We start from the raw sequence: 57671 nt of genomic DNA on the forward strand, positions 1-57671 counted from the left end.
TAAAAACATTGGAAGCATCATTAAATTATGTATTCACATTAAACACACATACAAATAACTGCATCAGAAATTGATTATGTTATAAAAAAATGTATTTTTGTCATATTAAAAAAAATATAATTATAACCAATTAATAAACAAGACGTTACACGCTAAATTAGCACGTTTTAAAGTTCGTGGCAGAATCGTGGCGCAACAGGTAAAAAATATTATAAATGCAGTATAAGAGCGGGATGCGGAGCTTAAGTTCGAATCCCTCTTTCTCCGCTGAATTTCAAAACCTCAATATTTTTATTGAGGTTTTTTTTTGCTTTATACCGAAATAACTTATATATAATAAAGTTTAATTTCGATACTAGTTCAACCATAAAAACTACTCTTTATTCATTTAAGCCATAGAATAATACGTAATTCCAAAACTAAGTTTGCGCGCTCCCCTCAATTAATGAACTTCATAAAGCTTACATATATAATAATAAAAATCTAATAAAAACAAGCATCCAGTTACTCAGAACAAAACAATCATTAAAAATAACCACACATTAAATTTAAAGCTAAAAAAAACCAATATTTTCAATTTTTCAATCATTCACTTTTATTTTGTATTTTAGTGTAAAATAAACTACAGTAAACCTCTTAAATAAAAATAAAAATGTATCGTACACTACTTATTTTATTACTCAGTTTAACAATTTCCTGTCAGAAAGAAAACCACACCCAATTACTGACTGACTATTTTACATACAAAGAAAATAGCACATTAGAATCTGCAGGGGTAAAAATGATTCCAATTAAAACACCTGTTGGAAATTTTAAAGTATGGACAAAACGTTTTGGAACTAATCCAAAAATTAAGATACTTTTATTACATGGAGGCCCAGCAATGACACATGAATATATGGAATGCTTTGAAACATTTTTCCAACGAGAAGGCTTCGAATTTTATGAATACGATCAACTTGGATCCTACTATAGCGATCAGCCAAAAGACAGCACTTTATGGACCACGGAACGATTTGTAGAAGAAGTAGAACAAGTACGCAAAGCAATTAACGCAGATAAAGAAAACTTCTACGTTTTAGGAAATTCCTGGGGCGGAATCCTTGCAATGGAATATGCTCTAAAATATCAGCAAAACCTAAAAGGGTTGTTAATTTCAAATATGATGGCAAGTGCCCCTGACTATGGAAAATATGCTGAAAAAGTGCTTTCAAAGCAAATGAAGCCAGAAATACTAACTGAAATAAGAACATTAGAAGCCAAAAAAGATTTTAACAATCCAAGATACATGGAGCTTTTAATTCCAAACTTCTATCACGAACATTTATGTCGATTAAAAGAATGGCCAGACGGACTAAATAGGGCATCAAAACACGTAAATGGAGAAATCTATACGATGATGCAAGGGCCAAGTGAATTTGGAATCAGCGGTCGTTTAGCAAAATGGGACATTAAAAATCGCTTACATGAGATAGAAGTACCAACTCTCATGATTGGAGCCAAATATGACACAATGGATCCAAAAGCAATGGAAGAACAAAGCAAACTAGTCAAAAAAGGACGTTTTTTATATTGCCCAAACGGTAGTCATCTTGCTATGTGGGATGATCAACAAATATTTATGAAGGGTGTTATTGAGTTCATTCATGACGTTGACACAAAAAAAATGTAAAAAGCACTGATTGCTCATTTCCAATAGAATGAAACTTCTAAAAAATTCACATAAAGAGTTGCATTAAAAACAAAAACTGTTTTTTAACTTCCTTTCATGACGTTCCCTTGGGCGTACTCTTTGTAAAATCTATTTCGGAAGTAGTTTCAGGAAAATCGAGCAGCTGCTGGTTTCCCGCAAAAGGATGCCGCTCCCATCACTAACGCGCTTCGGGGTAAATGATAAGTTTCAGTTCCAGAAGATTTCTCCAAAGTGGTTATAAAACAAAAAATCCCTCCCGATAAATCGGGAAGGATTCTCAAAAGAAAGGCGACGACATACTCTCCCACAAAATTGCAGTACCATCTGCGCAGGCGGGCTTAACTTCTCTGTTCGGGATGGGAAGAGGTGAGCCCCGCCGCAATAACCACCTTAAGGTTTTTAGTTGTTGGTTTTTGGTTGTCGGATTTCTCCATCAACTATCAACTCTTGACCATCAACTGCTCTGCGTCGAGCTAATATTTTAACATACTGAGATAAAGAAAAGAAGTATTTGTTTAGAAAGTTTCCTCCCTCCGATTGCTCGGAGGGAAAAGGGTGTACATAAGCTTACGGATTATTAGTACTACTCGACTATGACATTACTGCCTTTACATCTATAGCCTATCAACGTGGTCATCTTCCACGATCCTTAAAAGAAATCTCATCTTGTGGTGGGTTTCGCGCTTATATGCTTTCAGCGCTTATCCCTTCCCAACGTAGCTACTCTGCGGTGCCCCTGGCGGGACAACAGATACACTAGAGGTTAGTCCAATTCGGTCCTCTCGTACTAGAATCAGATCCACTCAAATTTCTAACGCCCACAGTAGATAGAGACCGAACTGTCTCACGACGTTCTGAACCCAGCTCGCGTGCCACTTTAATGGGCGAACAGCCCAACCCTTGGGACCTTCTCCAGCCCCAGGATGTGACGAGCCGACATCGAGGTGCCAAACCCCCCCGTCGATATGAGCTCTTGGGGGAGATCAGCCTGTTATCCCCGGCGTACCTTTTATCCTTTGAGCGATGGCCCTTCCATGCGGAACCACCGGATCACTATGCTCTACTTTCGTACCTGATCGACCTGTATGTCTCTCAGTCAAGCTCCCTTATGCCATTGCACTCTACGCACGGTTACCAAGCGTACTGAGGGAACCTTTAGAAGCCTCCGTTACTCTTTTGGAGGCGACCACCCCAGTCAAACTACCCACCAAGCACTGTCCCCCGCAACACGGGGTTAGGCCTCAGATAAACAAAGGGTTGTATTTCAACAATGACTCCACAACGCCTGGCGACGCCGCTTCACAGTCTCCAACCTATCCTACACATCATTTATCCAAGGTCAATACTAAGCTATAGTAAAGGTGCACAGGGTCTTTTCGTCCCACTGCGGGTAAACGGCATCTTCACCGTTACTACAATTTCACCGAGCTCATGGCTGAGACAGTGTCCAGATCGTTACACCATTCGTGCAGGTCGGAACTTACCCGACAAGGAATTTCGCTACCTTAGGACCGTTATAGTTACGGCCGCCGTTTACTGGGGCTTCAATTCAATGCTTCTCCGAAGATAACATCTCCTCTTAACCTTCCAGCACCGGGCAGGTGTCAGGCCCTATACTTCATCTTACGATTTTGCAGAGCCCTGTGTTTTTGATAAACAGTCGCCTGGACCTCTTCACTGCGGCCCCCATTGCTGGGGGCGACCTTTCTCCCGAAGTTACAGGTCTATTTTGCCTAATTCCTTAGCCATGAATCTCTCGAGCACCTTAGGATTCTCTCCTCAACTACCTGTGTCGGTTTACGGTACTGGTACTAATTACCTGAAGTTTAGAGGTTTTTCTTGGAAGCCCTTAGGCGCACTATCTCTTTGTCCGAAGACTCCGAGTACTATCGTATTTCACCAAAACCTGCGGATTTGCCTACAGGTCTTATAGCTAGGTACTTCAACGAACTATTCCGTCAGTTCGCGGCGCTTTCATCACTCCGTCACCCCATCACAGTAATTAGTAGTACGGGAATATTAACCCGTTGGCCATCGACTGTCCCTTTCGGGTTCGCCTTAGGACCAGACTAACCCACAGCTGATTAGCATAGCTGTGGAAACCTTAGTTTTTCGGTGTGCGGGTTTCTCGCCCGCATTATCGTTACTTATGCCTACATTTTCTTTTCTGACCAGTCCAGCATACCTTACGATACACCTTCAACCCTGTCAGAATGCTCCCCTACCACTTGCAATTGCTTGCAAATCCATAGCTTCGGTAATATGTTTATGCCCGATTATTATCCATGCTCGTCCGCTCGACTAGTGAGCTGTTACGCACTCTTTAAATGAATGGCTGCTTCCAAGCCAACATCCTAGCTGTCTGGGCAGACAAACCTCGTTCTTTCAACTTAACATATATTTGGGGACCTTAGCTGATGGTCTGGGTTCTTTCCCTCTCGGACTTGGACCTTAGCACCCAAGCCCTCACTGCTGTGAAACATTATATAGCATTCGGAGTTTGTCAGGAATTGGTAGGCGGTGAAGCCCCCGCATCCAATCAGTAGCTCTACCTCTATATAACTATCATCAGCGCTGCACCTAAATGCATTTCGGGGAGTACGAGCTATTTCCGAGTTTGATTGGCCTTTCACCCCTACCCACAGGTCATCCGAAGACTTTTCAACGTCAACCGGTTCGGTCCTCCACTGTGTGTTACCACAGCTTCAACCTGCCCATGGGTAGATCACACGGTTTCGCGTCTAACACTACTGACTAAAGCGCCCTATTCAGACTCGCTTTCGCTACGGATCCATGGCTTAACCACTTATCCTTGCCAGCAACGTTAACTCGTAGGCTCATTATGCAAAAGGCACGCCGTCACCCCACTAAAGGGCTCCGACCGCTTGTAAGCGTATGGTTTCAGGATCTATTTCACTCCGTTATTCACGGTTCTTTTCACCTTTCCCTCACGGTACTGGTTCACTATCGGTCTCTCAGGAGTATTTAGCCTTAGCGGATGGTCCCGCCAAATTCAGACAGGGTTTCACGTGCCCCGCCCTACTCAGGATACCACTATTCATTACATTTATTACCCATACGGGGCTATCACCCTCTATGGCGTCACTTTCCAATAACTTCCGGTTCTGCATGCATGAAATGTCGTGGTCCTACAACCCCAACAATGCCGTAACATTATTGGTTTGGGCTAATCCGCGTTCGCTCGCCACTACTTACGGAATCACTTTTGTTTTCTTCTCCTCCGCCTACTTAGATGTTTCAGTTCAGCGGGTTTGCCCACCTATCGGTGTACTATGTCTTCAACATAGTGGGTTGCCCCATTCGGATATCTGCGGATCAATCGATGTGTGCTCGTCCCCGCAGCTTTTCGCAGCTTATCACGTCCTTCTTCGCCTCTGAGAGCCTAGGCATCCCCCATACGCCCTTATTTTGCTTATTGTACCAATCTTGTTCCTAAAAACAAGACCGTTTTTTTTTTGTTTTCTACAATAAATTGTAAAAAACGCTTTCTACTTTTTATTATTTTCTTATCTCAATATGTCAATGAACTTTTATTTACTTCTTCAAGTAAATTCGTGGAGAATAACGGAGTCGAACCGTTGACCTCCTGCGTGCAAGGCAGGCGCTCTAGCCAGCTGAGCTAATCCCCCAATCTAATTATGAATTGTGAATTATGAATTATGAATTTATATTCATAAGAACTCAACTCTAGAATTTCCTTTTTTTTTAAGCCAAATAGTAGTCCCGGGCAGACTCGAACTGCCGACCCCTACATTATCAGTGTAGTACTCTAACCAGCTGAGCTACGAGACTCTGTTTTACTTAAGTTTTATCATTTTTTTAAATTAACAGCAAGAGTAATAAAATCCTCAATTCAGACCCATTTCGATCCGCATCTTTTTTCCCCAACGTGTGCAAGCACTAACATTCGAGGCTCTAGAAAGGAGGTGTTCCAGCCGCACCTTCCGGTACGGCTACCTTGTTACGACTTAGCCCTAGTTACCAGTTTTACCCTAGGCAGCTCCTTGCGGTCACCGACTTCAGGCACCCCCAGCTTCCATGGCTTGACGGGCGGTGTGTACAAGGCCCGGGAACGTATTCACCGGATCATGGCTGATATCCGATTACTAGCGATTCCAGCTTCACGGAGTCGAGTTGCAGACTCCGATCCGAACTGTGACCGGCTTTGTAGATTCGCTCCTGGTCACCCAGTGGCTGCTCTCTGTACCGGCCATTGTAGCACGTGTGTAGCCCAAGGCGTAAGGGCCGTGATGATTTGACGTCATCCCCACCTTCCTCACAGTTTGCACTGGCAGTCTTGTTAGAGTTCCCGACATGACTCGCTGGCAACTAACAACAGGGGTTGCGCTCGTTATAGGACTTAACCTGACACCTCACGGCACGAGCTGACGACAACCATGCAGCACCTTGTAAATTGTCTTGCGAAAGTTCTGTTTCCAAAACGGTCAATCTACATTTAAGCCTTGGTAAGGTTCCTCGCGTATCATCGAATTAAACCACATGCTCCACCGCTTGTGCGGGCCCCCGTCAATTCCTTTGAGTTTCATTCTTGCGAACGTACTCCCCAGGTGGGATACTTATCACTTTCGCTTAGCCACTGAAGTTGCCCCCAACAGCTAGTATCCATCGTTTACGGCGTGGACTACCAGGGTATCTAATCCTGTTCGCTACCCACGCTTTCGTCCATCAGCGTCAATCCATTAGTAGTAACCTGCCTTCGCAATTGGTATTCCATGTAATCTCTAAGCATTTCACCGCTACACTACATATTCTAGTTACTTCCTAATAATTCAAGTTCAGCAGTATCAATGGCCGTTCCACCGTTGAGCGATGGGCTTTCACCACTGACTTACTAAACCGCCTACGGACCCTTTAAACCCAATGATTCCGGATAACGCTTGGATCCTCCGTATTACCGCGGCTGCTGGCACGGAGTTAGCCGATCCTTATTCTTACGATACCGTCAAGACATTACACGTAATGTTGTTTCTTCTCGTACAAAAGCAGTTTACAATCCATAGGACCGTCATCCTGCACGCGGCATGGCTGGTTCAGGCTTGCGCCCATTGACCAATATTCCTCACTGCTGCCTCCCGTAGGAGTCTGGTCCGTGTCTCAGTACCAGTGTGGGGGATCTCCCTCTCAGGACCCCTACCCATCGTTGCCTTGGTAAGCCGTTACCTTACCAACTAGCTAATGGGACGCATGCTCATCTTTCACCGTTGTGACTTTAATAGTGTGTTGATGCCAACTCACTATACTATGAGGTATTAATCCAAATTTCTCTGGGCTATCCCTCTGTGAAAGGTAGATTGCATACGCGTTACGCACCCGTGCGCCGGTCTCTAGCTCCGAAGAACTATACCCCTCGACTTGCATGTGTTAAGCCTGCCGCTAGCGTTCATCCTGAGCCAGGATCAAACTCTTCATCGTATATTTTAATATTATATAGTCGATGCTTCCTCTAGTGGTTCTTTTCGAATCTATCGATTCCATTACTCTTATTCTATTTGTTCCGATTCTCATCGGAACGGCTGTCAATTCAATATGTCTACGAACGTAATTTTGTTTCCTTCGCTTGTCTCTCAAAGCGGGTGCAAAACTAAAAATTCTTTTTGTTTCTCGCAAGAAAAATTTAAAAAAATTTGAAACTTTTTTTTCGTCTCATATTCCAAACTTTCCTCCCAATCTCTCAATGAACTTTCCGTGTTTTGCGGGGTGCAAATGTAAAAAGCATTTTCAAATCTCACAAGCTTTTCGAAATCTTTTTTTGAAAATATTTTTCAGTTTAAATCGTCTCGCTTGCCAGTATTTCAGTGAACGCCTTTCGTTGTTGCGGGTGCAAAAGTAGAACCTTTATTCAGTTATACAAGCTTTTTTAGCCTCTTTTTTTCATCTTTTTTCGGATTATTTCTTAACTCACTGATAACGGATTCTTTACAAATCATTTTTTTTTGATTCTTTGTAGCGTTTTTCTGAATCAAGGTGCGGTTTTGATTCTTTTCGGGTCTTTTCTGCTTTCCGTTTTGTTGAATTTTTAGTCTTTCGGCCTCTTTTATGATAAGAAAACAGGATTCAAGGCTTACTTAAAATGCACTTTTTAGTCTCGCAGAGTCGCAAAGACGCAAAGTCTTCCCTTTTCAGGCTCCATTTTAACCGGAATCCTCTCTTCTTCCTCTGGATTTCTCCTGAAAACAGCTCCCATAGCCCCGATAGAAGCGGAAATCCTTTTGCTTTTTTCTTTAAAAAGCAAAAGATTGAAGCGGATAGCGGGAAACAGCTCCTTATATACAATCAAAAATTCGGATTTTCTACTCTTATATATAGTATAGCTTTCTAAATACATATATGTATAGAAAAAACAAACCCGACAGGTTTTCAAAAACTGTCGGGTTGCGTGAGTGAAATCTACTATCATATATTATGTATACTTATATATGTATACTTTCGTTTAAACTATCTATTACTTCTTTTGTAATTTGAATGCTTTTTAATTTTGCCTGATGATCAAAAATAGGACTTGTAACCATCAATTCATCAATGTTAGCGTAATTGATAAACTTTTTTAGATCTGTAATTAATTGTTCTTTGTTTCCCGTGAATGTTCCTGCTGTCATTTGATTAACATGATAGCGTTCTGCTTCATTCATAATATCGTCAAGCGAAGTAACCGGTGGCTGTAGACCTTTACGATCATTTCTAATTAAGTTTAGAAACATTTGGTATAAACTTGTAGACAATAATTCAGCTTCTTCATTTGTATCAGCTGCTATTATATTTACACACGCCATGGTTTTGGGTTTGTCTAAAAACTGCGAAGACTGAAAATTTTCACGATAGAATTCAAATGCCTGAATCATCAGTTTTGGAGCAAAATGTCCAGCAAAGGCATAAGGCAAACCATAGGCTGCGGCTAAAGCTGCACTTTCCATACTTGAACCTAAAATCCAAATTGGGACATTAAGACCTTCTGCTGGAAAAGCACGAACTTTTGCTGTTGCATTTTCGCTAGAAAAATATTCTTGGAGTTTGCTTACATTTTGAGGAAATCGCTGCGCTTGCTCAAAAAAGTCTTTCCGAATAGCTTCTGCAGTTGGCTGATCTGTTCCAGGCGCTCTTCCTAAACCTAAATCAATTCGGTTTGGATAAAGTGTTTCTAATGTTCCGAATTGTTCTGCCACTACTAAAGGAGAATGATTGGGCAACATAATTCCGCCTGAACCTACACGAATATTCTCGGTTTGACTTGCTACATATCCAATTAAAACAACCGTCGCTGTACTTGCAACGTGTGCCATATTGTGGTGTTCTGCAAGCCAGATTCTTTTGTATCCTAATTTATCTGCTAATAGCGCAATGTCTTTTGTTTTTTGAAATGTTTTGGTCGCGTTGCTATCTTGATTGATAATTGCAAGCTCTAATATTGAAACTGAAATTGGTTTTTTCATATAAAATAATGCTAAGGTGCAAAATTAAGTCATTTATATTGATGCACTTTGCTTTCTAATGTTAATTGAATTATAATATTTGTAGCTACAAATGTTTATTGTTTCAATTTCAGATGAATCAGCTTATGGTTTGTTTTACCATCATTTTTTATAATTAGACCTTTGCCAGATTCTATTTCGAATTTAGAAGAAGTCTCAATCGCTAATGAAATTTCTCGATATCTAAATGCTTCAGGGATTTCAGGAATTACAATTTTCACTTCTACATCTTTTCCTTTTTGTGTGTAATCAATTTTTATTCGATCCCTCAACCAGATATATTCGTAAACTTCCTGCCATGGCGCCATCCAGACTGAATCATTTCCTTTTACACCATATTTATCGGCTAGAGTCGTCATATAATATTTGAAATCAGGAAAACGCATGCTTAAGTTCCACAAATTTGTATTTCCTGTTCCGTGCGTGAATTCGTTAAACCAAGCTGGACTTGGCTGTTTTACAATTGAATCCAATGTTTTTAAATAACGATCCATTGTTTTAAAACTAGTTGTGTCTTTTGAACTCTGCACAAAAGTTCTGGCCGTAATCATTTTATCTAAATCCATTTTTGAATCGACTTTAAAAACTGGACCAACACCATAATAAGACGCTACCGAAAAATGTCCGTTATTAAGTGCTTCTTTTTCATATTCCAAATAATACTTTTCATCGCCTTCTCCGCCCGGAACTACAAAATGCGACATTGTAAAATCTAGATTTTGCTTAATCGAAGTTGTATTTTCATTTACTTCTGTTAAATAATTTGTACCGTGTTTTGTTGCATGATGAAAACCATGATTTAAAATATCCCAACCGGCGTTATACATTTCTTTAATTTCGGGCCACGAAAGATGTCCGCGGTTTGCTGGCAAATCGCGAATTGAACCGCCGTTTACAGCCAATGCTAATTTAAACGGAATTTTATTTCCAAATCCGTCTGAATAAAAAAGACCTTTTGAAGTTGTTCCGTCTCCGCCTTGATCAATTTTCCATTCGTTTTTATCAGAATTGCTGATTTTTCCGCCATTCAATAATGGAAATGCTGTTAAATAAGCTGATCGATATCCATCATCGAGCGTAAAACTATAAGCGAAATGTTTGTTATACTTTAAAGGAGCAACTTTAACTTGGACATTTTCTGTCGACTTTAATTTAATTTTAAATGAAATCGTTTTTGATTTTGAAGAATCTTTTTCGGTCACTTCATTTGAAAAACAAGTAAAACATCCGAAGAAAATTATAACGATAAGAATAATACGTTTTAACATAAATAATATTGGATTCAAATTTTGCTTAAAAGTACATTTCTTTTTGAGAAAAATATTTTAAAACCAAATTACTCTTTGAAAAATAATTTCCGTCGAATCAAAAAAGAGAATTGATTTAAAACCTAAATTTGTACATCAAAATACCCATTCGGTTTTAGCTTATCTGCAAATGACACACAAAATTTTAATTATAGACGACGAAGAAAAACTGAGAAGTCTGCTGGCGCGTATTATAAAATCGGAAGGATTTGAAGTTTTTGAAGCCAAAGATTTAAAATCAGGTTTTAAAAAACTGGAACAAACGGATATTGATGTTGTTTTATGTGATGTGAAACTGCCTGATGGAAATGGTGTTGATTTTCTTCAGAATATAAAAGGAAGTTTTCCTTTGACGGAAGTTATTTTGTTAACCGCTTTTGGAAATATTCCAGACGGTGTTCAGGCGATGAAAAATGGCGCTTTCGATTATATTGTAAAAGGCGACGACAACGATAAAATTATCCCGCTTCTTTATAAAGCGGTTGAAAAAGTGCATTTGCAAAAGAAAGTACAGCAACTTGAAAAACGCATCAACGATAAATATTCCTTCAGCACTATTGTTGGAAAATCGAAAGGAATTGAACAGGTTATTGATCTCGCACAAAAAGTAGCCAAAACCGATTCGACTGTTTTATTGACAGGAGAAACCGGAACTGGGAAAGAGGTTTTTGCACAGGCGATTCATGAAAACAGCAATCGTGTCGGAAAATCATTTGTGGCATTAAACTGCAGTACTTTTACAAAAGAAATTTTAGAAAGCGAACTTTTTGGTCATAAACAAGGTGCTTTTACGGGAGCTGTAAAAGATAAAAAGGGTTTTATTGAAGAAGCAAATGGCGGTACTTTATTTTTGGATGAAATTGGTGAAATGCCAATTGATCTCCAGGCCAAATTATTGCGTGTTTTAGAAACTTCAGAATATATTCCTGTTGGAGATACGACTCCGAAAAAATCAAACTTTAGATTGATTGCGGCTACAAACCGAGATTTAAAAACAGAAAGTGACGAACATCGTTTCCGTTCTGATTTGTATTTCCGTTTGAATATCTTCGAAATAAAATTGCCTTCTTTAAGAGAACGAATTAGAGATATTCCAGTCCTGACTAATCATTTCGTAAAACAGTTTTCTGAAAAAACGAATAAAAAAACTTTACATATTAGTGATGATTTTCTGCAGAAATTAGAAAATTATTCCTGGCCGGGAAATATCCGCGAACTTAAAAACATTATCGAAAGATCGGTTATTTTGAGTAATGGCGATACTTTAACTTCGGATGTTCTGCCTTACGAAATGCAAAATCAAGCGGAGAAAGGCACTAAATCTATGTCGGCTTTCTCGATGCAGAGTGTTGAAAAGCTCCATATTCAAAAGGTCTTAAACTATACAAAAGGAAATAAAGCAGAAACAGCAAGATTATTAGAAATTGGGATTGCGACTTTGTATAGAAAGCTGGAAGAATATGGGATAGAAAAGAATTAAATCTCAAAATTTAAAAATTCCAATATCAAAGTGGGTTACAATTAATAATTCACAATTAATAATTAATCTTATCATTTCAATAAAAGCTTATCATTTTGATAGGCTTTTATTGTGCCTAATTTTTGGCACAAAACTACATTCCTTTTATTGACAGCACTTTAGCTACCACTTGACTTTTTCGGAACATATTTTGGCATAAGGAGAGAGAACATTAAAAATTCATTCCAAATGAAAAATCAAGTAACCTCAATCTACAAACAAGCAGAACGCTTTGCCGAAATAACAAAAAAATCGATTATTTCCGGAAACATCGTTCGTGCAAAAAAATGTCTGGCTCTTGCCGAACGCCTATTTATTAGTGGAAGCATCGAAACTAAAAACGCCATTTCTAATGTCTATGTTTTTTCGGTTTCTTCTTTTATGGAAGTGCGTCACTGCAACATTTCACACCTTTTTCCTCAAACACTTAAAGCAGAATATATCAAGCAGGTTAATGCTTCGGGCGTATGAATATGTTGAATCGGTTAACTGTTTAATCGTTTAATCGAAAAAATCTAAAATCTATCCCGATAGCTATCGGGACTAAAATCTAAAATAATCCTTATGATCACTTTTCTTTTACTCGGGCTGGCCGTTGTGCTGTTTGCCATTTGTTTTCTCTCTGTTGAATTCTTTGAAAAAATCTAAATCATGACTGCACTATTTATTATTTCAATCGCTGTTTTCGTGTATTTGGTTTATGTATTAATCAAACCCGAAAAATTTTAAATCATGTAAAAAGTGAAATGCTTTATGTGAAATGTAAACTTAATTTATTCATCAACTCATTTTACAAATCACTCCTCACCTTTCACTAAAAAATATAAAAATTATGAACACAGAATTATTAGGCGTCATTGGTATTTTTATCCTAACCATTGTTTTAGCGATTCCTTTAGGAAAATATATTGCTAAAGTTTTCTTGGGAGATAAAACACTTCTTGATCCGATTTTCAATCCAATTGAAAAATTTATTTTTAAAATAAGCGGTATAAATCCTGCTGAAGAAATGAACTGGAAACAACACTTAAAAGCACTTTTAAGTATTAATATGGTTTGGTTCTTTCTTTGCTTTTTTGTCTTATTATTTCAGGGATCTTTGCCATTAAATCCAGATAATAATCCGTCCATGACGCCAGATTTGGCTTTTAATACGGCTATTTCATTTATCGTAAACTGTAATTTACAGCATTATTCAGGCGAAAGCGGGGTTTCTTACCTTTCACAAATCGTCTTGATGTTCCTGCAATTTGTTTCTGCCGGTATCGGAATGGCTGCTGCCGCAATGATTTTTACAGCAATGAAAGAAAGAACAACAGAAAAATTAGGTAATTTTTACGATTATTTTATCAAAAGCTGTACTCGTATTTTATTACCACTTTCAGTAATTGTGGCTGTTGCACTATTATTTAGCGGAACTCCAATGACTTTTGAAGGAAAAGATGCAATTACAACGCTTCAAGGTGATCATATAGAAGTTTCCCGCGGACCTGCTGCTGCCTTTATTGCTATTAAACATATTGGCACAAATGGTGGTGGTTTTTTTGGAGCCAACTCAGCGCATCCATTAGAAAACCCAACTTATTTTACTAACGGAGTTGAACTTTGGGCACAAATGATTATTCCGTTTGCGATGATTTTTGCTCTTGGATTTTACCTCAACAAAAGAAAACTTTCGAATATTATTTTTGGTGTAATGACGGTTGGATTTTTACTCTTAGTTGTTCCAACTGTTATGAGTGAAATCAACGGAAATCCTGCTATCGAAAAAATGGGAATCGCACAAACAACCGGAGCGATGGAAGGAAAAGAAGTTCGGTTTGGCCCAGCAATGTCAGGTTTCTGGAGTATTGCTACAACAGTAATTTCTACAGGTTCTGTAAACAGTATGCACGATAGTTCGATGCCGGTTTCTGGAGCTATGCAATTATTATCTATGATGGTAAATGCTTTTTACGGCGGATGCGGTGTTGGTGTTTTAAATTACTACATTTTCATTATTCTGGCTGTATTTATCTCTGGTTTAATGGTTGGCCGAACACCTGAATTTTTAGGTAAGAAAATCGAAGCTCGGGAAGTTAAAATTGCTGCTTTTATCGCGATTCTTCACCCTTTATTAATATTAGCCGGAACTGCTTTAGCCTCTTATTTTGCTGCACATGATACCGCAATGGGCTATTGGTTTAACGGCAACGCAACAGGCTGGTTAAATAATCCTGGCAATCACGGATTCTCAGAAATGTTATACGAATATACTTCAAGCGCTGCCAATAATGGTTCTGGTTTTGAAGGATTGGGAGATAATAATCCGTTCTGGAATATCACTACAGGAATTGTATTACTGTTAAGCCGTTTTATTCCAATCATTGGGCCATTAGCAATTGCAGGTTTACTGGCAGGTAAAAAATACATTCCAGAGAGCGCAGGGACTTTAAAAACGGATACCTCAATTTTCGGAATCATGACTTTCGCTGTAATCGCAATTATCGCTGCTTTATCATTCTTCCCAGCATTGGCTTTAGGTCCATTGGCAGAATTCTTTACTTTAAAATAATATAAAAAAATGACAACTAATAAATCCACATCATTGTTTGAAAGTAAACAGGTAAAAGAAGCCTTCATGCAGTCTTTTGTCAAGCTGAATCCAAAAATGATGATCAAAAATCCGGTAATGTTTACCGTAGAAATTGGAACAGCCATTATGTTTGCTGTCTGCGTTTCGATCTTAATGGGCGCAAATGACCAAGGAAGTTTTACTTATAACTTAATTGTATTTTTAATTTTACTGGCAACGCTTTTATTTGCCAATTTCGCCGAAGCCATTGCTGAAGCAAGAGGAAAAGCACAAGCCGACAGTTTAAGAAAAACAAGAGAAGAAACTCCTGCAAGACAGATTCTGCCAAACGGAGAAATCAAAAATATCAGTTCTTCGGCATTAAAAAAAGACGATATTTTCGTTTGTGAAGCTGGCGATTTAATTGCTGCCGATGGTGAAATTATCGAAGGTCTGGCAACAATCGACGAAAGTGCCATTACCGGAGAAAGTGCTCCCGTAATTCGGGAAGCTGGTGGAGATAAATCATCAGTAACCGGAGGAACAAAAGTATTATCTGATAAAATTAAAGTAAAAGTAACTTCCGAACCTGGCGAAAGCTTTTTGGATAAAATGATTGCTTTGGTTGAAGGTGCGAGCCGTCAGAAAACACCAAACGAAATTGCCCTAACCATTTTATTAGCAGCATTTACTTTAATTTTCGTGATTGTGTGCGTTACGCTAAAACCGTTTGCCGACTATGCCAACGCACCCATCACGATCGCGGCTTTCATTGCTTTGTTTGTTTGTTTGATTCCAACTACAATTGGAGGTTTACTTTCTGCGATTGGTATTGCAGGAATGGACAGAGCTTTACGAGCTAACGTAATTACAAAATCGGGGAAAGCGGTTGAAACTGCGGGAGATATTGATGTTTTACTTTTGGATAAAACCGGAACCATTACCATTGGAAACAGAAAAGCAACCAATTTTTATCCTACAAAAGGAATCTCTTTTGATGATTTCGTAAAATCGGCTGTTTTGAGTTCACTTGCTGATGATACTCCTGAAGGAAAAAGTATTTTGGAGTTAAGTGAAATAATCGATGTAAAAAATGAAACGAAAGCCAGCTTTTTACAAACTACTTCAGAAATCTCACACACCATTAAATTTACTGCCGAAACCCGAACTTCTGGAGTAATCCTAAAAGACGGAACTAATATTCGAAAAGGTGCACAAGACGCGGCAAAAAATATTGCACAGCAAGCCGGAAATTCTTTCCCCGAAGATACTGCGCAACAAGTTATTACCATTTCGTCTAACGGAGGAACTCCATTAGTAGTAATCAAAAACAATGAAGTTCAAGGTGTTATCGAACTTCAGGATATTATCAAAACCGGAATGAAAGAACGTTTTGAGCGTTTGCGTAGAATGGGAATCAAAACGGTTATGGTTACGGGAGATAATCCGCTTACAGCGAAATTTATTGCGGAAGCTGCCGGTGTTGATGATTTTATTGCCGAGGCTAAACCAGAGGATAAAATGAATTACATCAAAAAAGAACAGGCTGAAGGAAGATTGGTTGCTATGATGGGTGACGGAACAAATGATGCTCCTGCTCTTGCTCAAGCAAATGTTGGAGTTGCCATGAACAGTGGAACTCAAGCGGCAAAAGAAGCAGGAAACATGGTCGATCTTGACAATGACCCAACGAAACTAATCGAGATTGTTGAAATTGGAAAACAGCTTTTAATGACTCGAGGTACTTTAACTACTTTTTCTATTGCAAATGACGTTGCGAAATATTTTGCTATTGTTCCTGCTCTTTTTATTACTGCGATCCCTGCGCTTCAAGGTTTAAATATCATGCATTTGCATAGTCCTGAAAGTGCTATTTTATCAGCCGTAATTTTCAATGCGATTATCATTCCGATATTGATTCCGCTTGCGCTGAAAGGTGTTGATTATCGACCAATTGGAGCAAGTGCTATCTTAAAAAGAAATCTATTGATTTATGGCTTAGGTGGATTGATTGTTCCTTTTATTGGAATTAAGGTGATTGATTTAGTTGTTGCCTTATTTATGTAAAAATTAAACCTGACAGGTTTTAAAAACCTGTCAGGTTAACAAAAACTCAATTAAAAACACAGACTTTAAAACTATAAGCTTTTAAGAAAAAAACTTAGAACCTTAGCATCTTAGAGTCTTAGAATCTCAAAAGAAATGAAAAATCTATTTTCTATAATAAAACTTACTGTGGCTACTTTAATCTTGTTCGCAGTTATTTATCCTTTAGCGATTTACGGAATTGCTCAAATTGCTCCAAATCAAGGAAAAGGAGAAACGATTTCGGTTAACGGAAAAGTCGTTGGTTACCAAAAAATTGGTCAGAAATTCGATAAGTCGAATTATTTCTGGGGAAGACCTTCGGCTGTTGATTATAACGCGGCGGGAAGTGCCGGAAGCAACAAAGGTCCAAGCAACGCCGATTATTTGGCTTTGGTTCAAAAAAGAATTGATACGCTTTTATTGATTCATCCTTACTTGAAAAAATCTGATATTCCGTCAGATATGGTAACGGCCTCAGGAAGTGGTTTGGATCCGAATATTTCTCCTCAAGGCGCTTTGATTCAGGTTAAGCGTATTGCCAAAGAAAGAAAATTGGATGAAACTAAAGTAAAATCTTTGGTGGAATCTAAAATTAATACTGCTGTTGTTGGTCCTGAAACGGTGAATGTTTTGGAATTGAATGTGGCGCTGGATCAGCTTCGCTAAGACTCTAAGATGCTAAGGTTCTAAGATACTGAGATTCTAAGTTTTTCTCCTACAAGGTTTTCAAAACCTTGTAGGTATGATAGACTAGTTGATACGAATTTTCATTCTTGTTCTATGCGCATTCTTGTCATTTCGACGAAGGAGAAATCACACTCGTAATTCGACAAAGATTGGCGATTAACTGTGCGGAGTTTCTAGTGTGATTTCTCCTTCGTCGAAATGACAAACTAAACGATAAAAACTAATCTTTAAAATTAAATACCTACAAGGTTTTGAAAACCTTGCAGGAAACAAAAACGCCTTTTTTACCCCAAATGCCCTAGCCCCGATAGTAGTGGAAATCCTTTTGTGTCTCGTTTCTTTAACGAGACACAAAAGATTGAAACGGATAGCGGGATTAGCTCCTAAAAAATCTACTAATAAATAATAGAATACCACAAAAATGAAAAAAATAATACTTACCGCTTTAATCGCTTTTGGTTATAGCAATTTACATGCACAAGAAGAATCAAAAAGTCCGCTGACATTTTCAGTATATGTAGACGCTTATTATAGTTATGATTTCGGGAAACCGGAAAATCATACTCGGCCAAACTTTTTTTACAGTTATAATAAAAGCAACGAGGTAAACCTGAACTTGGGAATGGCAAAAGTGAATTATTCGAAAGAAAATATTCGGGGGAATTTTGCCTTGATGGCGGGAACTTATGCCGAGTATAATATGTCTGCTGAACAAGGTTTATTGAAAAATGTTTACGAAGCAAATGTTGGTGTAAAGATTTCGAAAAACCATAATTTATGGATTGATGCTGGAATTATGCCTTCGCATATTGGTTTTGAAAGTGCGATTGGAAAAGACTGTCAGACTTTAACGAGAAGTATTTTGGCTGAGAATTCTCCTTATTATGAAACGGGAGTTAAAATTGGTTATACGTCTGAATCCGGAGAATGGTATTTGGCGGGTATGTACTTGAATGGCTGGCAGAGAATTGAAAAAGTAGAAGGCAATCAAACGCCTGCTTTTGGAACTCAGGTTACTTACAAACCGTCTGATAAAGTTGTTTTGAACTGGAGTACCTATGTTGGAAATGAACAGCCGGATATTGATAAAAAGTGGCGTTATTTTAATAACTTTTACGGACAGTTTAAGGTAACGGAAAAGACAAATATTACAGCTGGTTTTGATATTGGATCTCAGCAATCGGCTAAAAGCAGTAACAAATACGATACTTGGTTTTCACCAGTTTTGATTCTGCAATACAAACCGGTTGACAAGATTCAGCTTGCAGTACGAGGTGAATATTATAGTGATGAAAAAGGGGTAATTATCGCGACTGAAACACCTAATGGTTTTAAAACTTACGGATTTTCAGCTAACTTTGATTACTTAGTTACTGATAATGTTATGTTTAGAATTGAAGCCAGAAATCTTTCAAGTAAAGATGAAATCTTCACCAATAAAGACAATCTCCCAACGGATACAAATACGTTTGTAACGACTTCGCTGGCGATTTCTTTCTAAACATTAAAAGATTTTTTACCATTAAGAGATTAAGTTCTGTACTTTGTTCTTTTGCCTAAAAATTAGAACACGGATGAAACCGATTCGCTACCGCGAAGACGCAGATTAACACGGATTTTATATTTTAAAGTGAACCAAAAAATCCGTTTTTATTCGCGCTTTTACGGAGTAAATCCGCGTCATCCGTGTGCTAATCTCAACAATAAGAAATGAAGTATTTTAAATTTTCTCATGAGCTTAATTTACTTAATATCTTAATGGTTAAACCAAAAAATATGGAAAACGAAAATAATAACGCACAGCACTTTCTCGATTTAATTCAGAAATCACGAAAAGGAAAGTTTAAAATCTACATTGGAATGAGCGCCGGTGTGGGCAAGACTTTTCGTATGCTTCAGGAAGCGCATTCGTTATTGAAAAACGGAATCGATGTGAAAATTGGCTACATCGAAACGCACATGCGAAAGGAAACGCATGAATTATTAGCGGGTTTGCCGATAATTCCGAGACGGACCATTTTCTATAAAGGAAAAGAATTGGAAGAATTGGATGTTCAGGCGATTATCAATCTTCGTCCGGAAGTGGTTATTGTTGATGAACTAGCACACACGAACGTTGAAGGAAGCAAAAATGAAAAACGCTGGCAGGATGTTTTAGAGATTCTGGAAGCTGGAATTAATGTGATTTCGGCTGTAAATATTCAGCATATTGAGAGTTTAAATGAAGATGTAAAACGGATTACCAATATTGATGTTCAGGAACGTATTCCTGACAATGTTTTGCGATTAGCAGATGAAGTCGTCAATATTGACTTAACATCTGAAGATTTGATTGCGCGTTTGAAGGAAGGGAAAATTTATACTCCGGATAAAATTCAGACGGCTTTAACGAACTTTTTTAAATCGGAACAGATTTTACAACTTCGAGAATTGGCTTTGAAAGAAGTAGCGAGTCAGGTCGTTCGAAAAGTTGAAAATGAAGTTCCGAATCTTCATGCTTTACGACATGAAAAATTGTTGGCGTGTATTAGTAGTAATGACAAAACGGCTAAAATTGTGATTAGAAAAACAGCAAGACTCTCCAGTTATTATAACGGATTGTGGTATGTTTTGTATGTGGAAACTCCGCAGGAAAGCAGTAATAAAATTGCATTGGACAAACAAAGACATTTAATTAACAACTTTAAACTCGCCGTGCAATTAGGCGCAGAAGTAATTAAACTGGAAAACAGTAATATTGCCGATGCGATTTTGGCAACCGTAGAAGAAAAACAAATTACAACTGTCTGCATTGGAAAACCGCATTTGAATTTATTTAAAGTAATTTTGTCTACAACAATTTTCAGGCGTTTGCTAAACAAACTTTCTTTATCAAATGTCGATCTTGTTATTCTGTCGTAATATTTTCTAACCATTAAGATATTAAGTAAATAAAGACTATGCTTAATTTTCTCTTTGTAAGTTTCATTAAGTTCAAAGCTTAATTTCCTTAATATCTTAATGGTTCAAATAAAAAAAACTTGTTTTTAAATAAACGTCATGAGAATTAAAACCAAATTGAATCTGGGAGTTGGATTGTTATTTTTAATGATCATTATACTTTCGTTAGTGAGCGGTTATTCTGTTTTTTTGATAAAAGCAGATACCGAGAATATTCTGAAAGCGAATTATAATACGCTGGAATATTCGCGAAATATGATTTTGTCTTTGGATGAAATTAAAGCGAGCCCTGATAATGAAATTCATGTTTTCAAGGAATATCTTGAAAAACAAACACAAAATGTTACCGAACCCGGAGAAAAAGAAGCAACCGAAAACCTTGAAAAAAGTTTTACGCTTTTAGAACAAAACGGAGCAAACGAAACCATAAAAGCAAAAATCAGACAGGATATTTTTGCTATTATGAAACTGAATCTGGATGCTATAAAACAAAAAAGCGATATTGCCAAACATACCGCCGAAAATGCTAATTTATGGATTGCCATTGTGGGAAGTTTATGCTTTTTGATTGCTTTTAATTTATTGGTTAATCTCCCCAATAATATTGCAAATCCGATTAAGGAACTAACACTGAGTATAAAGGAAATTGCTAATAAAAATTATTCTGAAAGAGTCCATTTTACGAGTCATAGCGAATTTGGAGATTTGGCCAAATCGTTTAATACAATGGCGCAGAAACTTCAGGAATATAACGATAGTAATTTGTACAAACTCTTTTTCGAAAAGAAACGACTGGAAACGTTAATCAATAATATGAACGATCCTATTATTGGATTAGATCATGAAGGAATTGTTTTGTTTGCCAATGATGAAGCGTTGAAAATTGTTGGTTTGAAACTGGAAGATGTTATCGGAAAATCGGCTTCTACTCTAGCCTTGTCGAATGATTTGATTCGGTCTTTGATTTTGAAAGAGGAATCAGATGCTCCTAAAAAACAACCGCTTAAAATTTATGCGCACGGAAAAGAAAGTTATTTCGAAAAAGAAATTCTGAACATTACCATAATTCCGACTGGAGAAGAAAAAGAAATCAATATTGGCGATGTGATTATTCTACGAAATATTACGCTTTTTAAAGAATTGGATTTTGCCAAAACCAATTTTATTGCTACCGTTTCACACGAATTAAAAACACCAATTGCATCTATAAAATTAAGCCTGAAATTGCTTGAAAATGAAAAAACAGGCGACATGAACGAAGATCAAAAACAATTGGTCGAAAGCATTAAAGATGATAGTCAGCGACTGCTGAAAATTACAGGTGAATTACTGAATCTATCGCAATTAGAAACGGGAAATATTCAGCTGAATATCGAAAAAAGCAATCCGCAAGAAATTGTAAATTATGCTGTTGAAGCGGTAAAAGTTCAGGCGGAACAAAAGCAAATCAAACTGGTTATTGATGCCGATGAAAATCTAGAAGACGTAAAAGCCGACAGCGAAAAAACAGGCTGGGTTTTGATTAATTATTTATCGAATGCCATTCGGTATTCTTCTGAAAAAAGTACCATTCATATCAAACTTAAAAAAGAATTAAATCAAATTGTATTTCAGGTTATCGATACCGGAAAAGGAATTGATACGCGCTATAAAGACAAAGTTTTTGATAAATATTTTCAGGTTCCTGGAAGTCAAAAATCCGGAACTGGATTGGGATTAGCAATCAGTAAAGAATTTATTGAAGCTCAAAATGGAAGTGTTGGTGTTGAGAGTAATTTGGGATTAGGGAGCACGTTTTGGTTTTCACTGAAAGTGTAAAAAAGAGCCAAAGGCTCGATCCATATTGTAGGGCCGGATTTCAATCCGGTTGACACAGAAATTCCGCAATGCAAAACAATTATAGGCTATATCATATTATTAAACTGGATTGAAATCCAGCCCTACAATATGGATCGTCCCTACGGGACTTTCTTGTAATTTATATTTTTTTCTACCAATATTTAACTCCTAAAGGAGTATCTCGTAGAGATTATATATTGGTAGAAAAATTTCTGCACACATATATTTATCCCGTAGGGATTACACAATATATTCTGTTTTACCTATAATAATTTAGCTAATCTTAATTCAACTACTTCATTTAAAACCAACAAATTAATATTCACTTAAGGTTCAATTAAGAGAAAAATAGTTAGCAAAAACCTTCGTTAATATTGCAAAATATAACGACAACGAAAGATGTTTTACAAAGCCATTTCCCTGGTATTTCTATTTGGATTATTTTCTGCGAATGCACAGCAAAATGATTCGATCACAAAAATTGACAGCACTTCTAATCATTTAAAATTCAATTACAAGCAATTAATTATTCCGAGTGTATTAATTGGTTATGGCGTAATTGGTTTAGAAAGTGATCAGCTCCTAAGTTTCAATCATCAGATTAAGGATGAAGTTACCGAGGATATTGACGAAAAAATTACGATTGATGACTTCTCGCAATATGCACCTGCAGCGTCAGTTTATGCTCTGAATGCTTTTGGTGTAAAGGGCAAAAATAATATGCGGGATCGTTCCGTAATATTTGTCACTTCTTATGTTATAATGGCTTCAACGGTTTTAGGATTAAAATCGATTGTACATGAGGAAAGACCTGACGGAAGCTCAAATAATTCTTTTCCATCCGGACATACTGCAACCGCTTTTGCCGGAGCCGAATTTTTATGGCAAGAATACAAAGACAAATCGATTTGGTACGGAATTGCCGGTTATGCCGTTGCCACCGGAACGGGATTATTTAGAATTTACAACAATCGCCATTGGTTAACCGATGTTGCGGCAGGAGCCGGAATCGGGATTTTGAGTACCAAAATCGCGTATTGGATGAATCCGTATATCACTAAAAAATTGTTCAAATCATCTTCTGAAAGTAAATCAACTTCTATGATTGCGCCTTTTTATAATGGACAACAATATGGATTGAGTTTTGTGAAGGTATTTTAGATTTTTTTTCGCCACGGCTCGAGCGATAGCGAACAGGCGAAGCAATTCACGGATTTTGATTTAAAATAATTCGTGAATTGCTTCGCCTGTTCGCTATCGCTCGAGCCGTGGCGAAAAAACTATGCATTCGAAGTATTATTCTTAATCTCCCTAACTTCACGTTTCAATTCTAAAAGCAAATCCTTCATTGCTCCGGTTTCCGATATTTCTTGTTTCTTATCCGAGCGGCCGATATTACATTCGTATTCCCAAATCTCCAGAATATCAGAAGCTTTCACTTCATAATTTGGGTAAAAACTATTATCCGATTCTAAAACCAAAGCGTTCTTTTTATTTTTATTGAGACGTTTGTAAACCATTCCTTCATTTTTAGTAATCAAAATATAGGTTTTGCCGTCCATAACCTCTCCCAACTTTTCCACATAACGGCCAATAATGATAGAACCATCTTCGTGTGGAGGCATTGAATCGCCTTCAACGGGAAATCCGCGGTGTTTCCCTGGTCCTAAAAACGGAAGTGTAATCTGCTGTAAACTTTCAATATATTCTGGATCAGCATATCCGTTTAGATAACCTGCTTTTGCTTTTTGAGAAACAATTTCAATAAAATTTTCTCCAAAACTATCCACTTGAATAGGTAAAATAAGTCGGTTGCCTTCTAATTTTATCAAATTTTGCACATCAATTTTACGGATATCGACAGATAATATCAAGTCAATACTCATATGAAAATATAATGCAATCTTCTTTAAAATGTCATACGGTGCTTCCGAAGTTCCGTCTTCGTATTTCACGTATCTTCCTCTTGTAATACTTAGGTTTTCAGCTAATTTTTCTTGTGATATTTTATGCTTAACCCTTAGTGCTCTGATGTTGTCTGAAAATAAGGACATAATTAATTTGTTATAATTTGGAACAGCAAATATACGAAAAATTGTTATCACCTGTGCTAATTTTGTAATGTTCAAAAAAAACATTTTTCAGAAGTGATTATGAAATTGAGAGATATAAATACCACAAAATCAATAGAATTATACATTCCGGATATAAAATCGGAAATAAAACTGCCTTTTTTTGACGTTGGTATCAGCGCAGGTTTTCCTTCGCCTGCTGATGATTTTATCGAATCATCAATTGACCTCAACAAAGAATTCATCAAACATAAATACACTACTTATTTTGCCAGAGTGAAAGGGCATTCAATGAAAAATGTCGGCATAAATGATGGTGACTTATTGATTATTGATAAAAGCCTTGAACCTCAAAACAATAAAATTGCTGTTTGTCAAATTGATGGCGAATTTACCGTAAAACGTATCAGAATAGAAAAAGACATTATCTGGCTTATTGCCGAAAATGAAGATTATCAGCCTATAAAAGTGACTCAGGAGAATAATTTTGTGATTTGGGGAATTGTGGTTCATTGTATTAAAACTTTTTAAAAACAAATTTGAATGTTTGCTTTAGTCGATTGTAACAATTTTTATGCTTCTTGCCAAAGAGTATTTGAACCGCATTTAAGAGGAAAACCTATTGTTATTCTCTCTAACAATGATGGTTGTGTTATTTCGCGTTCTGATGAAGCAAAGGTTTTGGGAATACCAATGGCAATTCCGGCTTTTAAGTATGAAGCTATTTTTAAAGAAAAAAACATTTTTGTTTATTCTTCCAATTATCCGCTGTATGGCGATATGAGTAATCGCGTAATGAATCTACTTCAAACTTATACTCCAGAAATCGAAATTTATAGTATTGATGAAGCTTTTCTGAAATTTTCGGGTTACGATTTATTCGATTTAAATACACTGGGTTTAAAAATGCGAAAAGAAGTCACTCAAGGAACGGGAATTCCTGTAAGCATAGGTTTTGCACCGACCAAAGCTTTGGCTAAAATGGCGAATAAAATTGCCCGAAAATTTGCTGATCGTACACAAGGTGTTTATTGTATTGATTCTGAAGAAAAAAGAATTAAAGCATTAAAGTGGACAAAAATTGAAGACGTTTGGGGAATTGGACGAAAGCTCGCTAAACGACTGAAAGCAAGAAAAATCAATACAGCGTATGAATTTACGCAACTTCCTGATGCCTGGGTAAGAAAAGAAATGTCTGTAGTGGGACTTCGATTAAAACATGAATTAGAAGGGAAACCAACTTTGGATTTAGAAGAAGCCGCAGACCGGAAAATGATTGCCACTACGAGATCTTTCGAAAAAAGATATACTACTTATGAAGAAATTTCAGAACGAATAAGCACGTTTACAGCTTCTTGTGCTGAAAAATTAAGGCGTCAGAATTGTCATTGTAATATGGTAACGGTTTTTATCCAGACTAGTTTTATAAAGAATGAAGAATCACATTATTCACGAAGTATTACCATTACTACTGATTTTCCAACTAATTCAACAATAGAATTGAATGCGGCCGCTCAAAAAGGGTTTAAAGCTATTTTTAAAAAAGGTTATCGTTATAAAAAAGCAGGTGTAATTGTAATGGGTTTAACGCCAAATAGTGAAACGCAACTTAATTTATTCAACGCTTCAAACCCTAAACATCAGCCTTTAATGAGTGTGATTGATAAAATGAACCGGAATTATGGTAACAACAAAATTAAATTCGGGGTACAGTCTTTAGGAAGACAATGGAAAATGAAACAAAACAGATTATCACCAAAGTTTTCAACTCTGCTTAAAGATGTAATTACGGTGAAAGCTTAAGTTTTACAAAAATTGAAATAAACCCTTTTACATTATATAAAGATGAAAAATACGGAATATGCTATAGTCGATATCGAAACCACAGGCGGAAATGCCAGTGGAAGCCGTATTACAGAAATTGCCATTATTATTCATGATGGTACAAAAGTGTTGGATCGTTATGAAACTCTTGTAAATCCAGAACAGGATATTCCTATTTCTATTTTTGGATTAACAGGAATTAATAATGAAATGGTTGCTAATGCTCCTATTTTCGATGATATTTCGGAGAAAGTATTAGAAATGCTGACGGATCGTGTTTTCGTAGCACACAACGTCAACTTCGATTATTCGTTTGTACATCATCAATTGGAACAAGCCGGATTTAAATGGACCGCCAGAAAATTGTGTACCGTTCGTGCGGCTAGAAAAATCAAACCCGGATTAGGATCTTACAGTTTAGGAAATCTTTGTAATTCTTTAAATATATCTTTAGAAAACAGACACCGAGCCGGCGGAGATGCAGACGCTACTGCTCTATTATTTTCTCTTTTACTGGAATGGGACAATGAAGGAGAAATAGAAAAAATGATCAAAAAAACGGCGCAGGATCAGCGTTTACCTCCAAACCTTCCGCCAGATGATTTTAATAATTTACCTGAAAAACCAGGTGTCTATTATTTTTATAATCAGGCAAAAAAAGTGATTTATGTAGGTAAAGCCATCAATGTAAAGAAACGTGTGGCATCGCATTTTAGTGGCAATAATATCAATCCGCAAAGACAGCATTTTCTGAGAGACATTCACAGCATTTCCTTTGAAATCTGTGCCACCGAATTAATGGCGCTTTTATTAGAATGTACCGAAATAAAACAGCTTTGGCCAGCCTACAATAGAGCATTAAAACGTTTTGAAGCAAGATTTGGTATTTATCAATATGAGGCAAGAAACGGATATAAATATTTGGCTGTTGGAAAACTAAGCAAATTTCAGACTTGTATTCATGAATTTAATAGTTTGTATAACGCTATAAATTTACTGAGAAGTCTAGCTGAACAATTTGAAATTGATCAAAGATTCTGCAAATATTCCAGACCTGAAGAAGCAGAGCTTCCGCAAAATAATGATATAAAAAGCCTGCCTGATATTCTGCTTCACAACGAACAAGTTGACAATGCTATTGATTTTTTCTTAAATAACAGACCCACTTTTGCCATTATAGACAAAGGAAGATCTAAAGAGGAACGCAGCTGCATCTGGATTGAAAATGGCCATTTTCATGGAATGGGATATATTCCGAGAGATGTTGCCATTCATGATCCGGAAGATGTAAAAAGTTATGTTACACTTTATAAAAGCAATCAATATATTGAACAGTTAATTTTTACTTATGCCGAAAAACATCCCGGAAAAGTATTCTTCAACAAACATTTTTTAAGTAAAGCTTCCTAAACCAAATAAAACATAAAATAGAGCTGTAAAACCAAAATCTGAATTATGACACTATTTAGCGACACCGAATTATTTACCACAGGCAGCAGTGGTAAAATTGTATACGATTTGCCGGATTGCGAATTAATTTTGATCGATAATTTTTTTAGTAAAGAAGAATCTGATCGTTTTTATGAAAGAATACTTCGCAAAACCAAATGGCGAGAATACGAAATGGAAATGTTTGATAAAATTGTTACAGCCCCAAGAATGATTTCCTGGTATGAAGACAAAGACAATCCGGGCGCCGATCAAAAAGGCCCCGACTGGACTTACGATTTGCTGACTATCAGAGGCCGTGTTGAAAAAGAAACAGAACTAGATTTCAACAGCCTTCTTTTAAATTTATATCGAGACGGCAACGACAGCGTGGCGTGGCACAGCGATAAGGAACATAATACAGGACCAAATCCTGTTATAGCATCGGTAACTTTTGGCGAAACCAGAATGTTTAGATTGCGCCATAAATTCCGAAAAGATATTGATCAGGTTGAGATTCCCTTGCATCATGGTTCTTTTTTATTAATGGCTGGAACGACCAATAGTTTTTGGCAACATCAGATTCCGAAAACCGCACGAGATGTTTTACCGAGGATCAATCTTACCTTTAGAAGAACTAATCGAAATCTTTGATTTTTATAGAATTGAATGCTTTTAAAAAGTTTTTTCAACTAAAAAAACAGTAAGATATTCCTTCTTTAAAAAGTTAAAACACGCACTGTATGAACCTTTTATTAGGCAGACCCTTTCTTTTTTACTATTTTTGCAACCTTTTTCAAAATACAATACCATAATGGCTTATTCTAACAATGATTTATCGCGTTTCCTAGATGCGCAAAACAAACTTTATCTTACTGCTCTTTCTGAAATCAGCAAAGGGAAAAAAGAAACACACTGGATGTGGTTCATTTTTCCGCAAATAAAAGGTTTGGGCAAAAGCGATACAGCAAATCTTTATGCCATTAACGATTTAAAAGAAGCTTCTGATTATTTGGAACATCCAATTTTAGGAAAACATTTAATCGAAATTTCAGAACTTTTATTAAGTTTTAAAATGAAATCAGCTGATGGAATTTTTGGAGATTTAGATGCACGCAAATTGCGTTCGTCTATGACGCTTTTTTCTTTAGTTGAAAACACAAATCCGATATTTCAGGAAATTCTGGAAGCTTTCTTCTCAGGAGAATCTGATCCACTTACTTTGTCTATTATTAATTCAACAATAAAATCTTCTGCTGAACCTGTTGCGTTATAAAAACGGTTTTCAGATTATTTACATCAAAGAGACACTGCCTAATCGCAGTGTTTTTTTTTATTTTTACTCTTCTGTTTTGCAGGAAAATTTCATTTGTTGCAACATTTTTTTTGCTTTTCCCAAAAACAATAAATCCCCAAATAAAGCTCAAAAAAGAATATTCTAATTGCCTAAAACATTATTTTTCAAGTAATTAATCTTAACTTGCATATACAAACCACTTTATAACTTAAACCAAATCATGTCTGATAGAATTAAAACACTCCAAATTCTTCATCTTGCTATTTGTGCAGGAACAATTGTGGCTTATTATATTTTAGGTGATCTTTCAATTGAGAAATTACAAATTCCTGTTATTGATTCATCTTCTGCAATATATATCCTGATTCCTGTTTTAGCATTTGTTTTGAGCAGTTTTTTGTTCAAATATCAATTAAAACAAATTAATCCAAAATTAAAATTGGAAGAAAAATTTCCAATCTACCAAACTGCATCTATCTTGCGTTGGGCAGTTCTTGAAGGAGCAGCATTTCTTATCTTAATTTTAAATCCCGATTTTATTTTATTTGGAATCCTGATTTTAATTTATCTGATTTTTTTAAGACCAACCGCAGAAAGAATTGATAATGATTTATCGGATACTAACAATTAAAAACAAAAAAGCGTCCTGTAATAAACAAGACGCTTTTTTATTATAATCAAAGTTTCAAACTTGAAACAATTTTATTCTTCTTTTGGTTTTGTTAAATAGTAAACAGGAATTCCTGCCAACATTATTAAAACTCCCCATCCGCAAGTTGAAAATTTTGTAAATAATAAAGAAATACAAATTGCGGATGCAACGATGATATATAACATTGGTAAAAAAGGATATCCAAAAGCTTTATAAGGTCTTTCAGCATCTGGCATTTTTTTTCTTAAAATAAAAATTCCATAAATAGTCAGAATATAAAAAATCAAAACGATGATGATTACGAAGTCTAATAAATCACCGTATTTTCCCGTCAAACATAAAGCTGAAGCCCAAATACATTGCGCCCATAAAGCCCATGCAGGAACACTTGATTCATTTAAAACTGCAGCTTTTTTAAAGAATAGCCCATCATTTGCCATTGTATAATAAACTCTCGCTCCTGCCATAATTAATCCGTTGTTGCAGGCAAAAGTCGAAATCATAATCATGATTGCAATAATTAGCGTTCCAATATCTCCAAAAATATATTGTGAAGCCACAACTGCTACTCTATCAGATTTTGCTGTTGCAATTTCCTGAAGTGGCACAACGGCCAAATACATCAAATTTGTCAAAACGTAAATTATTGTTACAATAAAAGTTCCTAAAAACAAGCTTAAACCAACATTTCGTTTTGGATTTTTAATTTCGCCGGCAATAAAAGTTACGCCGTTCCATGCATCGCTTGAAAATAATGAGCCAACCATTGCAGCTGAAATTCCTGTAATTAAAGCTGTTCCGCTAATTGGAAGCCACGAACCACTTTTTGTATTATAACTACGTGTTGTCCAGGCGTCAGCCCAGTTGGCATCCCAAATTGAAGCTTTTGCAGCCAATGTTAATCCAAAAACGATTAACCCCAGCAAAGATAAAATTTTTATTATAGTTAAAACAGTTTGCAGAATTTTACCGTTTTTCACACCACGACTATTAATGAAAGTCAGCACCACAATGGTGAAAATAGATACAAGCTGTGCTGCATTAAGTTTAAATGAACCTAATTCATATAAAATATTTTCATCGCTAAACGGCTCATAAAGATATGCCGCAAATTTTGAAAAAGCTACACCAACTGCAGCAATTGTCCCGGTTTGAATTACAGCAAAAAAGCTCCAGCCGTACAAAAAGGCAATTAATTTATTATAAGCTTCTTTTAGATATACGTATTGTCCTCCAGCTTTTGGGAACATCGCACTAAGTTCTCCATAACTTACAGCGGCAATAATGGTAATTAATCCTGAGATTAGCCAAATAAGCGTTAGCCAGCCCGCAGATCCAACTTGTCTGGCAATATCGGCACTTACGATAAATATCCCAGATCCAATCATAGAACCAACTACGAGCATGGTTCCGTCTAATAATCCGAGTTCTCTTTTAAAATGTTCTTGATCTTGTTCGTTTTCTTGCATTTTTTTGGTTTTTGGGTTGGTTAAAGATATACTTTTTTCTGAAATCCTAATATTCAAATTCCAAATTCGAGTTATTCTTTAAAAATAAAATCAGGATTTGCTCATGAAATTTCAATTATGCAAAAAGAGCCTCTTTACGTATTCCCGTAAGTTTATATTATTTCAACTATTTATATTTGAAAAACTATTCCAAAAAAAGAAGCAAAAACTCAATTGAAGAAAACAGAAAAAATAATCAACAAAATTGCGCAAGACAAACTCGAATTTAATGTTGGTTTAGCACTTTTATTAGAAAATAACTATAATTTCAAGGAGTTATTTACAACTCTGCATAATTACATTATCAATTCTATTCCTGACAAAATTGATTTTAATTCTGAGTCTTATCAAACGGCCTTAAACACTATTCCTTTAAAGCCTACATGCACACCAGTAGTGCTTTTAAAAACTTTTCCAACAAAAATTGCTTTTCAAAAATTAGTTTCACTCCCGGAGAATGAAAATGGAAAAACAATAACCTCTTTATTGTGGATTTTTAAAACAACAGATACAGAAAGACGAAACACTGAATGCAAAGACGGTTGTACTCATTTTTGGCATCATCTTTTTTAAAATAAAATTTAAACTCTTTTTGCTTAAAAATTCTCTTTTACGTCTTTACGTAACATAATCCTGTTTCAACTATTTATATTTGAAAATCAATAAAATCAACCAACCAAAAACCAATTTATGGAAACTACTGTAATTGATAATCAAGAATTAATTAATCAGCATTATAATATAGCTGCGAATCTCATTTTAAATCAACGAAAATCAGGTTATGAAACTAAAAATATTCTAATTGAACAAGGATTAGATCCTGACGTTGCCGCTATGATTGTCGAAAAAATAGAAATGAAGATCAATGAAGCGCAACAAGAAGCAATTCATGCTCAGGCTAAAAAAGATATTCTGTATGGCGCTTTATGGTGCATTGGCGGAACCATATTAACATTGGCGCATATTGGTTTTATTTTCTGGGGCGCTATTGTATTTGGCGGTATTCAGTTTTTCAGAGGATTAATTAATTTAAATTCTTAAAATGATCTTTTTCAAAGTGTAAAAACATTTATTAACAAATACCAAAAAGACAATGGGAATATTTGACAGATTTTTTGGTAAAACGGAAAAGGAAAAAAATTCCAGACCTATCAAAACAGATTTTATAATTTCAGAAAAACTGATGGAAGAGGAATTATTCTGGAAGATAATTCAGAAAACAAAAGACAGTTCTGGAGGCAATTTTGAAGAACAACAGGAAGAATTAGCGAATGAACTCAGAAAACTGACGGCAGATGAATTGATTTTATTTGGCAACAGTTTTAGAAATTTTAGAGGCGAAGCAAATACCTGGGAACTCTGGGGCGCGATATATATTATCCATGGAGGTTGTAGCGATGATAGTTTTAACGATTTCCGTGAATGGATTATCGCACAGGGTAAAGATTTTTATTATAAAATTACTGCTAATCCTGAATTGCTCGTAGAAACTGAAAAACATCTTATTGAAGAATTTGACTGGGAAGGTTTTGGTTATTTACCGGGAATCGTTTTTGAAGAACTTACAGGTCAGGAAATGCCATATCCGTTTCAGGAAAAACATAATACAACCGGAAATGAATGGGACGAAAAGGGTGATGATTTGCAAAAATTGTTCCCTAAACTTTATGCTAAGTATTCGGCTAATTTTCAATAAATTCTTTTGCCAATTTCATTAAAACTAAAATTACTCTAATTAGAACTTTATAGCTAAAACAGAATAAAATAACTTTACTTTAAAAAAAGCTGCGGGTAAAATTTGCAGCTTTTTCTTTTCGAAAAAAACCTTAAAACACAGATAATCAGCACTATTAAATTCTTACATTTTGTTAAATTTTATTTTTTTCATTTTGATCTAAATTAAATCGTAAAATAACGCGAAAATTTAAATTGTAAAAATATTTCGACCGTTAAACAAAAACATAACAGTAAATTATAAATTATTCCTAAAATGATTACTAAAAACATAAATTGAGTTTCACATTTTAATATTATTTCACATTTTAACAATAAATCAAAACGCTGATAATCAATTATTTATAATTTAAAAAATCAAAATAAATAGAAAATAAAAATATGTTTGTCAAAGCAAAATATATTTTTATTAAATTTGGTAGAAAGGATTAAATTTATAAAATTTCTTATTTTTTATTAACATTTGTTTATTTTTTAAACCCAAACTCTTTCTAATCCCCCAATAGAGGAGTTGAGATAAAAAAACATCTATTACAAGCAAAATGAACTGATTAAAAGCAAATTATCAACCTACAAAATAAGAAATATGCTAAAAATTCAGCTTTTAAGGAAAATGCGTTTTCCAAATGTTTTTATTCTCCTCTTAATTGTATTTATCACATGCGCCTTATTAATTTGTGTAAACTTCTTTACAATCAAAATTTTATCTGCAAACCGAGCTTATGTGAATGGTGAATCTCATTATTCAAAAGGCCAAAAAGACGCAGCACGGCATCTTATAACGTATCTTTATACTAAAGACAGAAATCAGTGGAAATTATATCAGGAAGAATTAAGTGTTCCGCAAGGTGATGGAATTGCAAGAAAAACACTTTTAAAAGCTGGAGACAATCAAGTTGCCCGTGATGGCTTTATTAAAGGACGTAATCATAAAGACGATTTGGATGATCTCGTTTGGCTGTTTGTTTATTTTAAAAAAGTGTCATTTTTAGCAAAAGCAATTCATGAATGGGAACAAGGCGATAATTTAATATATGAATTGTTTACCATTGGAACACAAATCGATGCAAAAATCAAACACAATGCATTAAGCCCTGATGAACAAAGAAAGTTTCTTGAGCAAATTAGCGTTATAAGTGATCGCTTGACAATCAATGAACGTAATTTTTCAAACACTTTAGGAGAAGGAACGCGCAAAATAAAAGATTTACTGATTATTACTAATATTGTTTTCATTCTCATTATCGTCTGCAGTATTTGTCTTTACTATTCTATAATGGTAAAACGTCTGCTAACTTCAAAAAAAGAAATTGAAGTAAAAAATGAAAATTTAATGCTGGTCAATCACGAACTGGATTGTTTTGTTTACAGTGCATCACACGATTTGAGATCTCCTATTACTTCATTGAAAGGCCTCATAAAAATCACTCAACTAGAAGATAGCGTTATTCAGATAAAAGATTATTTATACTTAATGGAACAAAGTCTCGCTAAGCAAGATCAATTTATAAGTGACATTATTGATTATTCTAAAAACAAACGAACTCAAATAATAATGGAACCTGTAAGCTTAAAAGAATTGTTTGAAGAAGCAATTTCTCAATTAATGCATATAGAAAATGCGAATCAAATTATCTTTACAAAAGAGCTTTTAGTAGATCAAATCCACAGCGACAGTTTAAGACTAAAAATTATTATTTCAAATTTACTGTCAAATGCTATAAAATATGCTGACGCAAATAAACAAGAAATGTTTATTTCTATTAAAACTTCTTTTAATGACGGCTACAACAGAATTGAAGTTATAGACAACGGAATTGGAATTAAGGAAGAATATAAAGATAATATTTTTGAAATGTACTTTGGAACAAACAAAAACAAAGGCAGCGGATTAGGACTTTATATTGTAAAAGAAGCTGTTGAAAACATAAAAGGAAATATTTCTGTAAGCTCAGAAAGTTCAGTAGGAAGCAAATTTACCGTAACAATACCAACTCTTTATGCTGTCTAAACCTGCATTTTTATTAATTGAAGACAACCTGATCGATCAGCTTGTTATCAAACAATTATTAAAAAAAATATTGTCTGTAGATGAAATTTACATTGCCAATAATGGGCAGGAAGGACTTTATTGGCTAGAAAACAACAAAGGAATCAGCAAACCTTTATTTATTATTCTTGATATCCAAATGCCATTTATGAATGGTTTTGATTTTTTGAATGCGTACGACAAACTTGATGAGGATATAAAAAAAGAAGTTCAAATTTACGTACTTTCCTCAACACTTGATCCTGACGAAATCAATCTAATCAATGAAAACAAATACGTAACTAAAATGCTAAATAAACCTTTTCCTATTGAAGAATTTAAAAAGACTCTGTATCCGGAAGATGAAAACTAGTTTACAATTTTTTAGTTTCTTCTTCTAAAATACGATTCACCTGAGAAAATGCTCTTTCGTAGTAAGGTTCTTTTGTTGAAGAAATCATGACGCCGCCGTGAGTTGAAGAATGCACAAATTTAATTTCTCCTTCAGTAACCTCTACAACCATTCCTACGTGGTTTATATGGCGTCTACCATTCGTTTTAAAGAAAATCAAATCTCCTTTTTGCGCAGCATCCGAACTAACTTTGTTTCCTATTCGGGATTGCTCGATTGAGCTTCTTGGCAATTTAATATCAAAGTTTCCAAAAGTACAAAACATTAAACCTGAACAATCAAAACCTGCTTTTGTTGTTCCGCCAGAGCGATAGCGGGTTCCTATGTTTTGAGTAGCGTTTAGAATAAGTAAATCAATTAACTCTGAATGATTACTGATACGAACCATAGCTGAATCTGTTTTTACACTAGTTTTATCAGCTATTTGAATATTTTCTTCCAAGAGCGGTTTTTCTTCTGCAGAAGGCTGAACTGAATTTAATAATGCCGCAGCATCTGCTTTTTCTTTAGAAGTTTTGATTTTCAAAACATAACCCACAGGAAGTTTTCCTTTTATAAATGGATTTTGTTTTTCTAATTCGGAAACTGTTATTCCATATTTCTTAGCAATGGCGTATTTTGTTTCTTTTGGCTGTACTTCGACTACAACCTCAACATCTGATGAATTTTCATTAACTACAGCAGGTTTTTCGGCAATTGCAACATTCTTAGAAGGAATGTTGATTCGTTGCCCAATTTTCAACCCATCAGTTTCAATCGACGGATTTGCTTTTTTTAATTCATCTACTGAGACATTATATTTCTTAGAAATTCCCCAAAGCGTTTCTTTCTGCTGAACTTCATGAAAATCAGCATTTGCAATTTCAATTTTATCAGCAGGTTTTAAATCAGAAGCTTTATTATCATCAGATTTTACAGTAACCGATTTGTTATTGTTTGGAATTAATAAAACCGAATTTAGTTTAAGGATTTTTGGTGCATTAGGATTTGCATCGATGATATCTTTTGGTTTTACACCGTATTTTTTAGCAATAACGGTAATATTTTCTCCTTTTGAAATTTTATGTTTAATGTATTTTTCCTGAGAAAAAACACCAACACTAAAAAAAAACATCAATATTATTAATCTGTAAACCATCATTTTCATTTTATCAAATCGCATTTTTTGAACTTTCTATATGTAAAACTCAAAAAAAGCAATTTTGTTATTTGGGGGAAAGCGAATTTAACTTATTAAAGTAAAAAAAACACATTTTTTAACACTTAATTTCATCCAAATTAACAACTTCGGCATAAATATTGAGCCAACTTTTTGAAATGCAGTTTTTTATATAATTCAATGATTTTAAATTTAATATTAACTTAACATTCAAAAACTTGTGAAAAAACTACTCTATATTTTTATTTTATTTCCGCTGATTTCATTTTCACAAACCCAAAAAGGTTTTGTGTTTTCTACAAACAACGAACCTCTTGAAGACGTAAATATTTTTGCCGTAAACAGCAAAACCGGAACGCTCACAAATAAAAATGGAGAGTTTTCTACAACTGCTTTTTCAAATCTTAAAGCTGATGAAATATTGGAGTTTTCGCATATTGGCTACACAACTGTAAAATACTCATTACAATATTTAGCAAAGCATAAATTTAAAATTTATCTTGAAGAAAGCATTCAAAATTTATCTGAAGTAGCAATTGCACCTAATGCAAAATTAAAAACAAGTCTTTCTTTCAACAATCTGAGCCAGCTAAAAAATCCTGTATTTTCATTTGGCTCTTTTTTGAAAGATGGCAAAATTTATATTAGTGGTGGTGATGCATATTCCGACATAAATTATTTTGAAAAAGGTCGCTCAGAAAAAGCCGGCTATGACGCAACCGATTATTTATCTGATATTAATTATAACTCTCAAAAAAGACATTATAAAAAATATCTTTCTATTTATGACATTGAAACCAATACTTGGGAAACTTCAAAAGTAAACCTAAAAGCAAGAGGCTATCATAACTTACATTATTACAATGATCTGATTTATGTTTTGGGTGGAAAAAGAATTTTGGTGAACTCAAAAAGCAGTTGGGAATATTTGGAAAATCAAATAGAAGTTGTAGATCTTAACAAACAAACAATCAATTTAGACAATACAAATCCGCATCAGGCTGTAGATTTTGCTTCATTTACTTATAAAGATAATATTATTGTAATGGGCGGTTCTTTAAAAAGATCTGAAAAAGATATAAAAGAGTTTACCAATAAAGTGCATCTCTATAATATTACATCAGGAAATTGGTACGAACTCGATCCTATGCCAACTGCAAAGGAAACTACTGGAATTTTGATTAATGATAAAATTTACCTGATTGGAGGTAATGACGGAAAACCGATTTCCGAAATTGAAACTTTTGATTTAATAACTGAAAAATGGGAAAAAGAAGGTGAATTATTATCAGAATTAGAAAGACCAGCGATTGCTTATCATGAGAATATTATTTATTTTTTTGAAGACCAAAAAATGTATACGTACAACATACAAACCAAACAATTAAAAGAATATGAAATTGATATTGAATTAAAATATTCTGCTATGCATTATTTTAATGGCAAATTGTATCTTTTAGGTGGTCGTTTTGAAAACAGCTATTCCAAAGTGCCTTCTTCAAAAGTATTTAGTGTTGATTTGGAAGAGTTCAAAAACACTAAACCAACCCGAATTAAAAATTTATCACAAGAGAAAAATTTAGCTAAATCAAACGGATAATTTTATTCCGGAAATCTTATGAAAACGAGTGCCCTAACCCGGATGGGAGCGGCATCCTTTTTCTTGCTTCTTTAGCAAGGAAAAGATACAGCGGACAGCCGGAACAGCTTCTAATAAAAAATGCCCTGTTTTCACAGAGCATTTTTTATATAATTGAATCTTAAAAATTATGCTTTTCCAGCCGCTATTAAATTCAGAGCAGAACCTGCAACAAACCAACCAATCTGACCTTCATTATAAGTATGATTTGCCAAAATAATATCTTTTGTTCCATCTGCATGAACAAACTCTAAAGTTAATGGTTTTGCTGGAGCAAATTCTGTCAAGTCTAAGAAGTTGATTGTATCATCTTCCTGAATTTTATCGTAATCTGCTTCGTTTGCAAAAGTCAATCCTAAAAGACCTTGTTTTTTAAGATTTGTTTCGTGGATACGAGCGAAAGATTTCACTAAAACCGCTTTCACACCCAAGAAACGTGGTTCCATTGCCGCATGTTCACGAGAAGAACCTTCACCATAATTGTGATCTCCTACTACAATAGATGGAACACCTGCTGCTTTATATGCACGGGCAACAGCCGGCACAGCATCGTATTCGCCAGTTAATTGATTTTTAACTGAATTTGTTTTTTGGTTGTATGCATTTACAGCACCAATCAACATGTTGTTAGAAATATTATCTAAATGTCCACGGAAACGCAACCAAGGCCCAGCCATCGAAATATGGTCAGTAGTACATTTTCCAAATGCTTTAATTAATAATTTAGCACCAGTAATGTTTTTACCATCCCAAGCCACAAACGGAGCTAATAATTGCAAACGCTCTGAAGTTGGATTTACAACGACCTCAACTCCTGAACCATCTGCGGCCGGAGCTTGAAAACCTGGATCTTCAGCATAGAAACCTTTAGAAGGAAGCTCGTCTCCGGTTGGTGCATCTAATTTTACTTCTTCTCCATCTTCATTGATTAATGTATCTGTTAAAGGATTAAAACTTAAATCACCCGCAATCGCCAAAGCTGTTACCAATTCTGGAGAACCTACGAAAGCTAATGTGTTTGGATTACCATCTGCACGTTTTGAGAAGTTACGGTTGAAAGAGTGAACGATAGTATTTCTTTCTTCTTTTTCAGCTCCTTCTCTATCCCACATACCAATACATGGTCCGCAAGCGTTAGCGAAAACAGTTGCTCCAATTTTATGGAAAGTATCAATAAAACCGTCTCTTTCAATTGTTGAACGAACAACTTCAGAACCTGGAGTAATTGTAAATTGTGATTTTGTTTTTAAGTTTTTATCCGCAACTTGTCTTGCCAAAGAAGCTGCACGAGAAATATCTTCGTAAGAAGAATTTGTACAAGAACCAATTAAACCAACCTGAATTTGTAATGGCCAGTTATTTTTGATTGCTTCCTCTTTCATTTTAGAAATCGGAGTAGCTAAATCTGGAGTAAAAGGTCCGTTTAAGTGTGGTTCTAATGTAGATAAGTTAATTTCGATAACCTGATCAAAATATTGTTCTGGATTTGCATATACTTCTGGATCTCCAGTTAAGTAAGAAGCTACTTTATCTGCAGCATCGGCAACATCGGCTCTGTTTGTAGAACGTAAGTAACGGCTCATAGAATCATCATAACCAAAAGTTGAAGTTGTTGCTCCAATTTCGGCACCCATATTACAAATCGTTCCTTTACCTGTACAAGACATCGCGGTTGCACCTTCTCCAAAATATTCAACGATAGCACCAGTTCCTCCTTTTACAGTAAGAATTCCTGCTACTTTAAGAATAACATCTTTTGGAGCCGTCCATCCTGATAATTTACCAGTCAATTTAACTCCAATTAGTTTCGGGAATTTAAGCTCCCATGCCATTCCTGACATAACATCTACAGCATCTGCTCCACCAACACCAATTGCTACCATCCCTAAACCGCCTGCATTTACAGTGTGAGAATCGGTACCAATCATCATTCCACCTGGGAAAGCATAATTTTCGAGTACAACTTGGTGAATAATTCCGGCTCCTGGTTTCCAAAAACCGATTCCGTATTTATTAGAAACAGAAGACAAGAAATCAAAGACTTCATTACTTTGTGTTTTTGCTCTGGCCAAATCGGTTGCAGCGTCTATTTTTGCCTGAATCAAGTGATCACAGTGTACCGTAGTAGGAACTGCTACTTTAGATTTACCGGCATGCATAAACTGCAATAATGCCATTTGCGCAGTTGCATCTTGACATGCTACACGATCCGGTGCAAAGTCAACATAGTCAATTCCTCTTCCAAATGCCTTCGTTGGATTTCCATCCCAAAGGTGATTGTATAAAATTTTCTCCGTCAAAGTAAGTGGACGACCAACAATTTCACGTGCTTTATCAACACGACCTGGCATGTTTTCATACACTTTTTTAATCATTTCAATATCAAAAGCCATAAGATTTACTTGTTTTTATTATTGTTTTTTGAACATGACAAGTTACAAAAAATAGAACAATTATTACAAAAAAAGCCCGAGTTTTATGACTCGGGCTTTTGAATTATAATTAAATAATCTTTTGATTACATTACTAATGATTTGTTTGAAGGTGCAAACTTTGTTAAGTTAATACCATCTACTGCAGCAGTATATTCTTCAATAGTTGGAGTTCTACCTAAAATTGTAGAAAGAACCACAACTGGCGTAGATGAAAGTAAAGATTCTCCTTTTTTACCTTCTTTATCTTCAACAACTCTTCCTTGGAATAAACGAGTTGAAGTTGCCATTACTGTATCTCCTTTTGCCGCTTTTTCCTGGTTACCCATACAAAGGTTACAACCTGGACGCTCTAAGTACAACATGTTTTCGTATTCTGTACGCGCAGCACCTTTTGGAGCATTATCGTCGAATTCGAAACCAGAGTATCTTTGTAAAACTTCCCAGTCACCTTCTGCTTTCAATTCATCTACAATGTTGTAAGTTGGAGGAGCAACAACAAGAGGCGCATTGAATTCCACTTTTCCTGTTTGTGCTTCTACGTTTTTCAACATTTGAGCAAGGATTTTCATATCTCCTTTGTGAACCATACAAGATCCAATAAATCCAAGGTCTACTTTTTTCACTCCACCGTAGAAAGATAAAGGTCTGATAGTATCGTGAGTATAACGTTTAGAAACGTCAGCATTATTTACGTCTGGATCAGCAATCATTGGCTCAGCAATTTGATCCAAATCAACTACAACTTCAGCATAATATTTAGCATTTGCATCTGGAGTTAAAGCTGGTTTTTCAGCCGATTTAATTTCAGTAATTCTCTTATCTGCTTTGTTGATTAACCCTTGAAGAACGTGTTTATCGTTATCCATTCCTTTGTCGATCATGATTTGGATTCTGCCTTTAGCAATTTCCAATGATTCGATTAAAGTATCATCTTCAGAAATACAGATAGAAGCTTTTGCTTTCATCTCTGCAGTCCAGTCTGTAAATGTAAAGGCTTGGTCAGCAGTTAATGTTCCAATATGAACCTCAATAATTCTTCCTTGGAAAACATTTTCTCCTCCAAATTGGTGAAGCATTTGCGCTTGAGTAGCATGAACCACATCACGGAAGTCCATGTATCCTTTCATATCTCCTTTGAAAGTCACTTTTACAGATTCTGGAATTGGCATAGAAGCTTCTCCAGTAGCCAATGCAAGAGCAACAGTTCCTGAGTCAGCACCAAAAGCAACACCTTTTGACATTCTTGTGTGAGAGTCACCACCAATAATGATAGCCCACTCATCAATTGTAATATCGTTAAGTACTTTGTGGATAACGTCTGTCATTGAATGATAAACACCTTTTGGGTCACGAGCTGTGATCAAACCAAAATCGTTCATGAATTTCATCAATTTAGGAATATTAGCCTGCGCTTTTTTATCCCAAACTGAAGCAGTGTGACAACCAGATTGATAAGCACCGTCAACGATTGGTGAAATTACTGTTGCAGCCATAGACTCTAATTCCTGAGCAGTCATTAAACCTGTAGTATCTTGAGAACCTACAATGTTAACTTCTACACGAACGTCAGAACCAGCGTGTAATACTTTTCCTGGAGCAATACCTACAGCATTTTTATTGAAGATTTTTTCAACTGCAGTAAGACCTTGTCCTTCATGAGAAATTTCTTTTGATGGAGCATATACAAGAGGTGCTTCAATATTTAAAACTTTTGCTGCTAATGTCTGTAGTTTTTTACCAAAAACAATAGCGTATGAACCACCAGCTTTAATAAATTCCATTTTCTGAGGCGTAAATGCCTTAGAAATATCGATTAATTCTTTATCGCCGTTATAAAGTTTTTTCTCTTTAATATTAATAGTCAAAACTGTACCAGTTTCAACAGAATAAGTTTGCTCTAAAATTGGCTCGTCGTTTTCGTTACGAATAACATTTCCTTCTGCATCAACCTTTTTTACCCAGTTTTTAAGATCTAAACCAATACCACCAGTAACATCAACAGTTGTTAGGAAAATTGGAGAAATTCCGTTTGTTCCACCAACAATTGGAGCGATGTTAACGAATGGAATATATGGACTTGCTTGTTTTCCTGTCCAAAGTGCCACGTTATTTACACCTGACATTCTTGAAGAACCCACACCCATAGTTCCTTTTTCAGCGATCAACATTACGCTTGCATCTGGATGCTGTGCTTGTAAAGCTTTAATTTCTTGCTGCGCTTGAGGAGTAATCATACATTGACCGTGAAGTTCACGATCTGAACGCGAGTGCGCCTGGTTTCCTGGAGAAAGTAAATCTGTTGAAATATCACCTTCACCAGCAATAAAAGTAACCACTTTAATTGTATCTGCTACTTCTGGAAGTTTTGTAAAAAACTCAGCTTGAGCGTAACTCTCAAGGATTTCTTTTGCAATTGGGTTATCATTTTTGAATGCCTCTACTAAACGATCTGTATCTGCTTCGTAAAGGAAAACTTGTGTTTTTAAAACTTTTGCTGCTTCTTTTGCAATAGCAACATCATTACCTAAAGCTAAATCAAGCAGAACTTTGATAGAAGGTCCACCTTTCATGTGTGATAATAATTCAAAAGCAAAGGCTGGCGTAATTTCGTTTACTACAGATTCACCTAGAATAATCTCTTTTAAAAACTTAGCTTTTTCGCCAGCAGCACTTGTAGTTCCTGGCAAAGTATTGTAGATAAAAAATTTAAGAGAATCTTCTCTATATTCATTATCAACATCTTTAATTTGCGAAATAATTTCGCTTAATAATTCTGCACCATCAATTGGCTTTGGGTGAAGTCCCTGGCCTTTTCTTTCTTCGATTTCGTTAATGTAATCTTTGTAAGTATTCATAATATATTAGAAGTATTTTTTTTTGTACGCAAATTTAGAGATTAAAGGTGAGAATTAAAAAGAATATAATGAAAGTCGCCTTTTCAAAAATTATTATTGCTAAAAAACGATTTTGACTGCTTGTTTTTGCCAAAATATCAATTTTGTATTAAAAAAATGAATTTTTAATATTTTAAAATCTTTTCTTTAACAAAGTCGGAATTTGATGTTATAAAGTAAGTGAGATTTTACCTCTATTTTCGCAAAGAATAGTTCTAAATAAGAAATTATAACGTTATAGTTAACTTTTTTTCGTCTTTAAAAGGAGTTTTCAGAATTAAAATATTCATCCCTAATTTTCTTCAAAAAATAAAATGAAAAAAATCTGCTATCTCAAATATTCTATTAACTTTGTGTTTCAAAGTACTTTTTAAAAAATACAACTATGAAATACAAAATGGAAATTTTAGATTATTATTCTCAAAAATCAGGCACACAAACTAGCCTCTTAGTGACATTATTTAGTACAATATTTATGATTTGTGCGCTTACTTCTAAAGAATTCTCATTCCACGAATTCGAATCTATTGGATCGATAAGTTTGATTATTGAATTTATTTACGGAACGGTGGTATCATTTCTTATTCTTAAAAACAGAGAAGACTACCTTCATCTTACTCCTTTTTTAATGCTCAATTGGCTTATTGGCTGTTTTAGCTTAAATGTTTTTATTCCCGTTTTTCAACATTTACCTGTTTGGGTTTATGTGACAACTTTTGTGTTTTGCATCACTAATTTTTTTCTTTATCAAAATGACATAAAAAGCCCACGTGCATATCTATTTTATTTTGTTAATGGTGCTACATTTTGGATTATATTTTACTTTGCTTTATTTCTCATTCCCGTTCTACCCTATTCATTTATCGGAATATTGGCTTTGGGAATAGGTTTCTACGGAATGGTTCCAGCAATAATCTTAGTCATTCATTTGCTAACCGTTATTTTTCATTTACCTAAAAACAGACCTTATTATCTTTCCTTTAGTGCCGGGTTTTCAATTGTGCTTGTTGGTTTTCTAATTTTTACTGCCGGTTTAGTTATTGAAAGCAAAAAAATTGCTCAAATTGCAAAAATCAATTCTTTCAATAGTAATACCGATTTACCTGCATACATTTCAGTTTCTCAGAATATAAAACCTAATTTTTTTAATGAAATTCTGCTCAAGAAAGGTCTTGTGTATATCAATATTGACAACTTCTTTTCGTTCGACCGTTTTAATTCCTTCAGCAAACAGCAATTCAACGGAACTAAAATCCATAATCCTTTTATCAGTATTGCCTATTTAGTTTGTGATGATCTTGGATTGGACAATGATGACAAAATCAATATTCTGAAATCAAATTTTGATAAAAGGTTAGAAACAGAAGAACAGCTTTGGAATGGAGATGATTTATTTACCAAAAAAATTAAAGAAGACGTAAAAGTATATCCAGAAGCACGTTTAGCATACACTGAAATCACAATGGATATTGCATGTACCGAAGATGCACGGGGAGATGAAGAAGCTATTTATTCTTTTCAATTACCCGAAGGCTCTGTCGCAACTTCACTTTCTTTATGGGTTAATGGAATGGAGCGCAAAGGTGTTTTGACTACTAAAGAAAAAGCAAAAAAAGCGTACAATCAAATTGTTGGCGTAGAATACCGTGACCCGTCATTAATGCAATGGAAAGAAGGGAATAAAGTTGTTGTTAGAGTTTTTCCAGTTAACAAACGAACTCCAAGAAAATTTAAATGCGGTTTTACAACTCCATTAAAAGTTGAAGACAGCCAAATGAAATATCAAAGTCTTTCTATAAAAGGGCCGAACATTTCGAATGCCGAAACAATTTCGAGAATACAAATAACTGGAAATTCGGCTGTAGAAACCAGCAAAAATTTCGAGTTTGAAAAAGGTTTTTACATGAACCAGTCTAAAGGACTTGACGATTGGGAAGCAACAATGCCATTAAACAAAATCAATCATAATTCATTTGTCTGGAAAGGAAAAATTTATACAGTTAATGAGATTCCAAAAACAGTAATTCCCTTTACTCCTTCTGAAATTATTTTGGATTTAAACAGCAATTGGACAACCAAACAAATAGAATCATTTGTCAATCTTGACCAACAAAATATTTATGTTTTTGAAAATGGGCAAAAAAAGCAAATAAACAAAGAGAATTTTAAAGCCATTCAGCTTGACTTTGAAGATTCTCAGTATACATTATTGCCTCTTTATAAATTGGCAAAAAACAGTTTAGTCATAACAAAATTGGGGACTTTCTCTGCTAATTTTGAAGAACTTGAAGAATCAGATTATCTGAAGAAAATTAAATCTGGAACTAAACAAAAGAATATAAAAGTCATCAATATCAGCGGGGATATTAATCCGTTTTGGCAGACTGCTAAAGAACAAAAATACGTTGACTATTTTCAAAGCAGTTTAGCTACTTGTTTAAAGATGATCAACAAACATCAATTTCCAGTTTACAAAACAGATCAAAACAGTGTCAATATTGAACCGTCACAAGTTTCTATTCGTGAAAATACACAAGACAACAATTCAAAAAGCAATGGGCCAAATCATATTTACAGAATGTACGCTTTTGGGAAAGTTCTCGAAGAACAGGTTAAAATTCAAAACGACACTTTAGCCAATAATCAATATGTTGAATTAGCTAAAGATGCCAATATTGTAACGCCAATTTCGTCATTAATTGTTCTTGAAACCGATGAAGATTACAAAAACAACGGAATCGAGAAAAACGTAAATACTTTAGGAAATGCTTCAATAAACAATGACGGCGCGGTTCCTGAGCCTCACGAATGGCTGTTGATTATTATTGGAACAGCAACACTTTATTTCTATTACCGAAAAACAAAAAAACAAACAGTATAAATGAATTTATTTCTGCAATACAAAAAAACTGTCCTGCTGATTTTCGGCTGTCTTTTACTTTTAAATTACAGCATAATTTCAGCAGGACTGAACAATAATTTGCTTGGAATTTTAGCTTCAATCGGGTTGTTTTTTATTGGGAGCCGAAAAACGACTTTCAACATAAGCTATCCGCTTTTTGCAATGATTTTTATATTAGAATTTATAAGCTTTCGCTTGCATACTAAATCATTGCATCTTTTAGCTTTAGCATTATTTGTATGTCTTTTATATTACAGTTTTACGCAAAAATTTTCATTTATTGCTTTCATTTGTATTTTGCTTTTCTCTTCGGTTTTTAGTACTTTCTTCGATTACATGACAACCGAAATAAAACAAATTCTATGTTATAATGTTTATATTGTTTTAAAGAATTTCATTGCAATTGACAAAATAGAAGGTGTAAATTTCTACATTAATAATGCTAAAATCACAGTCGACACAGCTTGTATGGGTTTGTCAATGTTTAAAACCGGATTACTTTCAGGTGCTTTTATATTAACTTTAGAAGAAAAGAAACAGTCGAAATATTTCAATATCCTTCAGATTTTTCTTTTTTGTGTTGTTATAATAATTCTCAACATCATTTCGAATTATTTCAGAATCATTACGCTTATTTTGTTCCAATGCACTCAGGAAAATGTACTTCATCATACTATTGGAATCTTGTGTTTTGTATTTTATCAAATTGTTCCAATGCTTTTTCTGATTCGTTTTTTTAAACCGAAAACGGAAGAAACTCAGACAGAAAAACAACAACATAAATTCGCCATTATAGTTGTAGCAACTGCAATCCTGTTTGCAACCAGTTTTGAAATAAAGAAAATACAGCCAAACAATTTACTTGAAAATTTAAGTCCAGAGTATTCCATTCAAAATGGAACTTGGGTGAACAATGAAGTTTTTAAAATTTCAACTCCAAACAAACTTATTTATATTAAAACTTTCGCTCATAATCCGTTAGTTTGTTGGACAGGAAATGGCTATAAAATTATAGAGAAAAAAGAAACTGCCAGAGGAAATCAAAAAATATGGCAGGTAAAAATGGAGAAAAACAACATTCAGTACTACTCCTATTGGTGGTACGAATGCGATAGAAAAAAATACACTTCTCTTCCTGAAGTTCTTTTAATCAAACTCTTCACCAATAAATCTATGCGCCTGATTAATGAAACAACTAAAATCTAATAATGAAAAAAGCCTGACAAAATCAAATTTGTCAGGCTTATCTATAAGATATAACAATTACAACAATTTCTGAATAATAACTTCTTCTGTTATTCCCTCAGCATCAGCTTTGTAATTTTTAATAATTCTGTGTCTTAAAATTCCAACTGCAACTGCTTTTACATCTTCAATATCTGGAGAAAATTTACCATTAAATGCTGCGTGAGCTTTTGCTGCTAAAATTAAATTCTGAGAAGCCCTTGGCCCTGCTCCCCAATCTAAATAGTTCTTTACAAAATCATTTGACAAGCTATTGTCAGGACGAGTTTTACTTACTAACGTTACTGCGTATTCAATAACATTATCAGCAACCGGAATTCTGCGAATCAAGTGTTGAAAATCAATAATTTCTTGTGCTGTAAACAGAGCATTAATTGTTGTTTTGACATCCGAAGTTGTTCGTTTTACAACCTGTACTTCTTCCTCAAAAGTTGGATATTCTAATTTGATTGCAAACATAAAACGATCTAATTGTGCTTCCGGTAACGGATACGTTCCTTCTTGCTCAATTGGATTTTGCGTTGCCAATACAAAATATGGCAAATCTAATTTATAATTCTGTCCTGCAATGGTTACAGAACGTTCCTGCATCGCTTCAAGTAAAGCTGCCTGCGTTTTTGGTGGAGTTCTGTTGATCTCGTCAGCAAGAATTATATTAGAAAAAATTGGCCCTTTTATGAATTTAAATTGTCGATTTTCATCTAAAATTTCACTTCCTAAAATATCCGAAGGCATTAAATCTGGCGTAAACTGAATTCTTTTAAAATCTAAACCTAAAGCTTGAGATAAAGTATTTATCATTAATGTTTTTGCCAAACCAGGAACTCCAATCAACAAGGCATGTCCACCTGAAAATATACACAATAAGATTTCATCAACTACTGCGTCTTGGCCTACAATTATTTTTGCTATTTCTGATTTTAACTCGTTTCGTTTTTGAACTAAATTATGAATTGCTGTTACGTCAGACATTTAAGTATGTTTTTAAATTAAAAAAGAGTCAGCTCTATGGATTCATAAAACTAACTCTTTTATTTATTTAATAAAAATTATTTTTTCAGCCAATTATTAGCAAAATTACATTGTCTGTATTCTCCAATAATTTTAATGTATGTATCTTTTATCTTTTTATCAAACCATTTAGCGATTGCATCAATTTGTTTTTCTTTCAATGCTAAATCTTTAATTTTTGTATAATCCAGCGCATAATCTGCGGTATGCTCGTTAATTCTGTTTGTTACAGTAATTATTTTATAGGTCTTTTTACCGCTTTTTTCATCTACATTTAAAAGTGGCTGAGAAACCTCAGTATCTTTCAAATTTGAAACCTGGCTATATAATTGAGGATCCATTTTAGTTAATTCAAAACGTGTATCCTGTGTATTAGGATTTATTAAAATTCCTCCATTTGCTCTTGTTTCTTTTTCATCAGATTCTGTTCTAGCTGCATCTGCAAAAGTAACCTCTTTGTTTACGATTTTGTTTCGAATATTTGTGATTCTGTCTTTAGCCTCTTTTAAAGCATTTTCAGAAACAGTTGGCGAAATCAAAATATGACGTAATTCAACTTCCTGCCCTTTAATTTTATCCACCATAATAATATGGAATCCAAAACTTGTTTCAAAAGGCTGTGAAATTTCACCTTCTTGCAAACTAAAAGCAACATCTTTAAACTCTTTTACAAAAGGAGTTTTTCGAGTCATTTTATAATATCCACCGTTAGAAGATGATCCTGGATCCATAGAATATAAAACGGCTTTTGTTGCAAAGCTCGAACCTGCTATAACATCTTGTCTGATTGCATTCAATCTGTCGATTACTTTCTGTTTGTCTTCTTTTGAAACTTTTGGTTCTACCACAATCTGTGCTACTTCCATTTCAGCCCCAAAAGTCGGCAATTCGTCTTTTGGTATTTTTTTAAAGAAATTACGAACTTCTTCCGGCGTAATTTCAACTTCTTTAATGATTTTATCTCTCATTTCAGAAGCTAATTTTTGCTCTTTTAAGATATCAGCAAAATAGGTTTTGAATTCTTCTACAGAACTCTTATGATAATATTCTACCACTTTATTGATATCTCCAACCTGTTTAACCATATAGTTCAAACGGTCTTCCATCATACCTCTGATCTCAGCATCACTAACAATAATACTATCCTGAATCGCTTGGTGCGCGTATAATTTATCTTCAAGAAGTTTACCCAACATTTGGCATCTTGTAATATCTTTTACAGAACCACCTTGAGCTGTAATCTCTAAAAATCCTTTATCAATATCTGAGTCTAAAACAATATAATCTCCAACGGTAGCAATAATACCGTCAATTTTTTGTCTTCCAACAGGAACTTCAGCTGGTTTTTGAGCGACAACATTTGGAATAATTTCCTGAGCTGAAACCATTGAGCTGAAAAAAAGTAAAAAACACATTGTCAATACAAGCTTGTAATCAATTGTTTTTAGCTGTAATTTTTTTAATAACATTATTTTAGATTTAATTTAAATGTAAAGATCTTGTTTTTAGAATTATCCTTGTTTTAAAAACTAAACTCTGAATTGCTCTATTTTAGAAGCTGAACTTCAAAAGCAGTAAACAATTAAACTCTAATTCTTTTACTTATAACGAACAAAAATAACAATTCAATTACATAATACAACTATCGCTTATACTATTAACAAAAAATTATACAGATTGCGTTTTAAATATAAAATTCAAAAGTACTTTTTGCTCATTATCTTAATATCACTTTCAAAACTATTATTATTTTAAAAACTTCCTTTTAAAAAATCCAACATCTTAATTTATAATGGTATAAAAAAAGTTTTTAACACTACAACGTTTTCGTTGTATAACTAATTTCTTGCAAATGTAGACCGAATCAAAAAAAACCTACATTCGTGCGTAATTGACAATTTAACCAGTTAAAAATTAAGAATAAACTCTTTTTAAAACCTAAAAATTGCGCAATTACTAACTTTATTAACCATTTTAACCAAATCTATTATGAAAAAACCACAAGCAAAATTTTTGTTTGTGAGCATGTTTGTAGCATTATTATGCTCGTGCTCACAAAATGACACTCCTGAAGCTGATTCAAAAGCTGAAAGTCAACAATTTGAAATCATCAATGTTACACATCACGATGGAAAACCTTTTAGTACGGGTACAAAATCATCACTTACAGGAAAATATGTTGATAATCCTGGCGGAGGCGTTATGATGCAAGCTTTTTATTGGGACGTTCCTTCCGGCGGAACCTGGTGGAATACCGTTAGCAGTAAAGTTACTGCATGGGGCAATGCGGGAATTGGCTCAATATGGCTTCCTCCTGCTTCTAAAGCGCAAAATGGAGCATTTTCAATGGGTTATGATCCAACTGATTATTTTGATTTTGGAGATTATAATCAAAATGGAAGTACCGAAACTCGATTTGGATCAAAAACCGAATTGGTAAATTTAATTACAGCTGCTCATGCTGAGAATATAAAAGTGTATGCTGATATTGTAATCAATCATAACAGTGGCGGGCAATCTGAAGCAAATCCTTTCACTGGAACAAATACGTGGACTAATTTTAATGGGATTTCTTCGGGAAAATTTAAGCGTACTTATGCTAATTTTTATAAAAACAGTTTTGGTAATAATGATGAAGGTTCGTTTGGAGGATTTCCGGATTTATGTCATGCAGATCCTTATGTAAAAGACTGGCTTTGGATCCGTTCCGACGGAGTTGGTAAATATTATAAAAACACCATGAAATTTGATGGTTGGAGATTCGACTACGTAAAAGGCTTTGGAGCATGGGTTGTAAATGCTTGGAATGCTAATGTTGGCGGATTTTCAGTTGGTGAATTATGGGATTCGAATGTAAACGTATTAAATGACTGGGCAAACAATGCTAATAGTTCTGTTTTTGACTTTGCTTGTTATTACAAAATGAATGACGCCTTCGACGGAAATAATCTTGCTCTTTTGAATGATGATATGATGTGGAAACGAAATCCGTACAAAGCAGTAACATTTGTTACTAATCACGATACTGATGAAATTTGGAGCAAAATGCTTGCGTACTCCTATATATTAACTCACGAAGGTTATCCAACAATTTTCTATAGAGATTATGAAGAATGGCTGGATAAAAATAAATTAAACAATCTAATCTGGATCCACAACAATAAAGCAACAGGTACAACTTCTATTTTATATTCTGATAATGATGAATATGTGGCAAGAAGAAATGGATATAATGGAAATCCTGGATTAGTAGTTTACATCAACAATTCTGATGTTTGGCAGGAAAGATGGATTCAGACGAATTGGGCAAATACTCAAATTAAAGATTTTACAGGAAATTCGACTTGGTACCCAACAACTCAGGCAGATAAATGGGTAAAAATACAATGTCCACCAAAAGGATATTCAATTTGGTCAATTAATCAATAACATATTTTCAAATAATTAATTTAAGGCTGTTTCTAAAAACAGCCTTATTTTTTTCTCTAAAAAGCAATTTGAAAAGAAGAAAACCAAATTATGAAGTGAATATTTTTATAAAGCCGTATTTAATAGTACTTTTGCAACCTATTTATACGAAATATGAGCTTTTTAAAAGAAATACAACGCAGAAGAACATTCGGAATTATATCGCATCCCGATGCCGGTAAAACTACATTAACAGAGAAATTACTGTTATTTGGAGGTGCTATTCAGGAAGCTGGAGCGGTAAAAAATAACAAAATTAAAAAAGGAGCAACGAGTGACTTTATGGAAATCGAACGCCAGAGAGGTATCTCGGTTTCAACTTCTGTGCTTGCTTTTAATTATAAAGATAAAAAAATCAACATCCTTGATACACCTGGACACAAGGATTTTGCCGAAGACACATTCAGAACTTTAACTGCCGTTGATAGTGTAATTGTTGTTATTGACGTTGCAAAAGGGGTTGAGGAACAAACTGAAAAATTAGTTGCAGTTTGTAGAATGCGTAATATTCCGATGATTGTTTTCATCAATAAATTAGATCGTGAAGGTAAAGATGCTTTTGATTTGATGGATGAAGTGGAACAAAAATTAGGATTGAAAGTAACTCCTTTAAGTTTTCCAATCGGAATGGGTTATGATTTCCAAGGAATTTATAATCTTTGGGAAGAAAATATCAATCTTTTCAGCGGAGACAGCCGTAAAAATATCGAAGAAACTATTGCTTTTTCTGATGTTCAAAACAATCCGGAATTAGATAAAATTGTGGGTCAAAAAGCAGCTGAAAAACTTCGTGAAGAATTAGAATTAATTGATGAAGTTTATCCTAAGTTTGAGCGTCAGGATTATTTAGATGGAAAAATTCAACCTGTGTTTTTTGGATCTGCTTTAAATAATTTTGGAGTGCGTGAATTATTAGATTGTTTCGTTACAATCGCTCCTTCTCCAAGACCAAAAGATTCTGAAACTCGTTTAGTTGATCCAGCTGAAGAAAAAATGTCTGGTTTTGTATTTAAGATTCACGCTAATATGGATCCAAAACACCGTGACCGTTTAGCATTTATCAAAATTGTTTCGGGAACTTTCGAAAGAAACAAACCTTATTACCACGTTCGCCAGAAGAAAAATTTAAAATTCTCTAGTCCAAATGCCTTTTTCGCTGAGAAAAAAGAAATTGTAGATATTTCATATCCTGGAGATATTGTTGGTTTACATGATACCGGAAACTTTAAAATTGGAGATACTTTGACAGAAGGAGAAATTATGAGTTTCAAAGGAATTCCAAGTTTCTCTCCGGAACATTTTAGATACATCAACAATGCTGACCCTATGAAAGCTAAGCAATTAGAAAAGGGTGTAGATCAGTTAATGGATGAAGGTGTTGCACAGTTATTTACTTTAGAAATGAACAACCGTAAAGTTATCGGAACAGTTGGAGCACTTCAATATGAAGTTATTCAATATCGTTTGGAACACGAATATGGTGCAAAATGTACTTACGAAAACTTCCCTGTTCACAAAGCTTGCTGGGTAAAACCAGATGATGCTAAAAATGAAGAATTCAAAGAATTTAAACGAATCAAACAAAAATTCTTGGCACACGATAAATACGGACAACTTGTATTTTTAGCCGATTCTGATTTTACAATTCAAATGACACAAAGTAAATATCCAAGTGTGAAATTATACTTTACATCTGAGTTTGATTAATTTACATTTAAAAATAAACTATAAAAAAAGCGCTATATACATTATAGCGCTTTTTTTATTTGAATTAATGACAACCTTAATGAGTTATTATTCTAATATAAATTTTTTCTAATTCGGAATTGCTAAAATACTGCAAACTTAAGTAAGGCAGAAATTTAGTCGATGAAATAACGATTAAATCGGATAAACTGCAAAATAGAAAATTGATGCTAAAAAAAAAAGCCCCATTACTGGGGCTTTAAAATTTATGCTTGTCCCGCAGGACCGAAATTAAGTGGTATTGGCGCTTGTTCCGTTTCTTTGATTTCGCCATGGGCTGCTTCAAATCTGTGGATATTTTCACCAATTGCTCGTAATAATCTTTTAGCATGTTGTGGTGTCAAAACAATTCTTGACTTTACCTTGGCTTTAGGAATACCTGGCATAATGCTCACAAAATCTAAAACAAACTCTGATGATGAGTGATTAATAATCGCAAGATTAGAATAAATTCCTTCTGCGACAGTTTCGTCTAACTCAATATTAATTTGCTCTTGTTGTTGTTTCGGATTACTCATAGTTTCCTAATTAATAAATGTATTCTTCTTTATTAGCCATCATTTCATTGTAATCGTCTTTAGATCCTACGATAGTGTTATCGTATTCTCTCATACCAGTTCCCGCAGGAATTCTGTGTCCAACAATTACATTTTCTTTTAATCCTTCTAGATCATCTACTTTACCAGCTACTGCAGCTTCGTTAAGTACTTTCGTTGTCTCCTGGAATGAAGCCGCAGAAATGAATGATTTAGTTTGTAACGAAGCTCTTGTAATACCTTGTAAAACTGGCGTTGCAGTTGCAGTAATTACGTCTCTTGCTACAACAAGATTTTTATCTGTACGTTTCAATAATGAATTTTCGTCACGTAATTCACGAGGTGTAATAATCTGACCTGGTTTCAATACTGAAGAATCTCCAGCATCTTCAACTACTTTCATACCATATAATTTATCGTTTTGAACGATGAAATCTTTAGTGTGAATTAATTGATCCTCTAAGAATAAAGTATCACCTGGATCCTGAACTCTTACTTTACGCATCATTTGACGAATAACTACCTCAAAGTGCTTGTCATTGATTTTTACCCCTTGTAAACGGTAAACCTCTTGAATTTCATTTACCAAGTACTGTTGAACAGCAGCTGGACCTTGAATTCTTAAGATATCATCTGGTGTAATTGCACCGTCAGACAATGGAACTCCCGCTCTTACGAAGTCATTTTCTTGTACTAAGATTTGGCTAGAAAGTTTAACTAAATACTTTTTAATCTCACCAAATTTAGATTCGATAACGATCTCACGGTTACCTCTTTTAATTTTTCCGAAAGATACAACACCATCAATTTCAGATACAACTGCTGGGTTTGAAGGGTTACGAGCCTCAAGCAACTCAGTAATTCTTGGTAAACCTCCCGTGATATCGCCTGCTTTAGAAGAACGACGTGGGATTTTCACTAATACTTTACCTGCTTTAATTTTCTCACCATTTTCAACCATTAAGTGTGCACCTACTGGTAAGTTGTAAGAACGAATCAATTCACCTTCTTTACCATAAACTAATAAAGTTGGGATTAATTTTTTGTTTCTAGCCTCAGAAATTACTTTTTCCTGGAAACCAGTCTGCTCATCGATCTCAACCATGAACGATTGTCCTTGCTCTAAATCCTCGTAAGCAATCTTACCAGTAAATTCAGAAACAATTACACCGTTATATGGATCCCATTTACAGATTACAGTTCCTTTAGCAACAGTATCTCCATCATTAACAAAAATACTAGATCCGTAAGGAATGTTATGTGTATTTAAAACAATTCCAGTTTTCTCGTCAACTAATTTCAACTCAGTTGAACGTGAAACTACGATATCAACAGAGTTTCCTTCTCCATCTTCTCCTTTAACTGTTTTTAAATCTTCAATTTCAAGTCTACCTGCAAATCTTGTAACAATACTAGACTCTTCAGAGATACCTCCAGCAACCCCTCCAACGTGGAACGTACGAAGTGTCAACTGTGTACCTGGCTCTCCAATAGACTGAGCTGCAATAACTCCGACAGCTTCACCTCTTTGTGTCATCTTACCAGTAGCTAAGTTTCTACCGTAACATTTAGCACAAATACCTTTTAAAGCTTCACAAGTTAATGGAGATCTAACCTCTACTTTTTCAATTGGAGAAGCTTCGATAGTTCTCATAATTGCTTCAGTAATTTGTTGACCAGATTGAACCATTACTTCATTAGTAAGTGGATTTATAACATCTTGCAATGCAACACGTCCTAAAATTCTTTCTCCTAATGACTCAACGATTTCCTCATTTTTCTTCAATGCAGCAACTTCAACACCTCTTAAAGTTCCACAATCTTCGATGTTAACAATAACATCTTGAGAAACGTCATGAAGCCTTCTTGTTAAGTAACCAGCATCGGCCGTTTTAAGAGCCGTATCCGCAAGACCTTTACGAGCACCGTGAGTAGAAATAAAGTACTCAAGGATCGAAAGACCTTCCTTAAAGTTAGAAAGAATCGGGTTTTCAATAATCTCACCACCACCAGCAGTAGATTTTTTAGGCTTAGCCATCAAACCACGCATACCAGTTAACTGACGAATCTGTTCCTTAGAACCCCTCGCCCCAGAGTCAAGCATCATATATACAGAGTTGAAACCTTGCTGGTCTTCTCTAATATTTTTCATTGCTAATTCTGTTAACTGAGCATTTGCTGAAGTCCATACGTCAATAACTTGGTTGTAACGCTCGTTATTTGTGATAAGACCCATGTTATAGTTAGTTGAGATACCTTCAACTTGCTCTCTAGCATCTGCAATTAACTTAGTTTTTTGTTCTGGAATTCTAATATCACCTAAAGAGAATGATAAACCTCCTCTAAATGCGAATTTATAACCCATATCTTTCATATTATCCAAGAAAGCTGCCGTTGTAGGTACATCAGTCACACTTAAAATGTGTCCGATAATATCTCTAAGGTTTTTCTTAGTCAATACGTCATTGATATATCCAGCTGCTTCAGGTACTACTTCGTTAAATAATACACGTCCTGCAGTTGTTTGAATAATTTTGTACACTAATTCTCCAGCATCATTAAAATCTTTTGCTCTAATTTTCACGCGAGCATTCAATTCTAATCTTCCTTCGTTTAATGCAATGTTTACTTCTTCAGCAGAATAGAAAGTCAAATCCTGACCTAAAATAATGTGATCTTCTGTAGAAATACGCTCTTTGGTCATATAATATAGACCCAAGACCATGTCTTGAGAAGGTACAGTAATTGGAGCACCATTTGCAGGGTTCAAGATATTGTGAGAAGCCAACATTAATAATTGTGCCTCTAAAATAGCCTCTGGCCCTAATGGTAAGTGAACCGCCATCTGGTCACCATCGAAATCGGCGTTGAAAGCCGTACATACTAATGGGTGTAACTGGATCGCTTTTCCTTCAATTAATTTTGGCTGGAAAGCCTGAATACCAAGTCTGTGCAAAGTAGGAGCACGGTTCAGTAATACTGGGTGTCCTTTAATTACGTTTTCTAAAATATCCCAAACTACCGGCTCTTTTTTGTCAATGATTTTCTTAGCAGATTTTACTGTTTTTACAATACCTCTTTCAATCAATTTACGGATTACGAAAGGTTTGTATAACTCAGATGCCATATCTTTTGGCAATCCGCATTCGAATAATTTTAACTCAGGACCAACAACAATTACCGAACGAGCAGAATAATCCACACGTTTTCCAAGTAAGTTTTGACGGAAACGTCCTTGCTTACCTTTTAAGGAATCAGATAATGATTTTAATGGTCTGTTAGATTCTGTTTTAACAGCAGAAGCTTTACGAGTGTTATCAAATAATGAATCCACAGATTCTTGTAACATACGTTTTTCGTTTCTTAAGATAACTTCTGGAGCTTTAATCTCCATTAATCTTTTCAAACGGTTGTTACGGATGATTACACGACGGTATAAGTCGTTCAAATCTGAAGTTGCAAAACGACCTCCATCAAGTGGTACAAGCGGACGTAATTCTGGTGGGATAACTGGAACCACTTTCATAATCATCCATTCTGGACGG

The 57671-nt window shown here is 34.9% G+C and carries 39 protein-coding genes, 2 tRNA genes and 3 rRNA genes (1 of these 44 running past the window's edge); 27 read left to right on the forward strand and 17 right to left on the reverse strand.

The annotated features are described in order from the left end of the window. Positions 1-652: 652 nt before the first annotated feature. Complete coding sequence (locus ACNFIH_RS07620; protein ID WP_426486163.1) at positions 653-1672, forward strand: proline-specific peptidase family protein; 1020 nt, start codon at positions 653-655, stop codon at positions 1670-1672. Between the two features lie 304 nt (positions 1673-1976). On the opposite strand, the gene rrf is transcribed toward ACNFIH_RS07620, so the two are convergent. The 8 genes from rrf to ACNFIH_RS07660 form a co-directional block, all read right to left on the reverse strand. Next, positions 1977-2086: ribosomal RNA gene (gene rrf, locus ACNFIH_RS07625) — 5S ribosomal RNA — on the reverse strand. A 164-nt stretch (positions 2087-2250) separates the two neighbouring features. Next, a 23S ribosomal RNA gene (locus ACNFIH_RS07630) occupies positions 2251-5132 on the reverse strand. A 137-nt stretch (positions 5133-5269) separates the two neighbouring features. Continuing rightward, positions 5270-5343, reverse strand: a tRNA-Ala gene (locus tag ACNFIH_RS07635). Positions 5344-5432: 89 nt separating this feature from the next. Further along, positions 5433-5506: transfer RNA gene (locus ACNFIH_RS07640), tRNA-Ile, on the reverse strand. Positions 5507-5633: 127 nt separating this feature from the next. Next, positions 5634-7147, reverse strand: a 16S ribosomal RNA gene (locus tag ACNFIH_RS07645). Together the 16S, 23S and 5S rRNA genes with 2 tRNA genes alongside form the textbook arrangement of a ribosomal RNA operon. A 667-nt stretch (positions 7148-7814) precedes the next feature. Then, positions 7815-8132 (reverse strand): hypothetical protein, encoded by a 318-nt coding sequence (locus ACNFIH_RS07650; protein ID WP_426486164.1) that lies wholly within the window; start codon positions 8130-8132, stop codon positions 7815-7817. A gap of 13 nt (positions 8133-8145) precedes the next feature. Then, positions 8146-9162 carry an LLM class flavin-dependent oxidoreductase gene (locus tag ACNFIH_RS07655; RefSeq protein WP_426486165.1) on the reverse strand — a complete coding sequence of 339 codons (1017 nt, stop codon included), beginning with the start codon at positions 9160-9162 and terminating at the stop codon, positions 8146-8148. Positions 9163-9257: 95 nt separating this feature from the next. After that, complete coding sequence (locus tag ACNFIH_RS07660) at positions 9258-10469, reverse strand: polysaccharide deacetylase family protein (RefSeq protein WP_426486166.1); 1212 nt, start codon at positions 10467-10469, stop codon at positions 9258-9260. Between the two features lie 169 nt (positions 10470-10638). On the opposite strand from ACNFIH_RS07660, the gene ACNFIH_RS07665 reads away from it, so the two are divergent. From ACNFIH_RS07665 to ACNFIH_RS07710, 10 genes are all read left to right on the forward strand, one after another. Next, positions 10639-11988 carry a sigma-54-dependent transcriptional regulator gene (locus ACNFIH_RS07665; RefSeq protein WP_426486167.1) on the forward strand — a complete coding sequence of 450 codons (1350 nt, stop codon included), beginning with the start codon at positions 10639-10641 and terminating at the stop codon, positions 11986-11988. Between the two features lie 228 nt (positions 11989-12216). Continuing rightward, a complete protein-coding gene (locus tag ACNFIH_RS07670) occupies positions 12217-12498 on the forward strand; it encodes a DUF7674 family protein (RefSeq protein WP_026985832.1) in 282 nt (93 codons plus the stop codon). A gap of 180 nt (positions 12499-12678) precedes the next feature. Further along, positions 12679-12756 carry a K(+)-transporting ATPase subunit F gene (kdpF, locus tag ACNFIH_RS07675; protein WP_081909388.1) on the forward strand — a complete coding sequence of 26 codons (78 nt, stop codon included), beginning with the start codon at positions 12679-12681 and terminating at the stop codon, positions 12754-12756. 103 nt (positions 12757-12859) lie between these two features. Next, entirely contained in the window at positions 12860-14581 is a 1722-nt protein-coding gene (gene kdpA, locus ACNFIH_RS07680) for a potassium-transporting ATPase subunit KdpA (protein WP_426486168.1), read from the forward strand. A gap of 9 nt (positions 14582-14590) precedes the next feature. Then, positions 14591-16648, forward strand: coding sequence for a potassium-transporting ATPase subunit KdpB (gene kdpB, locus ACNFIH_RS07685; RefSeq protein WP_426486169.1), 2058 nt, complete (start codon positions 14591-14593; stop codon positions 16646-16648). A 135-nt stretch (positions 16649-16783) separates the two neighbouring features. After that, complete coding sequence (locus tag ACNFIH_RS07690) at positions 16784-17335, forward strand: K(+)-transporting ATPase subunit C (protein WP_426486170.1); 552 nt, start codon at positions 16784-16786, stop codon at positions 17333-17335. A gap of 442 nt (positions 17336-17777) precedes the next feature. Then, on the forward strand, positions 17778-18857 hold the full coding sequence (locus ACNFIH_RS07695; protein WP_426486171.1) for a porin: 1080 nt from the start codon (positions 17778-17780) through the stop codon (positions 18855-18857). Between the two features lie 275 nt (positions 18858-19132). Continuing rightward, a complete protein-coding gene (locus ACNFIH_RS07700) occupies positions 19133-20257 on the forward strand; it encodes a histidine kinase (RefSeq protein WP_035652123.1) in 1125 nt (374 codons plus the stop codon). 138 nt (positions 20258-20395) lie between these two features. Then, complete coding sequence (locus tag ACNFIH_RS07705; RefSeq protein ID WP_426486172.1) at positions 20396-22114, forward strand: ATP-binding protein; 1719 nt, start codon at positions 20396-20398, stop codon at positions 22112-22114. Between the two features lie 420 nt (positions 22115-22534). Next, positions 22535-23296 carry a phosphatase PAP2 family protein gene (locus tag ACNFIH_RS07710; protein WP_426486173.1) on the forward strand — a complete coding sequence of 254 codons (762 nt, stop codon included), beginning with the start codon at positions 22535-22537 and terminating at the stop codon, positions 23294-23296. Between the two features lie 119 nt (positions 23297-23415). Here the strand turns inward: ACNFIH_RS07710 and ACNFIH_RS07715 are convergent, their stop codons facing one another. After that, entirely contained in the window at positions 23416-24189 is a 774-nt protein-coding gene (locus tag ACNFIH_RS07715; RefSeq protein WP_035652120.1) for an XRE family transcriptional regulator, read from the reverse strand. A gap of 99 nt (positions 24190-24288) precedes the next feature. On the opposite strand from ACNFIH_RS07715, the gene ACNFIH_RS07720 reads away from it, so the two are divergent. The 6 genes from ACNFIH_RS07720 (at position 24289) to ACNFIH_RS07745 (ending at position 29387) form a co-directional block, all read left to right on the forward strand. Next, entirely contained in the window at positions 24289-24738 is a 450-nt protein-coding gene (locus tag ACNFIH_RS07720) for a LexA family protein (protein ID WP_426486174.1), read from the forward strand. Positions 24739-24750: 12 nt separating this feature from the next. Then, positions 24751-26010 (forward strand): Y-family DNA polymerase, encoded by a 1260-nt coding sequence (locus ACNFIH_RS07725; RefSeq protein ID WP_426486175.1) that lies wholly within the window; start codon positions 24751-24753, stop codon positions 26008-26010. A gap of 42 nt (positions 26011-26052) precedes the next feature. Then, positions 26053-27441, forward strand: a complete 1389-nt coding sequence (locus ACNFIH_RS07730) for an exonuclease domain-containing protein (protein ID WP_426486176.1) — start codon at positions 26053-26055, stop codon at positions 27439-27441. Between the two features lie 45 nt (positions 27442-27486). Then, positions 27487-28113: an alpha-ketoglutarate-dependent dioxygenase AlkB family protein gene (locus ACNFIH_RS07735; RefSeq protein ID WP_426486177.1), complete on the forward strand. Its 627-nt coding sequence runs from the start codon at positions 27487-27489 to the stop codon at positions 28111-28113. Between the two features lie 160 nt (positions 28114-28273). Beyond that, positions 28274-28735: a DUF1810 domain-containing protein gene (locus ACNFIH_RS07740; RefSeq protein ID WP_035652027.1), complete on the forward strand. Its 462-nt coding sequence runs from the start codon at positions 28274-28276 to the stop codon at positions 28733-28735. Between the two features lie 241 nt (positions 28736-28976). Continuing rightward, complete coding sequence (locus ACNFIH_RS07745) at positions 28977-29387, forward strand: MFS transporter (protein WP_426486178.1); 411 nt, start codon at positions 28977-28979, stop codon at positions 29385-29387. 71 nt (positions 29388-29458) lie between these two features. On the opposite strand, the gene ACNFIH_RS07750 is transcribed toward ACNFIH_RS07745, so the two are convergent. Further along, entirely contained in the window at positions 29459-30877 is a 1419-nt protein-coding gene (locus ACNFIH_RS07750) for an APC family permease (protein WP_426486179.1), read from the reverse strand. A gap of 213 nt (positions 30878-31090) precedes the next feature. Here ACNFIH_RS07750 and ACNFIH_RS07755 point away from each other — a divergent pair, with 213 nt between their 5' ends. The 5 genes from ACNFIH_RS07755 (at position 31091) to ACNFIH_RS07775 (ending at position 35052) form a co-directional block, all read left to right on the forward strand. Continuing rightward, on the forward strand, positions 31091-31489 hold the full coding sequence (locus ACNFIH_RS07755; RefSeq protein WP_426486180.1) for a DUF5958 family protein: 399 nt from the start codon (positions 31091-31093) through the stop codon (positions 31487-31489). A gap of 117 nt (positions 31490-31606) precedes the next feature. Continuing rightward, positions 31607-31957 carry a hypothetical protein gene (locus ACNFIH_RS07760; protein WP_426486181.1) on the forward strand — a complete coding sequence of 117 codons (351 nt, stop codon included), beginning with the start codon at positions 31607-31609 and terminating at the stop codon, positions 31955-31957. Between the two features lie 52 nt (positions 31958-32009). Beyond that, entirely contained in the window at positions 32010-32612 is a 603-nt protein-coding gene (locus ACNFIH_RS07765) for a DUF4240 domain-containing protein (protein ID WP_426486182.1), read from the forward strand. A 624-nt stretch (positions 32613-33236) separates the two neighbouring features. Beyond that, positions 33237-34661, forward strand: a complete 1425-nt coding sequence (locus tag ACNFIH_RS07770; protein ID WP_426486183.1) for a sensor histidine kinase — start codon at positions 33237-33239, stop codon at positions 34659-34661. After that, the gene (locus ACNFIH_RS07775) at positions 34651-35052 is read left to right on the forward strand and encodes a response regulator (RefSeq protein ID WP_426486184.1); all 402 of its coding nucleotides are present in this window, start codon (positions 34651-34653) and stop codon (positions 35050-35052) included. Before ACNFIH_RS07770 ends, ACNFIH_RS07775 begins: the two co-directional genes overlap by 11 nt. Position 35053: 1 nt before the next feature. Here ACNFIH_RS07775 and ACNFIH_RS07780 read toward each other — a convergent pair whose 3' ends face one another. Beyond that, positions 35054-36229 (reverse strand): LysM peptidoglycan-binding domain-containing protein, encoded by a 1176-nt coding sequence (locus ACNFIH_RS07780; protein ID WP_426486720.1) that lies wholly within the window; start codon positions 36227-36229, stop codon positions 35054-35056. A 241-nt stretch (positions 36230-36470) separates the two neighbouring features. Here ACNFIH_RS07780 and ACNFIH_RS07785 point away from each other — a divergent pair, with 241 nt between their 5' ends. After that, positions 36471-37850 carry a Kelch repeat-containing protein gene (locus ACNFIH_RS07785; protein ID WP_426486185.1) on the forward strand — a complete coding sequence of 460 codons (1380 nt, stop codon included), beginning with the start codon at positions 36471-36473 and terminating at the stop codon, positions 37848-37850. A gap of 167 nt (positions 37851-38017) precedes the next feature. On the opposite strand, the gene ACNFIH_RS07790 is transcribed toward ACNFIH_RS07785, so the two are convergent. Both ACNFIH_RS07790 and ACNFIH_RS07795 read right to left on the reverse strand, forming a co-directional pair. Further along, the gene (locus ACNFIH_RS07790) at positions 38018-40282 is read right to left on the reverse strand and encodes an aconitate hydratase (protein WP_035652006.1); all 2265 of its coding nucleotides are present in this window, start codon (positions 40280-40282) and stop codon (positions 38018-38020) included. 125 nt (positions 40283-40407) lie between these two features. Continuing rightward, complete coding sequence (locus tag ACNFIH_RS07795) at positions 40408-43179, reverse strand: bifunctional aconitate hydratase 2/2-methylisocitrate dehydratase (protein WP_426486186.1); 2772 nt, start codon at positions 43177-43179, stop codon at positions 40408-40410. Between the two features lie 424 nt (positions 43180-43603). Between ACNFIH_RS07795 and ACNFIH_RS07800 the strand changes: the two genes are divergently transcribed. Then, positions 43604-46099, forward strand: coding sequence for an XrtN system VIT domain-containing protein (locus tag ACNFIH_RS07800; RefSeq protein ID WP_426486187.1), 2496 nt, complete (start codon positions 43604-43606; stop codon positions 46097-46099). Further along, positions 46100-47326, forward strand: a complete 1227-nt coding sequence (gene xrtN / locus ACNFIH_RS07805) for an exosortase N (protein WP_426486188.1) — start codon at positions 46100-46102, stop codon at positions 47324-47326. Positions 47327-47383: 57 nt separating this feature from the next. Here xrtN and ACNFIH_RS07810 read toward each other — a convergent pair whose 3' ends face one another. Next, positions 47384-48337, reverse strand: coding sequence for an AAA family ATPase (locus ACNFIH_RS07810; protein WP_426486189.1), 954 nt, complete (start codon positions 48335-48337; stop codon positions 47384-47386). 77 nt (positions 48338-48414) lie between these two features. Continuing rightward, a complete protein-coding gene (locus ACNFIH_RS07815) occupies positions 48415-49845 on the reverse strand; it encodes a peptidylprolyl isomerase (protein WP_035651999.1) in 1431 nt (476 codons plus the stop codon). A gap of 520 nt (positions 49846-50365) precedes the next feature. Between ACNFIH_RS07815 and ACNFIH_RS07820 the strand changes: the two genes are divergently transcribed. Both ACNFIH_RS07820 and ACNFIH_RS07825 read left to right on the forward strand, forming a co-directional pair. Next, the gene (locus ACNFIH_RS07820; protein WP_426486190.1) at positions 50366-51805 is read left to right on the forward strand and encodes an alpha-amylase; all 1440 of its coding nucleotides are present in this window, start codon (positions 50366-50368) and stop codon (positions 51803-51805) included. A 153-nt stretch (positions 51806-51958) separates the two neighbouring features. Further along, a complete protein-coding gene (locus ACNFIH_RS07825) occupies positions 51959-53551 on the forward strand; it encodes a peptide chain release factor 3 (RefSeq protein WP_035651996.1) in 1593 nt (530 codons plus the stop codon). A 245-nt stretch (positions 53552-53796) separates the two neighbouring features. On the opposite strand, the gene ACNFIH_RS07830 is transcribed toward ACNFIH_RS07825, so the two are convergent. Together ACNFIH_RS07830 and rpoC are read right to left on the reverse strand one after the other, a co-directional pair. Continuing rightward, positions 53797-54108 (reverse strand): DUF3467 domain-containing protein, encoded by a 312-nt coding sequence (locus ACNFIH_RS07830; protein WP_008466913.1) that lies wholly within the window; start codon positions 54106-54108, stop codon positions 53797-53799. A gap of 10 nt (positions 54109-54118) precedes the next feature. Continuing rightward, on the reverse strand, positions 54119-57671 hold the 3' portion of the coding sequence (gene rpoC / locus ACNFIH_RS07835) for a DNA-directed RNA polymerase subunit beta' (protein ID WP_426486191.1). Its footprint extends 755 nt past the window's final position; 3553 of the gene's 4308 nt are visible here — the last part of the coding sequence; the start codon falls outside the window, past its right edge; it ends in the stop codon at positions 54119-54121.

Source organism: Flavobacterium sp. 2, assembly GCF_049949195.1.
Lineage (GTDB): Bacteria > Bacteroidota > Bacteroidia > Flavobacteriales > Flavobacteriaceae > Flavobacterium.

What these genes read in the sequence shown, in the direction of transcription:
- ACNFIH_RS07620 (WP_426486163.1), top strand. Translation starts at nt 653, where the DNA reads ATGTATCGTACACTACTTATTTTATTACTCAGTTTAACAATTTCCTGT.
- ACNFIH_RS07650 (WP_426486164.1), bottom strand. Translation starts at nt 8,132, where the DNA reads ATGATAGTAGATTTCACTCACGCAACCCGACAGTTTTTGAAAACCTGT.
- ACNFIH_RS07655 (WP_426486165.1), bottom strand. Translation starts at nt 9,162, where the DNA reads ATGAAAAAACCAATTTCAGTTTCAATATTAGAGCTTGCAATTATCAAT.
- ACNFIH_RS07660 (WP_426486166.1), bottom strand. Translation starts at nt 10,469, where the DNA reads ATGTTAAAACGTATTATTCTTATCGTTATAATTTTCTTCGGATGTTTT.
- ACNFIH_RS07665 (WP_426486167.1), top strand. Translation starts at nt 10,639, where the DNA reads ATGACACACAAAATTTTAATTATAGACGACGAAGAAAAACTGAGAAGT.
- ACNFIH_RS07670 (WP_026985832.1), top strand. Translation starts at nt 12,217, where the DNA reads ATGAAAAATCAAGTAACCTCAATCTACAAACAAGCAGAACGCTTTGCC.
- kdpF (WP_081909388.1), top strand. Translation starts at nt 12,679, where the DNA reads ATGACTGCACTATTTATTATTTCAATCGCTGTTTTCGTGTATTTGGTT.
- kdpA (WP_426486168.1), top strand. Translation starts at nt 12,860, where the DNA reads ATGAACACAGAATTATTAGGCGTCATTGGTATTTTTATCCTAACCATT.
- kdpB (WP_426486169.1), top strand. Translation starts at nt 14,591, where the DNA reads ATGACAACTAATAAATCCACATCATTGTTTGAAAGTAAACAGGTAAAA.
- ACNFIH_RS07690 (WP_426486170.1), top strand. Translation starts at nt 16,784, where the DNA reads ATGAAAAATCTATTTTCTATAATAAAACTTACTGTGGCTACTTTAATC.
- ACNFIH_RS07695 (WP_426486171.1), top strand. Translation starts at nt 17,778, where the DNA reads ATGAAAAAAATAATACTTACCGCTTTAATCGCTTTTGGTTATAGCAAT.
- ACNFIH_RS07700 (WP_035652123.1), top strand. Translation starts at nt 19,133, where the DNA reads ATGGAAAACGAAAATAATAACGCACAGCACTTTCTCGATTTAATTCAG.
- ACNFIH_RS07705 (WP_426486172.1), top strand. Translation starts at nt 20,396, where the DNA reads ATGAGAATTAAAACCAAATTGAATCTGGGAGTTGGATTGTTATTTTTA.
- ACNFIH_RS07710 (WP_426486173.1), top strand. Translation starts at nt 22,535, where the DNA reads ATGTTTTACAAAGCCATTTCCCTGGTATTTCTATTTGGATTATTTTCT.
- ACNFIH_RS07715 (WP_035652120.1), bottom strand. Translation starts at nt 24,189, where the DNA reads ATGTCCTTATTTTCAGACAACATCAGAGCACTAAGGGTTAAGCATAAA.
- ACNFIH_RS07720 (WP_426486174.1), top strand. Translation starts at nt 24,289, where the DNA reads ATGAAATTGAGAGATATAAATACCACAAAATCAATAGAATTATACATT.
- ACNFIH_RS07725 (WP_426486175.1), top strand. Translation starts at nt 24,751, where the DNA reads ATGTTTGCTTTAGTCGATTGTAACAATTTTTATGCTTCTTGCCAAAGA.
- ACNFIH_RS07730 (WP_426486176.1), top strand. Translation starts at nt 26,053, where the DNA reads ATGAAAAATACGGAATATGCTATAGTCGATATCGAAACCACAGGCGGA.
- ACNFIH_RS07735 (WP_426486177.1), top strand. Translation starts at nt 27,487, where the DNA reads ATGACACTATTTAGCGACACCGAATTATTTACCACAGGCAGCAGTGGT.
- ACNFIH_RS07740 (WP_035652027.1), top strand. Translation starts at nt 28,274, where the DNA reads ATGGCTTATTCTAACAATGATTTATCGCGTTTCCTAGATGCGCAAAAC.
- ACNFIH_RS07745 (WP_426486178.1), top strand. Translation starts at nt 28,977, where the DNA reads ATGTCTGATAGAATTAAAACACTCCAAATTCTTCATCTTGCTATTTGT.
- ACNFIH_RS07750 (WP_426486179.1), bottom strand. Translation starts at nt 30,877, where the DNA reads ATGCAAGAAAACGAACAAGATCAAGAACATTTTAAAAGAGAACTCGGA.
- ACNFIH_RS07760 (WP_426486181.1), top strand. Translation starts at nt 31,607, where the DNA reads ATGGAAACTACTGTAATTGATAATCAAGAATTAATTAATCAGCATTAT.
- ACNFIH_RS07765 (WP_426486182.1), top strand. Translation starts at nt 32,010, where the DNA reads ATGGGAATATTTGACAGATTTTTTGGTAAAACGGAAAAGGAAAAAAAT.
- ACNFIH_RS07770 (WP_426486183.1), top strand. Translation starts at nt 33,237, where the DNA reads ATGCTAAAAATTCAGCTTTTAAGGAAAATGCGTTTTCCAAATGTTTTT.
- ACNFIH_RS07775 (WP_426486184.1), top strand. Translation starts at nt 34,651, where the DNA reads ATGCTGTCTAAACCTGCATTTTTATTAATTGAAGACAACCTGATCGAT.
- ACNFIH_RS07780 (WP_426486720.1), bottom strand. Translation starts at nt 36,229, where the DNA reads ATGGTTTACAGATTAATAATATTGATGTTTTTTTTTAGTGTTGGTGTT.
- ACNFIH_RS07790 (WP_035652006.1), bottom strand. Translation starts at nt 40,282, where the DNA reads ATGGCTTTTGATATTGAAATGATTAAAAAAGTGTATGAAAACATGCCA.
- ACNFIH_RS07795 (WP_426486186.1), bottom strand. Translation starts at nt 43,179, where the DNA reads ATGAATACTTACAAAGATTACATTAACGAAATCGAAGAAAGAAAAGGC.
- ACNFIH_RS07800 (WP_426486187.1), top strand. Translation starts at nt 43,604, where the DNA reads ATGAAATACAAAATGGAAATTTTAGATTATTATTCTCAAAAATCAGGC.
- xrtN (WP_426486188.1), top strand. Translation starts at nt 46,100, where the DNA reads ATGAATTTATTTCTGCAATACAAAAAAACTGTCCTGCTGATTTTCGGC.
- ACNFIH_RS07810 (WP_426486189.1), bottom strand. Translation starts at nt 48,337, where the DNA reads ATGTCTGACGTAACAGCAATTCATAATTTAGTTCAAAAACGAAACGAG.
- ACNFIH_RS07815 (WP_035651999.1), bottom strand. Translation starts at nt 49,845, where the DNA reads ATGTTATTAAAAAAATTACAGCTAAAAACAATTGATTACAAGCTTGTA.
- ACNFIH_RS07820 (WP_426486190.1), top strand. Translation starts at nt 50,366, where the DNA reads ATGAAAAAACCACAAGCAAAATTTTTGTTTGTGAGCATGTTTGTAGCA.
- ACNFIH_RS07825 (WP_035651996.1), top strand. Translation starts at nt 51,959, where the DNA reads ATGAGCTTTTTAAAAGAAATACAACGCAGAAGAACATTCGGAATTATA.
- ACNFIH_RS07830 (WP_008466913.1), bottom strand. Translation starts at nt 54,108, where the DNA reads ATGAGTAATCCGAAACAACAACAAGAGCAAATTAATATTGAGTTAGAC.